This window comes from Pseudomonas sp. MPR-R2A5 (assembly GCF_058793055.1).
Map to the genome: position 1 here is coordinate 114,253 of NZ_JBXAFK010000003.1, position 56,124 is coordinate 170,376.

General features: G+C 61.7%; 52 protein-coding genes (2 of these 52 cut by a window edge). 22 read left to right on the top strand and 30 right to left on the bottom strand.

The features are described 5' to 3' along the window. Positions 1–830, bottom strand: partial view of a LysR family transcriptional regulator gene (locus tag AC1Q6I_RS03240; RefSeq protein WP_102623529.1) — the 5' portion only. Its footprint begins 34 nt before the window's first position; 830 of the gene's 864 nt are visible here — the first part of the coding sequence; it begins with the start codon at positions 828–830; its stop codon lies beyond the left edge, outside the window. Between the two features lie 102 nt (positions 831–932). Here AC1Q6I_RS03240 and AC1Q6I_RS03245 point away from each other — a divergent pair, with 102 nt between their 5' ends. Then, on the top strand, positions 933–1,892 hold the full coding sequence (locus AC1Q6I_RS03245; protein WP_102623528.1) for a DMT family transporter: 960 nt from the start codon (positions 933–935) through the stop codon (positions 1,890–1,892). Here the strand turns inward: AC1Q6I_RS03245 and AC1Q6I_RS03250 are convergent. Next, positions 1,806–2,177, bottom strand: coding sequence for a VOC family protein (locus tag AC1Q6I_RS03250; RefSeq protein ID WP_069076777.1), 372 nt, complete (start codon positions 2,175–2,177; stop codon positions 1,806–1,808). The genes AC1Q6I_RS03245 and AC1Q6I_RS03250 overlap by 87 nt on opposite strands. Positions 2,178–2,432: 255 nt before the next feature. On the opposite strand from AC1Q6I_RS03250, the gene dnaX reads away from it, so the two are divergent. The 5 genes from dnaX to AC1Q6I_RS03275 all read left to right on the top strand — a co-directional run bounded on the left by dnaX (position 2,433) and on the right by AC1Q6I_RS03275 (position 8,035). Further along, positions 2,433–4,487, top strand: coding sequence for a DNA polymerase III subunit gamma/tau (dnaX, locus tag AC1Q6I_RS03255; RefSeq protein WP_024076839.1), 2,055 nt, complete (start codon positions 2,433–2,435; stop codon positions 4,485–4,487). 43 nt (positions 4,488–4,530) lie between these two features. Further along, positions 4,531–4,869: a YbaB/EbfC family nucleoid-associated protein gene (locus AC1Q6I_RS03260; protein WP_017527493.1), complete on the top strand. Its 339-nt coding sequence runs from the start codon at positions 4,531–4,533 to the stop codon at positions 4,867–4,869. Between the two features lie 132 nt (positions 4,870–5,001). Beyond that, positions 5,002–6,036 carry an NADPH-dependent curcumin/dihydrocurcumin reductase gene (gene curA / locus AC1Q6I_RS03265; protein ID WP_102623527.1) on the top strand — a complete coding sequence of 345 codons (1,035 nt, stop codon included), beginning with the start codon at positions 5,002–5,004 and terminating at the stop codon, positions 6,034–6,036. A gap of 66 nt (positions 6,037–6,102) precedes the next feature. Continuing rightward, positions 6,103–6,705: a recombination mediator RecR gene (gene recR, locus AC1Q6I_RS03270; protein WP_017845247.1), complete on the top strand. Its 603-nt coding sequence runs from the start codon at positions 6,103–6,105 to the stop codon at positions 6,703–6,705. Between the two features lie 181 nt (positions 6,706–6,886). Next, positions 6,887–8,035, top strand: coding sequence for an acyl-CoA dehydrogenase family protein (locus AC1Q6I_RS03275; RefSeq protein ID WP_024076837.1), 1,149 nt, complete (start codon positions 6,887–6,889; stop codon positions 8,033–8,035). Positions 8,036–8,078: 43 nt separating this feature from the next. Here AC1Q6I_RS03275 and AC1Q6I_RS03280 read toward each other — a convergent pair whose 3' ends face one another. Beyond that, positions 8,079–8,627, bottom strand: a complete 549-nt coding sequence (locus tag AC1Q6I_RS03280; RefSeq protein WP_024076836.1) for an adenine phosphoribosyltransferase — start codon at positions 8,625–8,627, stop codon at positions 8,079–8,081. 95 nt (positions 8,628–8,722) lie between these two features. Then, complete coding sequence (fnr, locus tag AC1Q6I_RS03285) at positions 8,723–9,457, bottom strand: fumarate/nitrate reduction transcriptional regulator Fnr (protein WP_016979302.1); 735 nt, start codon at positions 9,455–9,457, stop codon at positions 8,723–8,725. A 155-nt stretch (positions 9,458–9,612) separates the two neighbouring features. On the opposite strand from fnr, the gene AC1Q6I_RS03290 reads away from it, so the two are divergent. Next, entirely contained in the window at positions 9,613–10,110 is a 498-nt protein-coding gene (locus tag AC1Q6I_RS03290; RefSeq protein ID WP_024076835.1) for a hypothetical protein, read from the top strand. 7 nt (positions 10,111–10,117) lie between these two features. Here AC1Q6I_RS03290 and hemN read toward each other — a convergent pair whose 3' ends face one another. The 14 genes from hemN to ccoN (AC1Q6I_RS03360) all read right to left on the bottom strand — a co-directional run bounded on the left by hemN (position 10,118) and on the right by ccoN (AC1Q6I_RS03360) (position 24,319). Then, positions 10,118–11,500, bottom strand: coding sequence for an oxygen-independent coproporphyrinogen III oxidase (hemN, locus tag AC1Q6I_RS03295; RefSeq protein WP_102623526.1), 1,383 nt, complete (start codon positions 11,498–11,500; stop codon positions 10,118–10,120). Positions 11,501–11,603: 103 nt separating this feature from the next. Then, the gene (locus AC1Q6I_RS03300; protein WP_024076833.1) at positions 11,604–12,287 is read right to left on the bottom strand and encodes a sulfite exporter TauE/SafE family protein; all 684 of its coding nucleotides are present in this window, start codon (positions 12,285–12,287) and stop codon (positions 11,604–11,606) included. After that, a complete protein-coding gene (gene ccoS / locus AC1Q6I_RS03305) occupies positions 12,280–12,498 on the bottom strand; it encodes a cbb3-type cytochrome oxidase assembly protein CcoS (RefSeq protein WP_024076832.1) in 219 nt (72 codons plus the stop codon). The genes AC1Q6I_RS03300 and ccoS overlap by 8 nt, the downstream gene beginning before the upstream one ends. Positions 12,499–12,520: 22 nt before the next feature. Then, a complete protein-coding gene (locus tag AC1Q6I_RS03310; RefSeq protein ID WP_102623525.1) occupies positions 12,521–14,971 on the bottom strand; it encodes a heavy metal translocating P-type ATPase in 2,451 nt (816 codons plus the stop codon). Between the two features lie 114 nt (positions 14,972–15,085). After that, a complete protein-coding gene (locus tag AC1Q6I_RS03315) occupies positions 15,086–15,625 on the bottom strand; it encodes a FixH family protein (protein WP_102623524.1) in 540 nt (179 codons plus the stop codon). 32 nt (positions 15,626–15,657) lie between these two features. Further along, positions 15,658–17,073, bottom strand: coding sequence for a cytochrome c oxidase accessory protein CcoG (gene ccoG, locus AC1Q6I_RS03320; RefSeq protein ID WP_024076829.1), 1,416 nt, complete (start codon positions 17,071–17,073; stop codon positions 15,658–15,660). Positions 17,074–17,438: 365 nt separating this feature from the next. After that, entirely contained in the window at positions 17,439–18,416 is a 978-nt protein-coding gene (gene ccoP, locus AC1Q6I_RS03325) for a cytochrome-c oxidase, cbb3-type subunit III (protein ID WP_024076828.1), read from the bottom strand. Continuing rightward, positions 18,413–18,598 carry a CcoQ/FixQ family Cbb3-type cytochrome c oxidase assembly chaperone gene (locus tag AC1Q6I_RS03330; protein ID WP_003193169.1) on the bottom strand — a complete coding sequence of 62 codons (186 nt, stop codon included), beginning with the start codon at positions 18,596–18,598 and terminating at the stop codon, positions 18,413–18,415. The genes ccoP (AC1Q6I_RS03325) and AC1Q6I_RS03330 overlap by 4 nt, the downstream gene beginning before the upstream one ends. A 6-nt stretch (positions 18,599–18,604) precedes the next feature. Next, positions 18,605–19,213: a cytochrome-c oxidase, cbb3-type subunit II gene (gene ccoO / locus AC1Q6I_RS03335; RefSeq protein ID WP_003193167.1), complete on the bottom strand. Its 609-nt coding sequence runs from the start codon at positions 19,211–19,213 to the stop codon at positions 18,605–18,607. Further along, entirely contained in the window at positions 19,213–20,655 is a 1,443-nt protein-coding gene (ccoN, locus tag AC1Q6I_RS03340) for a cytochrome-c oxidase, cbb3-type subunit I (protein ID WP_024076827.1), read from the bottom strand. Before ccoN (AC1Q6I_RS03340) ends, ccoO (AC1Q6I_RS03335) begins: the two co-directional genes overlap by 1 nt. A gap of 472 nt (positions 20,656–21,127) precedes the next feature. After that, positions 21,128–22,075 carry a cytochrome-c oxidase, cbb3-type subunit III gene (gene ccoP, locus AC1Q6I_RS03345; RefSeq protein ID WP_024076826.1) on the bottom strand — a complete coding sequence of 316 codons (948 nt, stop codon included), beginning with the start codon at positions 22,073–22,075 and terminating at the stop codon, positions 21,128–21,130. Continuing rightward, positions 22,072–22,272, bottom strand: coding sequence for a cbb3-type cytochrome oxidase subunit 3 (locus tag AC1Q6I_RS03350; protein ID WP_024076825.1), 201 nt, complete (start codon positions 22,270–22,272; stop codon positions 22,072–22,074). The genes ccoP (AC1Q6I_RS03345) and AC1Q6I_RS03350 overlap by 4 nt, the downstream gene beginning before the upstream one ends. Before the next feature lie 3 nt (positions 22,273–22,275). Beyond that, the gene (gene ccoO, locus AC1Q6I_RS03355) at positions 22,276–22,884 is read right to left on the bottom strand and encodes a cytochrome-c oxidase, cbb3-type subunit II (RefSeq protein ID WP_017735321.1); all 609 of its coding nucleotides are present in this window, start codon (positions 22,882–22,884) and stop codon (positions 22,276–22,278) included. 10 nt (positions 22,885–22,894) lie between these two features. Next, positions 22,895–24,319 (bottom strand): cytochrome-c oxidase, cbb3-type subunit I, encoded by a 1,425-nt coding sequence (ccoN, locus tag AC1Q6I_RS03360; protein ID WP_102623523.1) that lies wholly within the window; start codon positions 24,317–24,319, stop codon positions 22,895–22,897. 79 nt (positions 24,320–24,398) lie between these two features. On the opposite strand from ccoN (AC1Q6I_RS03360), the gene AC1Q6I_RS03365 reads away from it, so the two are divergent. Further along, entirely contained in the window at positions 24,399–25,091 is a 693-nt protein-coding gene (locus AC1Q6I_RS03365; RefSeq protein WP_069076782.1) for an alpha/beta family hydrolase, read from the top strand. 93 nt (positions 25,092–25,184) lie between these two features. On the opposite strand, the gene AC1Q6I_RS03370 is transcribed toward AC1Q6I_RS03365, so the two are convergent. Next, the gene (locus tag AC1Q6I_RS03370; protein WP_024076822.1) at positions 25,185–26,750 is read right to left on the bottom strand and encodes a methyl-accepting chemotaxis protein; all 1,566 of its coding nucleotides are present in this window, start codon (positions 26,748–26,750) and stop codon (positions 25,185–25,187) included. Positions 26,751–26,853: 103 nt separating this feature from the next. Further along, positions 26,854–27,645 carry a CPBP family intramembrane glutamic endopeptidase gene (locus AC1Q6I_RS03375; protein WP_069076784.1) on the bottom strand — a complete coding sequence of 264 codons (792 nt, stop codon included), beginning with the start codon at positions 27,643–27,645 and terminating at the stop codon, positions 26,854–26,856. 419 nt (positions 27,646–28,064) lie between these two features. On the opposite strand from AC1Q6I_RS03375, the gene AC1Q6I_RS03380 reads away from it, so the two are divergent. Beyond that, entirely contained in the window at positions 28,065–28,925 is an 861-nt protein-coding gene (locus AC1Q6I_RS03380; protein WP_024076820.1) for a DMT family transporter, read from the top strand. A 32-nt stretch (positions 28,926–28,957) separates the two neighbouring features. Here AC1Q6I_RS03380 and AC1Q6I_RS03385 read toward each other — a convergent pair whose 3' ends face one another. Together AC1Q6I_RS03385 and AC1Q6I_RS03390 are read right to left on the bottom strand one after the other, a co-directional pair. Further along, positions 28,958–29,842 (bottom strand): DMT family transporter, encoded by an 885-nt coding sequence (locus AC1Q6I_RS03385; protein ID WP_024076819.1) that lies wholly within the window; start codon positions 29,840–29,842, stop codon positions 28,958–28,960. A gap of 52 nt (positions 29,843–29,894) precedes the next feature. After that, the gene (locus AC1Q6I_RS03390; protein ID WP_102623522.1) at positions 29,895–31,520 is read right to left on the bottom strand and encodes a methyl-accepting chemotaxis protein; all 1,626 of its coding nucleotides are present in this window, start codon (positions 31,518–31,520) and stop codon (positions 29,895–29,897) included. A 402-nt stretch (positions 31,521–31,922) separates the two neighbouring features. On the opposite strand from AC1Q6I_RS03390, the gene aceK reads away from it, so the two are divergent. From aceK to AC1Q6I_RS03415, 5 genes are all read left to right on the top strand, one after another. After that, a complete protein-coding gene (gene aceK / locus AC1Q6I_RS03395; RefSeq protein ID WP_024076817.1) occupies positions 31,923–33,644 on the top strand; it encodes a bifunctional isocitrate dehydrogenase kinase/phosphatase in 1,722 nt (573 codons plus the stop codon). Between the two features lie 70 nt (positions 33,645–33,714). Next, complete coding sequence (gene hrpA / locus AC1Q6I_RS03400) at positions 33,715–37,626, top strand: ATP-dependent RNA helicase HrpA (RefSeq protein WP_102623521.1); 3,912 nt, start codon at positions 33,715–33,717, stop codon at positions 37,624–37,626. A gap of 351 nt (positions 37,627–37,977) precedes the next feature. Continuing rightward, positions 37,978–39,099 (top strand): beta-ketoacyl-ACP synthase III, encoded by a 1,122-nt coding sequence (locus tag AC1Q6I_RS03405; protein WP_024076815.1) that lies wholly within the window; start codon positions 37,978–37,980, stop codon positions 39,097–39,099. Positions 39,100–39,226: 127 nt separating this feature from the next. Beyond that, positions 39,227–39,841 carry an RNA polymerase sigma factor gene (locus tag AC1Q6I_RS03410; RefSeq protein WP_069076803.1) on the top strand — a complete coding sequence of 205 codons (615 nt, stop codon included), beginning with the start codon at positions 39,227–39,229 and terminating at the stop codon, positions 39,839–39,841. Then, entirely contained in the window at positions 39,835–40,071 is a 237-nt protein-coding gene (locus AC1Q6I_RS03415; RefSeq protein WP_102623520.1) for an anti-sigma factor family protein, read from the top strand. Before AC1Q6I_RS03410 ends, AC1Q6I_RS03415 begins: the two co-directional genes overlap by 7 nt. A 120-nt stretch (positions 40,072–40,191) precedes the next feature. On the opposite strand, the gene AC1Q6I_RS03420 is transcribed toward AC1Q6I_RS03415, so the two are convergent. After that, a complete protein-coding gene (locus AC1Q6I_RS03420; RefSeq protein ID WP_024076812.1) occupies positions 40,192–41,514 on the bottom strand; it encodes a putative porin in 1,323 nt (440 codons plus the stop codon). A 283-nt stretch (positions 41,515–41,797) separates the two neighbouring features. On the opposite strand from AC1Q6I_RS03420, the gene AC1Q6I_RS03425 reads away from it, so the two are divergent. Then, on the top strand, positions 41,798–42,922 hold the full coding sequence (locus tag AC1Q6I_RS03425; RefSeq protein WP_024076811.1) for a GNAT family N-acetyltransferase: 1,125 nt from the start codon (positions 41,798–41,800) through the stop codon (positions 42,920–42,922). 12 nt (positions 42,923–42,934) lie between these two features. Here AC1Q6I_RS03425 and aqpZ read toward each other — a convergent pair whose 3' ends face one another. The 5 genes from aqpZ to AC1Q6I_RS03450 form a co-directional block, all read right to left on the bottom strand. Further along, on the bottom strand, positions 42,935–43,636 hold the full coding sequence (gene aqpZ / locus AC1Q6I_RS03430) for an aquaporin Z (RefSeq protein ID WP_024076810.1): 702 nt from the start codon (positions 43,634–43,636) through the stop codon (positions 42,935–42,937). A 188-nt stretch (positions 43,637–43,824) separates the two neighbouring features. Next, positions 43,825–45,657 (bottom strand): ABC transporter ATP-binding protein, encoded by a 1,833-nt coding sequence (locus AC1Q6I_RS03435; RefSeq protein WP_024076809.1) that lies wholly within the window; start codon positions 45,655–45,657, stop codon positions 43,825–43,827. 83 nt (positions 45,658–45,740) lie between these two features. Next, positions 45,741–46,304 (bottom strand): peptidylprolyl isomerase A, encoded by a 564-nt coding sequence (locus tag AC1Q6I_RS03440; protein WP_003210708.1) that lies wholly within the window; start codon positions 46,302–46,304, stop codon positions 45,741–45,743. 3 nt (positions 46,305–46,307) lie between these two features. Next, positions 46,308–47,111: an alpha/beta fold hydrolase gene (locus AC1Q6I_RS03445; RefSeq protein ID WP_069076804.1), complete on the bottom strand. Its 804-nt coding sequence runs from the start codon at positions 47,109–47,111 to the stop codon at positions 46,308–46,310. Between the two features lie 14 nt (positions 47,112–47,125). Further along, positions 47,126–48,049 carry a LysR family transcriptional regulator gene (locus AC1Q6I_RS03450; protein ID WP_024076807.1) on the bottom strand — a complete coding sequence of 308 codons (924 nt, stop codon included), beginning with the start codon at positions 48,047–48,049 and terminating at the stop codon, positions 47,126–47,128. A gap of 49 nt (positions 48,050–48,098) precedes the next feature. Here AC1Q6I_RS03450 and AC1Q6I_RS03455 point away from each other — a divergent pair, with 49 nt between their 5' ends. The 3 genes from AC1Q6I_RS03455 (at position 48,099) to AC1Q6I_RS03465 (ending at position 50,233) form a co-directional block, all read left to right on the top strand. Beyond that, entirely contained in the window at positions 48,099–48,413 is a 315-nt protein-coding gene (locus AC1Q6I_RS03455) for a 3-phosphoglycerate kinase (protein WP_102623519.1), read from the top strand. A gap of 151 nt (positions 48,414–48,564) precedes the next feature. After that, positions 48,565–49,164: an FMN-dependent NADH-azoreductase gene (locus AC1Q6I_RS03460; RefSeq protein WP_024076805.1), complete on the top strand. Its 600-nt coding sequence runs from the start codon at positions 48,565–48,567 to the stop codon at positions 49,162–49,164. A gap of 202 nt (positions 49,165–49,366) precedes the next feature. After that, on the top strand, positions 49,367–50,233 hold the full coding sequence (locus tag AC1Q6I_RS03465; protein WP_102623518.1) for a carboxylate/amino acid/amine transporter: 867 nt from the start codon (positions 49,367–49,369) through the stop codon (positions 50,231–50,233). 296 nt (positions 50,234–50,529) lie between these two features. Here AC1Q6I_RS03465 and AC1Q6I_RS03470 read toward each other — a convergent pair whose 3' ends face one another. Then, the gene (locus AC1Q6I_RS03470) at positions 50,530–51,828 is read right to left on the bottom strand and encodes a mechanosensitive ion channel family protein (RefSeq protein WP_024076803.1); all 1,299 of its coding nucleotides are present in this window, start codon (positions 51,826–51,828) and stop codon (positions 50,530–50,532) included. Positions 51,829–52,021: 193 nt separating this feature from the next. Between AC1Q6I_RS03470 and AC1Q6I_RS03475 the strand changes: the two genes are divergently transcribed. Then, a complete protein-coding gene (locus tag AC1Q6I_RS03475; protein WP_102623517.1) occupies positions 52,022–53,368 on the top strand; it encodes a DEAD/DEAH box helicase in 1,347 nt (448 codons plus the stop codon). 48 nt (positions 53,369–53,416) lie between these two features. Here AC1Q6I_RS03475 and AC1Q6I_RS03480 read toward each other — a convergent pair whose 3' ends face one another. Continuing rightward, a complete protein-coding gene (locus AC1Q6I_RS03480) occupies positions 53,417–53,692 on the bottom strand; it encodes a hypothetical protein (RefSeq protein ID WP_024076801.1) in 276 nt (91 codons plus the stop codon). Positions 53,693–53,847: 155 nt separating this feature from the next. Between AC1Q6I_RS03480 and AC1Q6I_RS03485 the strand changes: the two genes are divergently transcribed. From AC1Q6I_RS03485 to AC1Q6I_RS03495, 3 genes are all read left to right on the top strand, one after another. Beyond that, on the top strand, positions 53,848–54,237 hold the full coding sequence (locus tag AC1Q6I_RS03485) for a hypothetical protein (RefSeq protein WP_024076800.1): 390 nt from the start codon (positions 53,848–53,850) through the stop codon (positions 54,235–54,237). A gap of 130 nt (positions 54,238–54,367) precedes the next feature. Further along, positions 54,368–56,083: a copper resistance system multicopper oxidase gene (locus tag AC1Q6I_RS03490; protein WP_102623516.1), complete on the top strand. Its 1,716-nt coding sequence runs from the start codon at positions 54,368–54,370 to the stop codon at positions 56,081–56,083. 10 nt (positions 56,084–56,093) lie between these two features. Beyond that, on the top strand, positions 56,094–56,124 hold the 5' portion of the coding sequence (locus AC1Q6I_RS03495; protein WP_102623545.1) for a copper resistance protein B. 797 nt of this gene lie beyond the right edge of the window; only the first 31 of its 828 coding nucleotides appear in the window; it begins with the start codon at positions 56,094–56,096; its stop codon lies off the right edge, out of view.

A 56,124-nucleotide genomic window follows, 5' to 3' on the forward strand; every position in this document is an offset into this window, starting at 1 on the left:
GCGTCCCGTGCCAGGTGGCGTTGGGTGTCCTTGTGCCAGAACAGCAGGTTATCCACGGCCGCCAGTTCTTCAAATCGATACGACGCCAGCTGATTGGCCTGCTCATAGCGCGCCAGGATGCCTTCCGGCGCCAGCGCTACGCCAATGCCGGCACTCACACAGCCGATAATCGTGCCCCAACTGGCATAGCTGGCGATGGCCGGCTTGAAGTCGTGGGGCTTGACCCAGTTCTCCAGCGCCGCGCGGTAGGGGCAGCCGGGTGGCCAGACCAGCAGGGTTCGGCCGGCCAGGTCGGCCGCACTGTTGATCGGTGCGCTGGACACACTGGCGATCAGCACCAGCCGTTCGCTGTAGACCACGCTGTGTTCGAGCTTGGTGCGTTGGTTGCCGGCGGCCACCAGCGCCACGTCGAGGCGATGGTGTTGCAGATCGTCCAGCAGTTGCCCCCAGGCACCGGTCACCAGCTCCAGGCTGACGTCGGGGTAGCGTCGATGGTATTCCGCCAGCAACGGCGGCAGGCGGCCGCTGGCGCTGGACTCCACCGCGCCGATGCGCAAGGTGCCACGGGGAATGGCGTTGGCGTCTACGGCGCGTTTGGATTCATCCACCAGCGCGAGGATGCGCTCGCAGTAGTCCAGGAAAATTTCCCCGGCGGCACTGATGGCCAGCCCACGCCCGGCACGGATGAATAACGGTGTGCCCAGCTCGCTTTCCAGCTGCTTGATGCGCGTGGTGATGTTCGACGGCACGCAATGCAATTGCAGTGCGGCCTGGGCCACGCTGCCGGTTTGCGCCACGGCTCTCACCATCTTCAGTTGGGCCAGTTCCATTGCTCAGTTCCACTGATTTCAGAAGTCAGAAACGGTTAATTGTCCTGCGATGTGCCCAGGCCAAGACTGACGGCATTCCTTCCCTGTTTCTGGATGCCGTTGATGAATGCCCCGTCACCCGTAAAGCTTACGCTAGTCATCGCCAGCGTGATTCTCTGTTGGGCCTATTCGCCGATTGGCGTGCACATCGGCCTGCATAGCTACAGTCCGGGCCAGCTGGCGTTGCTGCGATTTCTGATCGCTTCGGTATTGATGGGCGCGGTGGCGCTGGTGCTGGGGATTGGTCGGCCACGTCTGCGGGACATGCCGTGGTTGCTCGTGCTGGGTTTTTTCGGGGTGTTCCTGCACCACACCAGCCTCAATTATGGGCAGCAATGGGTGACAGCGGCGGCGTCCAGCGTACTGGCGCAATCAGCGCCGTTGTTCAGTGTGCTGATCGCGGCGTTCTGTTTGAAGGAGCGAGTCAGCCTTTGGCGGTGGGGCTGTGTGCTGTTGGGGTTGCTGGGCGTGCTGGTGGTGATCTGGGGCGACCAGGGCCTCGGCGAGATGGACCCGCGCGGCCTGTTGATCCTGCTGGCGGCGGCCTCATGGAGTGTGTACTTCGTCATCCAGAAGCACTGTGCGCATCGCTACAGCCTACTGACCCTGGCGTGCTACATGGTGTGGTCGGGCACCCTGATGCTCTGCGTGAACCTGCCTGGCCTGCCCACCGCCGTGGCGCGAGCGCCGTTGGTGGAGAACCTGGCAGTGTTGGTGCTGGGGGTTTTCCCCAGTGCGTTGGCCTACCTGGCGTGGGGGTTCGTGTTAAAGCACGTCGACGTCAGCCGCGCGTCGGTGGCGATGTACCTGATCCCGCCAGTGGCCATGGGGATGGCGGCCACGCTGCTGGGCGAGCACGTAGCCTTGCAGGTGGTGCTCGGCGGGGTGATCGTGCTGGCGAGTGTGGCGGCCATCAGCCTGGAAGGGCGTTGGCGGTCAGGCGCTCAGGCTGAACGCACGCAAGCGGTGGCCGTCGAGGTCCTGGGCGACGAAGGTGTAGCCAAAGTCCAGCGTGGTCGGTGACTGAAGGATCGTGGCGCCCCGTTCTACCCATTGTTCGTGCAGGGCATCGACGGCGGCGGTATCGGCCAGCGAAAAACAGACTTCACCGCCGCCGCCCGTGGCCTGGGCCGCAGGTTCCACGGTATGGCGTGACCACAGGCCGAGCTTCACGCCATGGTCGAGAATGAACAGGGCAAAGGTCGGGTTCAATTCGACCGGTGGCTTGTCCAGCAGGCGGCTGTAGAAATTGGCGCTGGTGGCCGGGCTGTCGACATACAGCAGGAAGTAATGGGCGAGGGTGTTCATGCAGGCTCCTTGAGTACGGGCGGTTATGTGAGCCCAGTCTATAAGGCCGCCCTGTCAGTTCTTGTCAGGAGTGCGCAGGCTGGTCGCAGCAATCATCCATAAAGCGCCCAGGACTACGCGCAGACACTCTCCGGTTCAGGCCATTAAAACGCCAGTCAGGCGAGCTTGGTCAGATTAGGCGAGCGTGCCGGATGCAATTTCCCCCTTGCTCCGCTAGCATTACCGGCTTCCGCTTCCCAGTTGCGACGGTTTTCGATGAGTTATCAGGTTCTTGCACGTAAATGGCGTCCGCGCTCGTTCCGCGAAATGGTCGGCCAGACCCATGTGCTCAAGGCTCTGATCAATGCCTTGGACAGCCAACGGCTGCATCACGCCTACCTGTTTACCGGTACCCGGGGTGTCGGCAAGACCACCATTGCCCGAATTATTGCCAAATGCCTGAACTGTGAGACGGGGATCACATCGACGCCCTGTGGCACCTGTTCGGTGTGCCGCGAGATCGACGAAGGGCGTTTTGTCGACCTGATCGAGATCGACGCCGCCAGCCGCACCAAGGTCGAAGACACGCGGGAACTGCTGGATAACGTGCAGTACGCGCCGAGTCGCGGCCGCTTCAAGGTCTACCTGATCGACGAAGTACACATGCTGTCCAGCCACTCGTTCAACGCATTGTTGAAGACCCTGGAAGAGCCGCCGCCCTACGTCAAATTCATTCTGGCCACCACCGACCCGCAGAAGCTTCCTGCAACTATTCTGTCGCGGTGCCTGCAGTTTTCCCTGAAAAACATGACCCCTGAGCGCGTGGTCGAGCACTTGACCCATGTGCTGGGTGTCGAGAACGTACCGTTCGAAGACGATGCCCTGTGGCTGCTCGGCCGCGCTGCCGATGGCTCGATGCGTGATGCCATGAGCCTCACTGACCAGGCCATTGCCTTTGGTGAAGGCAAGGTCATGGCCGCCGATGTGCGTGCCATGCTCGGCACCCTGGATCACGGCCAGGTGTTCGATGTGCTGCACGCATTGATCGAGGGCGACGCCAAGAAGTTGCTCGAAGCCGTGCGCCACTTGTCGGAGCAAGGCCCGGACTGGAACGGCGTGCTTTCGGAAATCCTCAACGTGCTGCACCGCGTCGCCATTGCCCAGGCGCTGCCTGAAGGTGTCGACAATGGCCATGGCGACCGCGACCGCGTGCTGGCCCTGGCCCAGGCGTTGCCGGCCGAAGATGTGCAGTTCTACTACCAGATGGGCCTGATCGGCCGTCGGGACCTGCCGTTGGCGCCGGATCCGCGCGGTGGTTTCGAAATGGTCCTGTTACGAATGCTGGCCTTCCGGCCTGCCGACTCCACGGACGCCCCGAGACAGCCGCTAAAGCCAGTGGGGATCAGCCAAGCCACAGTTGATTCCGCCAAACCAGTGGCTGGCGCGGCGGTTGTCGCGCCAGTGGTTGCTGCGCCTGCGCCGGTTGCCCCGGCGCCAGAGCCTGTAGTTGTTGCGCCGGAAGTCGCGCCGGAGCCGCTGATCGAGCCCGAGCCGGCCCCAGTGGTTGACCTGCCCTGGAATGACCCGCTGGAGGCTGACGCTGAAGTCGAGTTGCAGCCCGCCGTGGAGCCGGTGCTGGAAACCGCTGGCGAGCAGCCCGAGCTGACGCCGATGCCTACGCCGACCCCGGACAGCGTGGTGCCGGACGCGCCGGAATGGGTCAGCGCGCCCGTGCCTGAGCCCACTGTGGCCCAGGTGGATGCCGCAGTCCCAGGTATCGACCTCGACGACGAACCACCGCTGGACGAAGACTACATCGAACCGGACATCGATTCGGCCTACAGCTACCTGGACGAACTGGCCAGCGAACATGCGGCCGAGCCGGCCCCCGAGCCCGAGGCCGAACCCGCCGCAGCACCTGCTACCGGCCTGGCCCTGCAATGGCTGGAGCTGTTCCCGAAACTGCCGATTTCCGGCATGACCGGCAGCATCGCCGCCAACTGCACCCTGATCGCGATCGAGGGCGACCACTGGCTGTTGCACCTGGACCCGGCCCACAGCGCCTTGTTCAACGCGACCCAGCAGCGCCGACTCAACGATGCCCTTAACCAGTACCATGAGCGCACGCTGACCATTGCCATCGAGTTGATCAAGCCCGAGCAGGAAACCCCGGCCCAGGCCGCGACTCGCCGGCGCCTGAACCGCCAACGCGAAGCCGAAGAGTCGATCCACGCTGATCCGCTCATCCAGCAAATGATGGAACAGTTCGGTGCGGTCGTCCGTCACGATACTATTGAACCTGTCGAAGCCCCGGTGCCCCAGGCGTCATGACACCGGGCTACTTATTGATCCACGTACTTTTGAGGTGATTCCCATGATGAAAGGTGGCATGGCCGGCCTGATGAAGCAGGCGCAGCAGATGCAGGAAAAGATGGCCAAGATGCAGGAAGAGCTGGCCAACGCCGAAGTCACCGGTAAAGCCGGTGGCGATATGGTCAGCGTGGTGATGACTGGCCGTCACGACATCAAGCGCGTGAGCATCGACCCGAGCCTGCTCGAAGGCGTCAGCGATGACGACCGTGAAGTGCTCGAAGATCTGTTCGCCGCCGCCGTCAACGACGCCGTGCGCAAGATCGAAGCCAACAGCCAGGACAAAATGTCCGGCGTGACCGCTGGCATGCAACTGCCGCCGGGTATGAAGCTGCCGTTCTGATCGGCCAGCCTTGGCTAGACTGAAATGCCAGGCATTGCGCCTGGCATTTTTGTTTGTGCCGATCCGATCGAACCCTGGCCCGGCACTCATGGTCTGCACCCTATACCGATGGATTCGATAAGGAGCCCCCTGATGCCTCAAGAACCGACTCTTAACCAGCGCATTGTCCTGGTTTCGCGCCCTCACGGCGCCCCCACGCCAGAGAACTTCCGCCTTGAGCGGGTAACCCTGCCGGAACTGGCGGACGGCCAGGTACTGCTGAAGACGCTGTACCTGTCCCTCGACCCATACATGCGCGGGCGCATGAGCGACGCCCCGTCCTACGCGGCGCCGGTGGAAATCGACGAAGTGATGACCGGTGGCGCTGTCAGCCGTGTCGAGCAGTCGCGCCATCCGAAATTCGAAGTGGGCGAGCTGGTGGTCGGGGCTACCGGCTGGCAGAGCCACAGCATTTCCGACGGTCGCAACCTGATCCCGGTGCCCAAGGGCTTGGCCAGTCCATCCATGGCCCTGGGCGTGTTGGGCATGCCGGGGATGACCGCCTACATGGGCTTGATGGATATCGGCCAGCCCAAGGCCGGGGAAACCCTGGTGGTGGCGGCAGCGTCCGGCGCCGTGGGCTCGGTGGTGGGGCAAGTGGCCCAGCTCAAGGGCTTGCGAGTGGTCGGTATCGCGGGCGGCCCCGACAAGTGCCGCTACGTTGTGGACGAGCTGGGCTTTGATGCCTGTATCGACCACAAGAGCGAGCACTTCGTCGATGAGCTGGCCCAGGCCTGCTTCAAGGGTGTGGATATCTACTTTGAGAACGTCGGTGGCAAGGTTTTCGATGCCGTCATGCCGCTGCTCAACCCCAAGGCACGGATTCCCCTGTGCGGTTTGATTGCTGGCTATAACGCCCATGAAGCGCCCAGCGGGCCTGATCGTTTGCCGGCGCTGCAACGTACCTTGCTGACCAAGCGCGTTCGTATCCAGGGTTTTATCGTGTTTGATGACTACGGTGATCGCCAGCCGGAGTTCCTCAGCGCCATGGCGCCGTGGGTGCGCGACGGCAAGATCAAGTTCCGCGAAGACGTGGTCGACGGCTTGGAGCAGGCACCCGAGGCCTTTATCGGTTTGCTCGAAGGGCGCAACTTCGGCAAGTTGGTGGTGCGTGTCGCGCAGGATTGAGCATTTGACGCTAATCCGAGGCGCGGGTATAAACCGCGTCTCGTTGTTTTGTCGGACCATTCCCCCATGAGCTTCAGCCCCCTGATTCGCCAACTGATCGACGCCTTGCGCACCTTGCCCGGTGTGGGTCAGAAAACCGCCCAGCGTATGGCGCTGCAACTGCTGGAGCGGGATCGCAGCGGCGGCACCCGGCTGGCCCAGGCCCTGAGCCAGGCCATGGAAGGGGTTGGCCACTGCCGGCAGTGCCGCACCCTCACCGAAGAAGAGCTCTGCCCGCAATGCGCCGACCCACGCCGCGATGACACGCTGCTGTGTGTGGTGGAGGGGCCGATGGATGTGTATGCGGTGGAGCAGACCGGTTATCGCGGGCGCTACTTCGTGCTCAAGGGCCACCTGTCGCCCCTGGACGGCCTGGGGCCGGAAGCGATCGGTATTCCACAGCTGGTGGCGCGTATAGAAGCGCAGGGCACGTTTACCGAAGTGATCCTGGCCACCAACCCGACCGTGGAAGGTGAAGCCACCGCGCATTACATCGCCCAACTGCTGAGCAACAAAGGCCTGGTCACTTCGCGCATCGCCCATGGCGTGCCGTTGGGGGGCGAGTTGGAGTTGGTGGACGGCGGCACGTTGGCGCATTCGTTTGCCGGTCGAAAACCGATCGCGCTCTAACGATCACCGCAGGCTCAAATGTGGGAGGGGGCTTGCCCCCGATAGCGGTGGATCAGCCAATGAATCTGTTGACTGACACACTATATCGGGAGCAGGCCCCCTCTCATTTAGGATGTGCATACGGCTTGATCACCAAGCAAGCGCTTGGTAATTTCGCTCCACCTTACCGTGGAGCTTGCCGATGCCTGCCTTCCAGGACTACTTCGACCCCAGCCACCAATTGGTTCGTGACAGCGTGCGCCGTTTCGTCGAGCGCGAAATGCTGCCGGACATCGAGCAGTGGGAGGAGGCGGAAAGCTTTCCCCGGGAGTTGTACCGCAAGGCAGGCGCGGCGGGGATCCTCGGCATCGGTTATCCCGAAGCCCTGGGCGGTAGCCATGAAGGTGATCTGTTCGCCAAGGTCGCCGCCAGCGAGGAGTTGATGCGCTGTGGTTCCGGTGGTGTGGTGGCGGGCTTGGGCTCGCTGGATATCGGTTTGCCGCCGGTGGTCAAATGGGCGCGGCCCGAGTTGCGCGAGCGTGTGGCACCGCAGGTGTTGTCGGGCGAGAAGATCATCGCCCTGGCCGTCACCGAGCCCGGTGGCGGTTCCGATGTGGCCAACCTGCAAACCCGCGCCATTCGCGACGGCGATCATTACCGGGTCAGCGGCAGCAAGACCTTTATCACCAGCGGTATTCGTGCCGACTTCTACACCGTGGCGGTGCGTACCGGTGGGCCTGGCTTTGGCGGCATCAGCCTGTTGCTGATTGAAAAGGGCACTGCCGGTTTTACCGTGGGCCAGCCACTCAAGAAGATGGGCTGGTGGGCGTCCGACACCGCTGAATTGTTCTTCGATGATTGCCGGGTGCCTGTCGCTAACCTGATCGGCGCCGAGAACCTGGGATTTGCCTGCATCATGGGCAACTTCCAGAGCGAACGCCTGGCCTTGGCCCTCATGGCCAATATGACTGCACAGCTTGCGCTGGAGGAAAGCCTCAAATGGGCCGCCCAGCGTGAAGCGTTCGGCAAACCCATTGGCAAGTTCCAGGTGCTCAAGCATCGCCTGGCAGAAATGGCCACCGCCGTGGAAGTCTCAAGGGAGTTCACCTACCGCCAGGCCGCGAAAATGGCCGCTGGCGTCAGTGTGATCAAGGAAATTTCCATGGCTAAAAACCTGGCCACCGACACCGCTGACCGCGTCACTTATGACGCCGTGCAGATACTCGGCGGCCAGGGGTATATGCGTGGCAGCCTGGTGGAGCGGCTGTATCGCGACAACCGCATCCTGTCCATCGGCGGGGGCACCCGCGAAGTGATGAATGAAATCATCAGCAAGCAGATGGGGTTGTGAGGTGTGTTGTCCTTAATGGCTTCATCGGGAGCCCAGGTCACCGTTACCGTTCAGTCAGGGCAAACTGCGTCAGGCAAAAGGTCGGAATCCCCATGTCTTCCAAGCGCTGCGAGCCACCCAGCTCCGGCAGGTCGATGATCGCCGCCGCTTCAAAAAGCCTCGCGCCCATGCGCCGTACCAGGTTCGCCGCGGCGATCAGGGTGCCGCCGGTGGCGATCAGGTCATCGAACATCAGCACCGAGTCACCTTCGCACAGGCTGTCGGCGTGCACTTCGAGGAAGGCTTCGCCGTATTCGGTCTGGTAACCCTCGGTCAGCACATCGGCCGGCAGCTTGCCTTGCTTGCGGAACAGGATCAGCGGTTTGTTCAATTGGTAGGCGAGGATCGAGCCGATCAGGAAGCCTCGGGCGTCCATCGCGCCGATATGGGTGAAGTCGGCTTCGACGTAGCGGTGGGCAAAGCTATCGGCCACCAGGCGCAGGGCGCGGGGCGATTGGAACAGTGGCGTGATATCGCGAAAGATCACCCCAGGCTTGGGGAAGTCGATGACAGGGCGAATCAGGGATTTGATGTCGAACGAATCGAAGATCATCGTCGAAGAGTCCTGGGGCAGGGAAGCGGACTCGAAGTATACCCGCGGCCTCGCGGGTTGGCGCGGCCCCAGGTGTCTGGATCAACCTTTGAACATCAACCTTCCAGCGAACCGCCGGCCAATGCACACAGCTGGATCGGGTCGAGGATATGCACTTCCTTGCCTTCGGCGGCGATCAGCTCGTTCTGTTGGAAACGGGTGAACACCCGCGACACGGTTTCCACGGCCAGGCCAAGGTAGTTACCAATTTCGTTGCGCGACATGCTCAGGCGGAACTGGTTGGCCGAGAAACCACGGGCACGGAACCGCGCCGACAAGTTGACCAGGAACGTCGCAATGCGCTCGTCGGCGGTTTTTTTCGACAACAGCAGCATCATTTGCTGGTCATCACGAATTTCGCGACTCATCACGCGCATCAGCTGACGGCGCAGTTGCGGCAGTTGCAGGGCCAATTCGTCCAGGCGTTCGAAAGGAATTTCGCACACCGATGTGGTCTCCAGGGCCTGGGCCGACACAGGGTGAATCTCGGTGTCCATGCCCGACAGCCCGACCAGCTCGCTTGGCAGGTGGAAGCCGGTGATCTGTTCTTCGCCGCTGTCGCTCAGGCTGAATGTCTTCAACGCGCCCGACCGTACTGCATAGACGGAATCGAACTTGTCGCCCTGGCGAAACAGAAACTCGCCTTTTTTCAGCGGGCGACCGCGTTTAACGATATCGTCCAGCGCATCCATGTCTTCCAGATTCAACGAAAGTGGCAGGCAGAGGGGCGCCAGGCTGCAATCCTTGCAGTGAGCCTGGCTGTGAGCGCGCAGTTTGACTGGCTCGGACATTTCTTAAATCCTTGTGGGAGAACACACATAAGACGTAAGGGTACCGCACTGGGAGGCGTTGAGGCCAGCGTGTACAAAAAACCAGCATCGGCATAAAGCTTTATGTGTCCAGGTCGATACAAAGGGACGAATGCTTGAGCTCGGAGGCTCGAATCATGATCTCCATTAGTGCGAATATCCCGGTCAATACGGCCTTGATGGATTCGCCGCCGTCGAAAGACCTGGTGGCGGAGACCAAGGCTGCCGCCGCCGCCAAGGCACTCAAGGACGCAACGGCCACGCCGCTGCGGCAAACCAAGGAACCTGAAGGCGTGAAGGTGACCATTTCCGGTGCCGCCTTGCTTGCTGCCAGTGCCGCGAAGAAGTCCAACAGTGATATCGAGGAGAGCGGCCTGCCGGATAACATTCAGCAGGCCCTCAAGATGATCCGCAAGATCAAGGAGCAGATCGCCGAGAAACAGCAGGAACTGCAAGCGGTGATGGCGGACAAGAGCCTTAGCCCGGAAGAGGCGCGGATCAAGATCAGCAATCTGCAAGGGGCGCTGAGCACCCTGCAAGCTAGCCTGGTGACCGCGCAAACGTCCCTGGCCAAGTCGATGAAAGGCTTGAGTGGCCCAGATGCACTCAAGGCCGGTTCCCTGGCAATGGCGTAGGACGGTCTCAGATCACCCGTGAAAATCGATGCCGGTTCTGGTGGTCCAGATAGGCATCGAACACCATGCACACCGAGCGCACCAGCAGGCGTCCGGCCGGCAGCACCCGAATACCCTCGGCGTCGAGCTCAATCAGGCCGTCTTCTGCCATCGCCTCCAGTTGCGGCCAGATTTCGTCGAAGTACCCGCGAAAATCAATGTTGAATGCCTGTTCGATCTGTTCGAAGTCCAGGCTGAAATTGCAGATCAACTGCTGAATCACTTCCCGCCGTAATCGATCGTCCGTGGTACACAACAAGCCACGGCTGGTGGCCAATTGTGCGCCGGCCAGTGCGTTCTGATAGCCGCTGAGGTCGCTGGTGTTCTGGCAATACAGGTCGCCAATCTGGCTGATTGCCGATACCCCGAGCCCGATCAAGTCGCAATGGCCATGGGTGGTATAGCCCTGGAAGTTGCGTTGCAGCGTGCCTTCTTCCTGGGCGATGGCCAGTTCGTCGTCCGGCAGGGCGAAGTGGTCCATGCCGATGTAGCGGTAGCCGGCCTCGGTCAGTTGTTCAATAGTGGTTTGCAGCATCAGCAGCTTTTGCGCCGGTGCGGGCAGGTCGTCGCTGTTGATCCGCCGCTGGGGCATGAAACGCTCCGGCAGGTGTGCGTAGTTGAACACCGACAAGCGGTCCGGTTGCAGCTTGATCACTTCTTCCACGGTGCGTGCGAAGTTGATGGGGGTTTGCTTGGGCAGGCCGTAGATCAGGTCGATATTGATCGAGCGAAACTGCAGGGTGCGCGCCGCGTCGATCACCGCTCGGGTTTCTTCCAGGCTTTGCAGGCGATTGACCGCCCGCTGCACGTCCGGGTCGAGGTCTTGCACGCCGATGCTGACACGGTTGAAGCCGAGTTCGCGCAACAGGCCCATGGTCGCCCAATCGGCTTCACGCGGGTCGATCTCGATGCCGTAGTCGCCGGAATCATCGTCGAGCAGATTGAAGTGTTTGCGCAGGCAGGCCATCACCTGGCGCAGTTCGTCATGGCTGAGAAACGTTGGGGTGCCGCCGCCGAAGTGCAGTTGTTCCACCGATTGCTTGGGGTCGAGATGGCAGGCGACCAATTGGATTTCCTGCTCCAGGCGTTGCAGGTAAGCCTGGGCGCGGCCCCGGTCCTTGGTGATCACCTTGTTACAGGCGCAGTAGTAGCAAATGTTCGCGCAGAATGGCACATGCACATACAGCGATAACGGTCGGACGGCCTTACGGCTGTCGCGCAGGGCGTGGAGCAGGTCGAAGGTACCGACCTGACTGTCGAATTGTACGGCGGTGGGGTAGGACGTGTAGCGCGGCCCCGCCAAGTCGTAGCGGTGAATCAGATTGCTGTCCCAACGAATGGCGTCGAGCATGCGGGCGTTCCCCCGGATAGGCTAGTGGGCCGAGTCTAGGGGCGTGGCTGAAAAGGCATCTTGATTTGCGTCAACGGGGAGCGGCGCTATGCCACATGGCCTTTTAGTGGCCCATTAGCCAGTGCTGATGAGGCCCTGGCAAGGTCCAGATACCGAACAGCATCACCAGCACGCCCCCCGCCACACGCACGCTACGTTTGCGCAATAACGCCGTGACGCGTTCGGCGGCCAGCCCCGTCGCCAGCAGCACCGGCCAGGTGCCGAGGCCGAACGCCAGCATCAGCAGCGCACTGTCCAGCGCATTGCCCTGGCTGGCAGCCCACAGCAGGGTGCTGTAGACCAGGCCGCACGGCAACCAGCCCCACAGCGCGCCCAGCAGCAGGGCGCGGGGCAGGCTGGACACTGGCAGCAAACGGTTCGCGACCGGCTGGATGTAGCGCCACAGGCCGCGCCCAAGGCTTTCGATACGGGTCAGCCCGCTCCACCAGCCGGCCAGGTATAGGCCCATGCAGATCAGCAGCAACCCGGCGAGCACGCGCATGAACATCGCCGCCGGGCTGTTGGCCACGGCCCAACCGGCCAGGCCGATCAACAGGCCCGCCGTGGCATAGCTGAGGATGCGGCCGAGGTTATACGCCAGCAGCAGGCGAAACCTGCGGCTGCGTTGTTCCTTGGGGATCGCCAGGGTCAGCGCGCCCATCAGCCCGCCGCACATGCCCAGGCAATGGCCGCCGCCCAAAAGCCCGAGGATCAAGGCGGAGACCAGCAGCGGCAGGAGTTCAAGCATGGGGAGGGTCTTTGGGTTGGGCCGGCTGTTCGGGGCCGTTGGCCTTGTCAACGGCGGCCAGGTGGTTCGGGTCCTGGTCGTCGAACAGCACGCTGTGGGCCGGGCCGTCGAGGTCGTCGTACTGACCACTGTCCACGGCCCAGAAGAAGATGTAGATGGCGACGCCCACTAACAGCAGCGCCGCTGGAATCATCACGTATAGAGCTGGCATCTGCACTCCATGCCCGCGCGGCTCAAGCCGGCAGCGGGCGATTTACCAAGGGGGCGCTTTTGGCCTGCGCACTCGGCAGGCGAGTCAGGCGCAGGGCGTTGAGCACCACGGTCAACGAACTGAGGGACATGCCGATCGCCGCCCAGATCGGCGTGATCCAGCCGAGGGCGGCAAACGGCAGCATCAGGCCATTGTACAGCCCGGCCCAAAGCAGGTTTTCAATGATGACCCGACGGGTGCGTCGCGCCAAGGTGAAGGCTTGCACCAAGGCATCCAGGCGGTTGGACAGCAATACCGCGTCCGCGCTGGTTTTCGCCAGGTCTGTGGCCGAACCCATGGCCACGCTGATATCGGCGGCGGCGAGTACGGGGACATCATTGACACCGTCACCCAGCATCAACACCTTACGGCCTTGCTGATGCAACTGTTGCAGCACCTGCAGCTTGTCGTCGGGGCGCAGGCCGCCGTGGGCTTCGTCGATGCCCAGTTCGGCGGCCACGCTGGCGACCATCGGTGAACTGTCCCCCGACAGCAGCAGCGTGCGCCAGCCCCGTGCCTTGCACGCAGCCAGCAGGGCCGGCGCGTCGCTGCGCAGGCGGTCATCCAGTACGAACCAGGCGAGGGCGCCGTCGCGGTCGCCCAGCAGCAGCCATTGTCCGGCTTCGTCCGGTGAGGCGGGGATCGGACAACCGCTCAGTGCGCACACGAACCCCGGCTGGCCGATCCGCAGCAGGCGTTCGCCGACGCGACCTTCCAGGCCCAGGCCGGGGGTACTGAGCACTTCGTCAGCGGCCAGGGGGGCACGGCCGAAGGCCCGTGCGATCGGATGTTCAGAGCGATTTTCGAGGGCAGCGGCGAGGCCCAGGCACTGGTCGCTGTCCAGGGCGCCCAGCGGCCGGATCGCGCGCAGCGCCAGGCGCCCTTCGGTGAGGGTGCCGGTCTTGTCGAAAATCACCGTGTCAATCTGGTTCAAGCCTTCCAGCACATGGCCTCGGGTGAGCAACAAGCCGAGTTTGTGCAGGGTGCCGGTGGCGGCAGTCAGGGCGGTTGGCGTGGCCAGCGAGAGGGCGCACGGGCAGGTCGCCACCAGCATCGCCAATACGATCCAGAACGCCCGCGACGAATCCAGCTCCCACCAGAGCAGGCCGATCAGCACGGCAGCGAGCAGTGAGCAGAGCAGGAACCATTGTGCGGCGCGGTCGGCTATCTGCGCCAGGCGCGGTTTGTCGGCCTGGGCCCGTTCCAGCAGGCGCACGATGGCCGACAAGCGCGTGTCATGCCCCAGGGCGCGGACCTCGACCGTCAGTGCGCCTTCGACGTTGAGGGTGCCCGCCGTCACAGCGTCGCCGACCTGGCGCGGCTGCGGCAGGTACTCGCCGGTCAGCAGGGATTCGTCGATGCTGGACTGGCCGTCGAGGATCACCCCATCTGCCGGCAATACCGCGCCGGGGTGTACCAACACGCGGTCGCCCAACGCCAGTTCGCTGAGCAGGATACGTTCGCTCTGCCCATCACTTTTCATGCGCAGGCATGAGGCGGGCAGCAGGTTGACCAATTGCGCGGTCGCCGCCGCCGTGCGTTCCCGGGCACGCCGCTCCAGGTAACGCCCGGCCAGCAGGAACAGGGCGAACATGCCCACCGCGTCGAAATACAATTCGCCGACCCCGGTGATCGCGGTCCAGATGCCGGCCAGGTACGCGCCGCCAATCGCCAGGGACACCGACACATCCATGGTCAGGTGGCGGGTGCGCAAGTCGCGCATGGCGCCCTTGAAAAACGGTGCGCAGCTGTAGAACACGATGGGGGTCGTGAGAAACATCGCGACCCAGCGCAGGATCACGTGCAACTCCGGGCTCAGGTCGATATTGAATTCCGGCCAGGTGGCCATGGTTGCCATCATCGCCTGGAACCACAGCAGTCCGGCGACCCCCAGTTGGCGCAGGGCCCGCCGGTTTTCGTCGGCCAGTTGTTCGGCGGCGCGGTCCGCCTGGTAAGGGTGGGCGGCGTAGCCGATATGGCGCAACTCACTGAGCAGTTGGCTCAACGGCAATTGCCCGTCGGCCCAACGTACATGCAGGCGATGGTTGGACAGGTTGAGACGCGCCTCGGCCACGGCGGGCAGGCTGCGCAGGTGTTTTTCGATCAGCCAGCCACACGCGGCGCAACTGATGCCTTCCATCAACAGGGTGGCTTCGGCAAGGTCGCCTTCGTGGCGTACGAAGGGTTTTTGCACGTCGGCGCGGTCGTACAGTGCCAGTTCGTCCACCAGTTGCACCGGCAGGGCCTCGGGGTTGGCCGAGGCTTCGCTGCGGTGCTGGTAATAGCTTTCCAGCCCGCCGGCCACGATTGCCTCGGCCACCGCCTGGCAACCCGGGCAGCACAGCTCGCGGCGCTCGCCGAGGATCTCGGCGGTGAACCGGCTGCCGGGTGGCACGGGCAGGGCGCAGTGGTAGCAGGGAGTGGGGCTGGTCATGGCGTGAGATCTTGGGTGGCAGGGAGGGCCTCATCGCGGGCAGGCCCGCGCCCACAGGGGCGCTCGTTCCTGAGGTGTGAGCGGGCTTGCTCGCGATGCGCGAAGCGCAGGCGTTTACTTCTTCAGGTCTTCAGCACCTTGCAACGGCTCATCACCCAACAGCAAGTCCTTGTCGTGGCTGACCTGTTCTTCTTCGAACAGGCGCCAGGTCCGGTCACCTTCCACACCGAGCAGTTCCACGAAACGGCGGCCTTCGACCTTGTCGGTGACCTGGCCGATATAGCGTCCGGGTTCGCTGGCGCTGCGGGTCAGGTTGATCTTGCGATCCTTCTCCGGCTGGGTCGGGGAGATCAGGTTCAGTTCCAGGGTCGCCGGGCCGCTGTTACCGGTCAGATATACCTCGACTTCGCCGGTCAGTTCGTCCAGGTGCACCTTGGCGCGCAGTTGCAGGGTCTGGGCCAGCAGTTCGCGGTCCAGGGAGCGGTTGATGCCTTTGCCGGCCTCGTAGTAGTTGTCGTTGACCAGGTTGTCCGGGTTCTTGACTGCGATGGTCACCATGGACAAGGTCAAGGTCACCGAGCAGGCCAGGATCCCAATGATGATCCAGGGCCAGAGGTGCTTGTACCAAGGGCTTGTGGCAGTAGCTGCGGGCATTGTTCTGCTCTCTGGTTAACGAAGTAGTGTGGTTAACGAACCTGAGGGCCGATGAACCGGCTCTTGGCTTCAATATGCACGTTGGCGTCATCGGCATCCTTGAGGATGAAGGTCACCTCATTGGTGCTCGACGGTAACTGCTCCGGTGCGCTCGACAGTTCGACCGGCATGCTGACGATATCGCCGGCGGCCACCTTGATTTCGCGTCGGCCTTGCAGCTTGAGGTCCGGCAGGCCGGCGGCGTCGAGCACGTAGGTGTGGTCGCGCTGGTCCTTGTTCATGATCTTCAGGCTGTAGACGTTTTCGATCCGGCCTTCGGCGTTTTCGCGGTAGAGCACACGGTCCTTGCTGACGTCGAAACCTACCAGCGAACGCATGAAGAATGCCGTGGCCAACAGGCTCATCATCGCCAGCAGCACCAGCGCATAGCCGATCAGGCGCGGGCGCAGTTTGTGGGTCTTCTGCCCGGACAGGTTGTGCTCGGTGGTGTAGCTGATCAGGCCGCGCGGGTAGTCCATCTTGTCCATGATGTTGTCGCAGGCGTCGATGCACGCAGCACAGCCGATGCATTCGATTTGCAGGCCATCGCGGATGTCGATACCGGTGGGGCAGACTTGCACGCACATCGTGCAGTCGATGCAATCGCCCAGGCCCTGGGCCTTGTAGTCGGCACCCTTTTTACGCGGGCCACGCACTTCGCCACGGCGTGGGTCGTAGGAGACGATCAGGGTGTCTTTGTCGAACATCACGCTCTGGAACCGCGCGTACGGGCACATATAGATGCACACCTGTTCGCGCAGCCAGCCGGCGTTGCCATAGGTGGCGAGGGTGAAGAAACCCACCCAGAAATACGACCAGCCATCGGCCTGGCCGGTGAAGAAATCGAACACCAGTTCGCGAATCGGCGAGAAGTAACCGACGAAGGTCATGCCGGTGACAAAGCCGATCAGCAGCCACAGGGTGTGCTTGCTGAATTTGCGCAGAAACTTGTTGGCCCCCATCGGCGCCTTGTCCAGCTTGATGCGCTGGTTACGGTCGCCTTCGGTGACCTTTTCGCACCACATGAAGATCCACGTCCACACGCTTTGCGGGCAGGTATACCCGCACCATATGCGCCCGGCGTACACGGTGATAAAGAACAGGCCGAACGCCGCAACGATGAGAATGCCCGAGAGCAGGATGAAATCCTGGGGCCAGAAGGTCGCACCAAAAATGAAGAATTTACGCTCCGGAAGGTTCCACCACACGGCCTGGTGACCCCCCCAATTCAGCCACACGGTGCCGAAGTAGAGGAGGAACAAACCGGCGCCACCGAGCATACGCAAGTTGCGAAACAGGCCGGTGAAGGCACGGGTGTAGATTTTCTCTCGCGATGCGTAGAGATCGACAGGTTGATTCGAGTTTTTGGCAGGCGGGGTAACGTCATGTACCGGTATTTGGTTGCTCATCATTGCATCCCACGGCGGTGGAGATTTGCCTCGGCCAGTACGTGCCAACCGGGGTCAAATGAAGGGTGTTGCAGTGGCGTAATGATACGCCCCCGATGGTACTCCAAGGGTGCGACCTTTGGTCGCGTTGGGGGAAATCAATTGATGGTGTACGTGACCTGGATCAATTGACTTGGGAAGTATGGACGGTTTTTGCGGGGCCAGCCTTCAAAACACCGACGATCCAATGTGGGAGGGGCGGTGCGACGATTCGACTTGCCCCCGATAGCGGAGTGTCAGTCAATAAAGGTCTGACTGATCCACCGCTATCGGGGGCAAGCCCCCTCCCACATTGGTTTTTCTGTGTTTCTAAATAGCGGCCGGTCTTACTGCCCTTCAGCCTTTTTATCCCCATGGGACAAGCTGTAAACATACGCCGCGAGCAAGTGCACCTTGTCGTTGCCCTGCAGTTGCTCCTGCGCAGGCATCTGGCCCTGACGGCCCCAACGGATGGTCTGCTGCAGTTGGGCGAAGCTCGAACCGTAGATGAATGCACCCGGGTGGGTCAGGTCGGGTGCGCCCATGGCTGGGGTGCCTTTACCGGCCGGGCCGTGGCAGGCCACGCAGTTGGCGGCGAAGAGTTTCTCGCCGTTGGCCGCGTCGGCTTTCACGCCTTCCGGCAGCTTGCGGCCGTCGAGGTTGGTGATGACGAACGCGGCCACATCGCTGACGCCTTGTTCCTTGAGGATATCCAGCCAGGCCGGCATGACGGCATGGCGACCTTTCATGATGGTTTCCTTGATGGTCGCCGGTTCGCCACCCCAGCGCCAATCGGCGTCGGTCAGGTTGGGGAAACCGTAGGCGCCCTTGGCGTCGGAACCGTGGCACACCGAGCAGTTGGAGGCGAACAGGCGGCCGCCCATCTTCAAGGCTTGCGGGTCCTTGGCCACTTCTTCAATCGGCATCGAGGCGAATTTGGCAAAGATCGGCCCGAACTTGGCGTCCGACTTGGCCATTTCCTTTTCCCATTCATGCACGCCGGTCCAGCCGGTCTGGCCGTTGGCGAACGGGGTTTGCTTGTCGTTGTCGAGGTAGTTGTAGCCCGGCAGCAGGCCTTTCCAATTGCCCAGGCCGGGGTACAGCACCAGGTAGCCAAGGGCGAAGACGATGGTGCCGACGAACAGCATGAACCACCACTTCGGCAGCGGGTTGTCGTACTCCTCGATGCCGTCGAACGAGTGGCCGACGGTTTCGTCCGTTTGCTCGGCGCGCTGGCCCTTGCGGGTCGACAGCAGCAGCCAGGTCAGGGCGAAGATGGTACCCAGACTGAGGACTGTGACGTACAGACTCCAGAACGTAGTCATTCTTTGTTACTCCTAGAAGCTTGCTCGACGTGCTTGATGGCTTCGGGATCATCCGCAAAAGGCAGCATGGTCGCGTCGTCAAACTCCGACTTGCGCCGCGGGCTGAACACCCACAACGCCAGGCCGATAAAGGCCACCATCACCACCACGGTGCCCAGGCCACGAATCATCCCGATATCCATGAAGAATCACCGTTTGCTTTTGATGATGGTGCCAAGGCCTTGCAGGTAGGCCACCAATGCGTCCATTTCGGTCTTGCCCTTCACGGCTGCGGCTGCACCGGCGATGTCTTCGTCGGTGTAGGGCACGCCCAGGGTGCGCAAGACTTCCATCTTCTTCGCGGTGTCCTTGCCGTCGAGCTTGTTTTCCACGAGGAACGGGTACGCCGGCATTTTCGACTCAGGCACCACGTTGCGCGGGTTGTACAAGTGCGCACGCTGCCAGTCGTCGGAGTAACGCCCGCCGACACGGGCCAGGTCCGGGCCGGTACGCTTGGAACCCCACAGGAACGGGTGGTCCCAGACACTTTCACCGGCGACCGAGTAGTGGCCGTAGCGTTCGGTTTCGGCGCGGAACGGTCGGATCATCTGCGAGTGGCAGCCGACACAACCGTTGGCGATGTAGACGTCGCGGCCTTCCAGTTCAAGGGCGGTGCGGGGCTTCATGCCTTCGACCGGCTTGTTGGTCACGTCCTGGAAAAACAGCGGAACGATCTGGGTCAGGCCGCCGATACTCACGGCGATGACCATGAAGAAGGCCAGCAGGCCGATATTCTTCTCGACTACTTCATGCTTCATCAGTGGGCTCCCACAACGACGATCTTGGCGGCGGCTTCGGCTTCTGCAGGGTCGGAAGCACGCACGGTGCGCCAGACGTTGTAGGCCATGAACAGCATGCCGGTGGCAAAGAACGCGCCGCCCAGGGCACGGACGATGTAGCCGGGGTGGCTGGCTTGCAGCGCTTCGACGAAGGAGTAGGTGAGGGTGCCGTCATCGTTGATCGCACGCCACATCAGGCCCTGGGTGATGCCGTTGACCCACATCGAGGCGATGTAGAGCACGGTGCCGATGGTGGCCAGCCAGAAGTGCGTGTTGATCAGCCCGACGCTGTGCATCTGCGCACGGCCGAAGATTTTCGGGATCATGTGGTACAGCGCGCCGATGGAGATCATCGCCACCCAACCCAGGGCGCCGGCGTGTACGTGGCCGATGGTCCAGTCGGTGTAGTGGGAGAGCGAGTTGACGGTCTTGATGGCCATCATCGGCCCTTCGAAGGTCGACATGCCGTAGAACGCCAGCGAAACCACCAGGAAGCGCAGGATCGGGTCGGTGCGCAGCTTATGCCAGGCGCCCGACAGGGTCATCATGCCGTTGATCATGCCGCCCCAGCTCGGTGCCAGCAGGATGATCGACATCGCCATGCCCAGGGACTGCGCCCAATCCGGCAACGCGGTGTAGTGCAAGTGGTGCGGGCCGGCCCAGATGTACAGGGTGATCAGCGCCCAGAAGTGCACGATGGACAGGCGATACGAGTAAATAGGACGTTCGGCCTGTTTCGGCACGAAGTAGTACATCATCCCCAGGAAACCGGTGGTGAGGAAGAAACCCACAGCGTTGTGGCCGTACCACCACTGGATCATCGCATCCGTCGCCCCGGCGTAGGCCGAGTAGGACTTGAACAGGCTGACCGGCAGCGACGCGTGGTTGACGATGTGCAGCATCGCCGTCACCAGGATGAAGGCACCGTAGAACCAGTTACCCACATAGATGTGCTTGGTCTTGCGCTTGGTGATGGTGCCGAAGAACACCACCGCGTAGGTCACCCACACGATCGCGAGCAAAATGGCGATGGGCCATTCCAGCTCGGCGTATTCCTTGGTGGTGGTGTAGCCCAGCGGCAACGTGATGCCGGCCCCGACGATCACCGCTTGCCATCCCCAGAAGGTGAACGCGGCGAGGCCATCGGAAATCAGTCGCGTCTGGCAGGTTCGCTGCACGACATAGTAGGAGGTGGCAAACAGGGCACATCCGCCGAAGGCGAAAATCACCAGGTTGGTGTGCAGCGGGCGCAGGCGGCCAAAGGTCGTCCAGGGCAAGCCGAAGTTCAATTCCGGCCAGACCAGTTGCGAGGCGATGAACACCCCGAGCCCCATGCCAAGGATCCCCCAGACCACCGTCATGATGGCGAACTGGCGGACTACCTTATAGTTATAAGCAGTCGGACTGATTGCTGTGCTCATTCTAAGGTTCCACGGTTTAGGTTTTTTTATAGGTAAAAATCGGTCGCAAGTATGGAGAAACCGAGGTGCCATTGCAACGCAAGGGTGACCTGTGTCAATGCGTTCCACGCCAGATTCTGCGCCCTTTCCATGTTTGATGTAAGGACAAAATCCGAAATGGAAAGCTGATCAAATGGACAGGAATTTTCTCAGGTCGTGGAGACTTGTTACTGGGTGTGTATGAACACGCTGCCCGGCTGACGAGTGGTCAGTGGCACGACAGCCGGTCGCTGCCAGCCTTTGCGCCTGTCGCCCTGTAGAAATGTTCAACCCAACGAGTGCAAGTCAGCCGTCGACCGGTCAATACCGATCCACTGTGGGGACAAGCGTAGACCCGAATGGCAGGAGGGGAAAGTTGTGCTTTGGAAGGGTGCGACACTTGGTCGCGTAACGGGGTAGGGCTGCCGCCCCAGGGCGGGGCGGCAGTTAACGGTTATTGAGCTTGGCTTTCTGGCTTGGCGCCATCAGCGTTATGGGACAGGCTGTAAACGTAGGCGGCGAGCAGGTGCACCTTGTCATTACCTTGCAGCACTTCCTGGGCCGGCATCTGGCCTTGGCGGCCGTGGCGAATAGTTTGCTGCAACTGCGCCAGGCTGGTGCCGTAGATATAGCCACTTGGCAGGGTCAGGTTGGGCGCGCCCATGGCTTCCATGCCCTGGCCTTGCGGACCGTGGCAGGCAACACAGGTGGTGCTGAACGTGGCTTGGCCGGCGGCCAGGTCTGCAGCGCTGTCGGCCGGCAGGGGCAGCTTGGCCAGTTCATGGCGTACATAGGCGGCGACGTTTTTCACCCCCTCGTCACCCAGCATGTCACCCCAGGCCGGCATCGCCGCATGGCGACCGTTCATGATGGTGGTCTTGATTGCTTCGGCCGAACCGCCCCAGCGCCAGATGTTGTCCGCCAGGTTCGGGAAGCCAAACGCGCCCTTGGCATCCGAGCCGTGGCACACCGCGCAGTTGGACGCGAACAGGCGTCCGCCCATTTTCAGCGCTTGTGGATCTTTTGCGACGGCTTCCACCGGCATGGCCGAGAATTTGGCGAAGATCGGCCCGAACTTGGTGTCGGCCTTAGCCATTTCCTTGTCCCACTCCTTGGCCGATGTCCAGCCGCCTTCATAGCCTGGCAGCACGCCTTTCCAGTTGCCCAGGCCCGGGTAGAGGATCAGGTAGCCGACGGCAAACACCAAGGTGCCGGCGAACAGCATGAACCACCACTGGGGCAGCGGGTTGTCGTATTCCTCAATGCCGTCGAAGGCGTGGCCCATGGTCTGGTCGACACTGCCCTTGGTCTCGCCCTTGCGGGTGCCGAACAACAGCCAGGTCAGGCCGATCAGGCTGCCGAGGGTCAGTACGCAGATCCATGTACTCCAAAAGGTAGTCATGGCCGGTTGCTCCTTGTTACAGGCTCTTCTTGAGCGTCGGATGGAGAGGGTTCGTCGGCAAACGGCAGCAGGCGCGCCTGCTCGAATTCCTCATTGCGCCGGTTGTTGAACACCCACAGCGACAAGCCGATAAACGCGATAGCGACGACCAGCGTGCCGAGGCCGCGGATGGTGCCCGCATCGAATTCAAATCCCATGGCTCACCTCTTGCTCTTGATGGCAGTGCCGAGCACTTGCAGGTACGAAACCAGTGCATCCATCTCGGTCTTGCCCTTGAGGCTGGCCACGGCGCCACTGATGTCGTCGTCGGTGTAGGGCACGCCGAGGGTGCGCATCACTTTCAACTTGGTCTCGGTGTGGCTGCTGTCGACAGCGGCGGTCACCAGCCATGGGTAGGCCGGCATTTTCGACTCGGGCACGACGTTGCGCGGGTTGTACAAATGCGCGCGGTGCCAGTCGTCCGAGTAGCGCGCGCCGACGCGGGCCAGGTCCGGCCCGGTGCGCTTGGAGCCCCACAGGAACGGGTGGTCCCACACACTTTCACCGGCGACCGAGTAGTGGCCGTAGCGTTCGGTCTCGGCGCGGAATGGGCGGATCATTTGCGAGTGGCACTGTACGCAGCCTTCGCGGATGTAGATGTCGCGACCTTCCAGTTGCAGCGCGGTATAGGGCTTCATGCCTTCCACCGGTTTGTTGGTGACGTCCTGGAAGAACAGCGGGACGATCTGGGTCAGGCCGCCGATACTCACGGCCAGTACCATGAGCAGCATCAGCAGGCCGACGTTCTTTTCAATCGTTTCGTGTTTCATCATCGACTCCTCAGGCCATCTGCGCCGCAGCGGCGACTTCGGCAGGTTGTGCCGAACGCACGGTGCGCCAAGTGTTGTAAGCCATCAGGAACATGCCGCTGAGGAAGATGGCGCCGCCGACCAACCGCACGATGAAGCCTGGGTGGCTGGCCACCAGGGTTTCGACGAAGGAGTAGGTCAAGGTGCCGTCTTCGTTGACCGCACGCCACATCAGGCCCTGGGCGATGCCGTTGACCCACATCGAGGCGATGTAGAGCACGGTGCCGATGGTGGCCAGCCAGAAGTGCGCGTTGATCAGGCCGAGGCTGTACATCTGCTCGCGACCGAAGATTTTCGGAATCATGTGGTACAGCGCGCCGATGGAGATCATCGCTACCCAGCCGAGGGCGCCGGCGTGTACGTGGCCAATGGTCCAGTCGGTGTAGTGGGAGAGGGCGTTGACGGTCTTGATCGCCATCATCGGACCTTCGAAGGTCGACATGCCGTAGAACGCCAGCGAAACCACGAGGAAGCGCAGGATCGGGTCGCTGCGCAGCTTATGCCAGGCGCCCGACAGGGTCATCATGCCGTTGATCATGCCGCCCCAGCTTGGCGCCAGCAGGACCAGCGACATCACCATGCCCAACGACTGTGCCCAGTCCGGCAGCGCGGTGTAGTGCAGGTGGTGAGGACCGGCCCAGATGTACAGGGTGATCAGTGCCCAGAAGTGCACGATCGACAGGCGATAGGAATACACCGGACGCTCGGCTTGCTTGGGTACGAAGTAATACATCATTCCCAGGAAGCCAGCGGTCAGGAAGAAGCCTACCGCGTTATGCCCATACCACCACTGCACCATGGCATCCGTCGCACCGCCGTACAGCGAGTAGGACTTGGTCAGGCTGACCGGGATTTCCAGGTTGTTGACGATATGCAGGATCGCGACGGTGATGATGAACGCACCGAAGAACCAGTTGCCGACGTAGATGTGCTTGGTGTTGCGCTTGGCCACGGTGCCGAAGAACACAATGGCGTAGGCCACCCAGACAATGGTGATCAGGATGTCGATCGGCCATTCCAGCTCAGCGTATTCCTTGGAGCTGGTGTAGCCCAGCGGCAAGGAGATCGCGGCGAGCAGGATCACCAGTTGCCAGCCCCAGAAGCAGAACGCGGCGATTTTCGGCGCGAACAGCTGGGTCTGGCAGGTGCGCTGCACGGAGTAGAAGGAACTGGCGAACAACGCGCAGCCACCGAAGGCAAAGATCACCGCGTTGGTGTGCAACGGGCGCAAGCGGCCGAAGCTGGTCCAGGGTAAGTCGAAGTTGAGCGCAGGCCATACCAATTGGGCGGCGAGAAAAACCCCGAGCCCCATGCCGACGATGCCCCACGCCACCGTCATAATGGCGAATTGGCGGACCACCTTGTAGTTATAGGCGGTACTTAATGTAGTGTTCATGGTTCCCCATCCACGGTTCAACCCAAGCGAATGCGGCACTTGGGCTGGAGTTATAGGCAGACTGAATAGCGAGGCAAGCATGAGCAAAGAGCACAAGGCCAGTATTGACGGGGATCAATGGGCGCAGTGTGTGCGGGAACACGGCTGGTTGTGGGACGCCGCGGCAGAGGGAGATCGGCGTGAGCCTGTCACCCTGATTCTGGCCCACGGCGCCGGCGCACCGATGGACTCGACGTTCATGACCGACATGGCTGCACGCCTTGCCCTGCATGGGGTGAACGTGTTGCGCTTCGAGTTTCCCTATATGGCCCAGCGGCGCGTAGAGGGCGGCAAACGCCCGCCGAACCCGGCCGCCAAACTGTTGCAGGCATGGCGTGAGGTGCATGCCGAGGTGCGACGCCATGTCGCTGGAACACTGGCCATCGGTGGCAAGTCCATGGGCGGGCGCATGGCCAGTCTGGTGGCCGATGAACTGGGCGTCGATGGGTTGGTATGCCTGGGGTATCCGTTCTATGCGGTGGGCAAGCCGGAGAAGCCCCGGGTCGAGCATCTGGCCGGGCTGCAGACGCCGACGTTGATCGTGCAGGGCGAGCGCGATGCCTTGGGTAATCGAGTGGCGGTAGAAGGCTATGATTTGTCGCCGAGCATCGAGGTAATGTGGCTGGTGGCGGGGGACCATGACTTGAAGCCGTTGAAGGCCTCGGGGTTCAGTCATGAGCAGCATCTGGAGGCTGCGGCGGTGCAGGTTGCCCGGTTTCTCGGAGCCCTCTAGGGCCCTATCGGGGGCAAGCCCCCTCCCACACTCGACTGCGTTCCAAGGGGTGTACGCGGTAAATGTGGGAGGGGGCTTGCCCCCGATAGCGGTCTAGCGGTTAAACCGCTCGACCAGCGAGTACTGGGTATTGGCGGTATGCGTCAATTCCTCACTCAACTGCGCCGAGTTCAACGCCTGTTCCGAAGTCTGGTCCGCCAACAGCGCAATGGTGCTGATGTTGCGGCTGATCTCTTCGGCTACCGAGCTTTGCTCTTCGGTGGCGGCCGCAATCTGGGTGGTCATGTCGGTGATGTTGGCCACTGCTTCGCTGATGCCGACCAACGCCTGATCCGCTTCCATCACCCGCGCCACCCCTTCTTCGGCCTGGCGATGCCCGGCGTCCATGGTTTGCACGGCGGCGGCAGCGGTTTGTTGCAGCTTGGCGATCAAGGCATGGATCTGCCCGGTCGACTCGGCGGTGCGCTGGGCCAGTTGACGGACCTCGTCGGCCACGACTGCGAAGCCACGGCCCATCTCCCCGGCACGCGCGGCTTCGATTGCCGCGTTCAGCGCCAGCAAGTTGGTCTGATCGGCGATGCCTTTGATCACATCGACGACACCGCCGATTTCATCGCTGTCCTTGGCCAGTTGGGTAACGGTCACCCCGGTTTCGCCCACGGCCAGCGACAGACGCTGAATGGCCTCGCGGGTTTCCCCGGCGATATCGCGGCCACGACCGGTCAGGCGATTGGCTTCCTGGGTCGCATCCGCCGTGCGCTGCACATGGCTGGCAACTTCCTGGGTGGTCGCCGCCATCTGGTTGACCGCGGTGGCCACCTGTTCGGTTTCCACGCGCTGGCGTTCCAGGCCGCTGGAGCTGTTATGCGCCAGTGTGTTGGACTGCGCCGCCTGGTCGTTGAGGTGTTCAGCCGTGTCCTGCAGCCGCGTGAGGCAGGTTTTCAGGCGGGCTTCCTGGCTGAGGATCGACATTTCCAGTCGCGCCTGGGCGCCACGGCTGTCGGTGTACATCTGCGCGATCAGCGGGTCTGAGGTGGTCTGCTCGGCCAGGCGCAGCAGGCGCTTGAGGCCACGCTGTTGCCAACTCAGGCCCAGCAGGCCCAAGGGCACCGACAGCCCCGCCGCCAGGGCAAAGCCCCAGTGGGAATTCAGCGACGCACCGATCATGAAGCTCAACTGGCTGATCAGGATAAACGGCAGCCAGTCCTGCAACACCGGCAGCCATTTGTCCCGCTGGGGAACGGCAGACTTGCCCTGGTTGATGCGTTGATAGAGCGCTTCGGCCCGGCGGATCTGCTCGGCGGTGGGCTTGATGCGCACCGACTCGTAGCCGACCACCTGGTTGCCGTCGAAAACCGGCGTCACATAGGCGTTAACCCAGTAGTGATCACCGGTCTTGCAGCGATTCTTGACAATGCCCATCCATGGCAAGCCTTGTTTGAGCGTTGACCACATATGCCCGAATACGGCCGCCGGAACGTCCGGGTGACGAACCAGGTTGTGCGGGGCACGCACCAGTTCATCGCGGGAGAACCCACTGATTTCGACGAAAGCGTCGTTGCAGTAGGTGATCACGCCCTTGGCATCTGTGGTGGAGATCAACCGTTGCTGAGCGGGGAAGGTACGTTCGCGCTGGGTAACGGGTTGGTTATTACGCATGATTGTTCAATCCGCAAGGCTTTCAGGGAGTATCGGCAGGAGCGGGCGCTTATTTAACTTATTTTTGCAACAATCCGCAGGAACGCCTTGCCTCCGGTAGACATCAGCCAGCCAGCATCGGATAAGTAAACAACCCGAAGTGAAGCAGGTTCAGCCCAAAGTGCGTGGCAATCGCCGCACCCAGCCCACCAAAGCGATAAGCCAGGCCGTAACCCACGCCGGCAATGCTTGCCAGCAACACCCATTGCCAGCCCGCGCCCAGGTGCACCAGCCCGAACAGCAGCGAGGCCAGCAGCAGTGCCAGGTTCTCGCCGTAGGGCAGGTGCTTGAAGCGCTGTTGCAGGCCGCCCTGAATGTAGCCGCGAAACAACGCCTCTTCCACCAAGGTCACCAACAACAGGTTATTCAATACCCACAACCACGCCTGCACCGGCCATTTCGGCGCCCAACTGATGACGCCCAGCAAGGCTGCGCCGCCGAGGGCGGCAATTGCGGTCAGGGCCAAGGCCAGGGCCGTGACGCAGATCGACAGGCGCAAGGAGCGTCGCGCCACCACCCACGGGCAGGCCAGTAACAGCCAGAAGCCGATCAGCGGTTTGTCCTGGTTCAGGTACATCGAGAAGGGCACCGCGTCGGGGGTAAAGCGTTGTGGCTCGATAGCGCGCCCGTTGTAGAAGCCCGGTAGCCAGTGCATCGCCAGGCTCAGGGCCAGCACAATGAACAAACCATGGCCGATGTAGCGCGCCCAAGGCGTGCGCTGCTGGCGCACGGCATAACCGGCAATCAGCAGCAGGGCGACGGACACCAGCGCCAGCACGCCCAGTTGCCCGTAGGCCAAGGCCAGCACATAGCCGATGGAAAGAAGCGCCAGGTACAGCCAGGGCAATGCGAGCATGGGGAGTCCTTGGAAAAAACTGGACGGCATTATAGCGATCGTCCCCTGTGGGCCACATGAAAACTGTGCCACGCAAGGGCGTTGGTGAAGTGATTGCAAAACGTATCAACGGCTGGTTATAGTCAGGCCTTCTTCATCCCTCCACACAAGATCAGCCCATGCCAGCTCTCCAGCGCATAGCGGTAGTCGACTCAGCGGTCAACGCTGTGGTCGTACCGTGCGGGAACAAGCAGCCTGCGCAGATCAGTCACTACCCCCCACCTGTCAGTCGCACGCCGGTGTACGCAGTCGTATCACCGCCGGGTGTTGGCATTTCGGGCTGATCAGCGACTCGCTGTCCCCGTCTGCACGCCTGAAAAAACTCCAGAACTTCAGCTTTTGCTGAGTCGGCTTTTTTTGCCTGATTACAGGTGGTAACCATGTCTGTTCTTTCGAAACAATCCGTGGCCGCGGCGGCCTCGACGAGCCTGTTTGTCCTGCTGTGGAGCAGCGGGGCGATCTTCTCCAAGCTGGGCCTGGCCCATGCGTCGCCCTTCGCCTTCTTATTGATCCGTTTTGCCATCGCCCTGCTCGGTCTGGTGATCCTCGTACCGATGCTCAAGCTGCAACTGCCGCGCCCCGGCAAACCGCTGTGGTATGCAGCGGCGACCGGCCTGGTGTTGTTGGGGGCCTACCAGATTTTCTATCTGCTGGCCCTGGACCTCAACGTCACCCCCGGCGTGATGGCGACCCTCATGGGCGTGCAGCCGATCCTGACCGTGGCGCTGACGGAGCGCCAGCGTTCCGGGCGCCGCCTGTTCGGCCTTGGCCTCGGGTTGGCGGGGTTGATCATGGTGGTGTACCAGGGTATCGGGCTGGCGGGGATGTCCCTGGCCGGGATGCTCTTCGGCCTGCTGGCCCTGGCGAGCATGACCTTCGGCTCAATCATGCAAAAACGCATTACCGACAACCCTTTGGGCACGCTGCCGCTGCAGTACCTGGCCGGGCTGCTGTTGTGCGCGGTATTCGTGCCGTTCCAGCCGTTCCACTTCGAACAGAATGCCGGCTTTTACCTGCCGGTATTGTGGATGGGGCTGGTGGTGTCGGTGCTGGCGACGTTGCTGCTGTACCGCCTGATCGCGCGGGGCAACCTGGTCAACGTCACCAGCCTGTTCTACCTGGTGCCGGCGGTGACGGCGGTGATGGATTACCTGATCTTCGGCAATCGGCTGGCGTTGTTGAGCCTGCTGGGGATGGGGTTGATCATCGTTGGGTTGGTGTTTGTGTTCCGTAAAGGCTGATGTCTACCCCGTAGGTGCCGGTTCGCCGGCGCCTACGACCTGCGTGGCCGCAACACCAACCACAACGCCCCCGCAATCAACACCCCGCCATACAGATGCGCCATTGATAACGGCTCGTCGAGCAGCAACGCGCCCCACAGCACGCCGAACGGCGGGATCAGGAAAGTGGTGGTCATCGATCTCACGGGGCCAATCGCAGTGAGCAAGCGGAAGTACAACACATAGGCAAACGCCGTACACACCAGCCCCAGGCCCAGCAGCGACAACCACACCTGCCACCCACCCCAACTCGCGGGCGGATGGCTGATGGCGCTGTAGATAAACAACGGCAGCAGGAACAACGTGGCGCCGAGCATGCTGCCCAGGGCGGAAAGACGACTGTCCAATCCTCCCCGCTGGTCCAGCCAGCGGCGCGCCAGGAACCCGGCAAAGCCATAACACGTAGTCGCCAGCAAACAGGCCAGCGCGCCCATCAATAATTCCAGGTCAAACGCCACCGGGCCCGCGCGGGTCAGCACGCCTACACCGAAAAGCCCCAGGCACACCCCGGCGATTTTCGACGGGGTCAGCCGCTCGCTGAAGAACAGCCCGCCGATCAATACCCCCATCAACGGGGTGGTGGCATTGAAGATCGCCGAGTAACCCGCTGGCAGCACCTGGGCGGCCACCGAATACATCGTCGCGGGAATCCCGGAGTTGATCACCCCCAGCAGCAGGACGGTCTTGAACTTGCCCTGGAAGTCCCAGCGCACGCGCATCATCGCCAGGATCACCAACAACCCTGCGGCGGCAATCGACACGCGGAAAAACGCGGTCGGCACCGTGCCAATCTCTGGCGCGATGATGCGCATGAACAGGAAACTCGCGCCCCAGATGGCGGCGAGCCCCAGCAAGTACAAGGTGTCGACAGGTCTCACGTAACGCTCCTACCTCAATAAGCCGGCGAGTGTTACATGACCTTTCTATGGATTACAGAACAAACCGCGTCACCAACCCATTCAGGTCCACCGCCAGGCGCGACAGTTCCTGGCTGGCGGCCGAGGTCTGGGTGGCGCCAGCGGCGGTCTGGGTCGACAGGTCCCGGATATTCACCAGGCTGCGGTCCACTTCGCGGGCCACCAACGCTTGTTGCTCGGCGGCGCTGGCGATCACCAGGTTGCGCTGGCTGATCTGCGAGATGGCAGCGGTGATTTTTTCCAGGGCGTTGCCGGCGTTGTTGGCCCGTTGCAAGGTTTGGCCGGCGTGCTCGGCGCTGCTGTTCAAGGCACTGACGGTGTCCTGGGTGCCTTGCTGAATGCCGGCGATCATCTGCTCGATTTCTTCGGTGGAATCCTGGGTACGCTGGGCCAGTGAGCGCACTTCATCGGCGACCACCGCAAAGCCACGCCCGGCCTCACCCGCGCGGGCGGCTTCAATGGCGGCGTTGAGCGCCAGCAGGTTGGTTTGCCCGGCAATGCCGCGGATCACTTCCAGCACCTTGCTGATGTCCTGGGCCTGCATCGCCAGGCCCTCGGCTTTGTTCGAAGCGCCGAGCACTTCGTCCACCAGGTTCTGGATCGAGCTGATGGTTTCGCTGATCTGGTAGTGGCCGTGCTTGCTGTCTTCGTCGGACGCCTGGGACGCTTCGGCGCTGGATACCGCATTGCCCGCCACTTCATCCACCGCCGCGCTCATCTCGGTCACGGCGGTCGCGGCCTGTTCGATCTCGTCGTTCTGCGCTTGCAGGCCACGTGTGCTCTGTTCCATCACCGAACTCATTTCTTCAGCCGCCGATGCCAGTTGCTGCGCCGATTCGCTGATGCCACGGATGGTGGTTTGCAGTTGCGTCTGCATGGTTGCCAGTGCTGTCAGCAGTTGTGCCGGTTCGTCATGGCCCTGCACCACGACGGGCTGGCTCAAGTCTCCGGCGGCAATGCTGCGCGCAACGCTCAGGGCCTGGCCCAGTGGCGCGGTGATGCTGCGGGTCAACAGCCAGGCCAGCAGCAGGGTGGCGACCAGCGCAACGGTGATGATCAGGCCGACAATCCACTGCGCGCGCGTATACACCTGTGCCGCTGCATCGGTTGCGGCTTCCACGCCGTTCTGGTTGAAGGTGATCATGTCCTCCAGGCTCTTGGTGAGGATTCCACCCTGTGGCGCCAGGCGGTTGTTGAGCAGGTCGATAGCGTCCTGCTGCTGGTCCTTATCCACCAGGGCGATCATCTGCTCGACGATGGTGAGGTAAGTGTTCACGTTGGCTTTGACCTGCTTGAGCAGTTCGCGCTCCTGGTCGCTGCTGAGCAGGGTTTCGTGATGGTCCAGCAGGGTTTGCAATTCCGTACGCTGGCGGCTGATCAGGCCTTTGCTGTTGTCACGCACGCGCGACTCGTCGGTGGTTACCAGGCGCAACGCTTCCAGACGGATGCTGGCCACGTAGGCTGCGCTGTCATGGATATTCTCGATGCTCGGCATCCACGACCCCTCGATCACCAGGGCGCTTTCACGCAGCTTGGCCATCTGACCCAGACCAAACAGGCCGACAATCACCAGCAGGCTGGCCAACACCCCAAAACTCAGACTGGCGCGCAGCCCGATCCTCATGTTCCTCAATGACATCTCAGTGCTCCTCGGGCGATTAAAACCAGTTCCCGGATCGGTCTTCTGACCTTGTTAGGGTGGGAGAGGGCGCGGTATATATCAAAGTGCCATCACTGCGGTAATCAGGGTTTCCCTTAGGCTGTATCGAAATGCTTACACATGCTGAAAACCAGTCGCCGTGCGGGTTTGCCTCGGCTGCTGCGGCCAGGCCACGTGGTTACAGGCTTTCAGATGAAACGTTTAACGTACGAAACGCGACTTTAGGGGGTGTTTATTGACCGTATGGTCGAATTAAAAAAACTGAAAATAAATGTACGATCTGCGCGAAGTTGTACAACCCGTCGGAAAAAATCATCCTTCTCCTGTCACTCTTCACTGGCTAAGCTCAGGGCTTCCAGATGCCCGTTCGAGGTTTCCCGCATGTCGCAATCCACGCCCGCCCTCGCTATTGCGCGGATGATCCTTGAAGGCTTCGACGATTACCGCGAGCACTTTCGCCAGATCACCGACGGCGCCCGCGAACGTTTCGAAAAAGCCCAGTGGCAACTGGGGCAGGCAGCCTCGGCGGCGCGTATCAACCTGTATGAAGAGAAGGTCAGTGAAGTGACCGAGCGCCTGCGGGCTGCCTTCGACGAGGCCACGCTGCTGGATATCGACGTTTGGCCGCTGGTGAAAAGCGCCTATATAGGCCTGATTGACCTGCGCTTTGACGATGAGCTGTCCGAGACTTGGTACAACTCGATTTTCTGCGGCCTGTTCAGCCATGACCTGATCAGCGACGGCTGCATGTTCATCCACACGACCCGGCCGAGCCTGCGTCGGGCGCGAGCGGCGCAGACCCGCATCTACACGCCGGCCGGCAAAATCACCGATATGCTCGCGCAGATCTTCGCCGACTACCGCTTCAGCGAACCCTATGCCGATTTGCCGGCCGACCTGCGCCGCCTCGAAGCACAACTGCGCGAGAACCTGCCGGATTGGGTCTGCAAGGACCCGGAGCTCAAGGTCGAGCTGTTTTCCTCGGTGCTCTACCGCAACAAGGGCGCCTACCTCGTAGGACGCATCTACACCCATGAAGAACAGTGGCCCCTGGTCATCCCGCTGCTGCACCGCGAAGGGCGCGGCATCCAGATCGACGCGCTGATCACCGATGAAGCCGATGTGTCGATCATCTTCTCGTTCACCCGTTCTTACTTCATGGTCGACGTACCGGTACCGGCGGAATTCATCGGCTTTCTCAAGCGCATCCTGCCGGGCAAGCACATCGCCGAGCTGTACACCTCCATCGGGTTCTACAAGCACGGCAAGTCGGAGTTCTACCGCGCGCTGATCAACCACCTGGCGACCACCGATGACCAGTTCATCATGGCCCCCGGCGTGCGCGGCATGGTCATGAGCGTGTTCACGCTGCCGGGCTTCAACACCGTGTTCAAGATCATCAAGGACCGCTTCTCGCCGTCGAAAAACGTCAACCGCGCCACGGTGATCGAGAAATACCGCCTGGTCAAAAGCGTCGACCGCGTCGGGCGCATGGCCGATACCCAGGAGTTCGCCGACTTTCGCTTCCCCTTGAGCAAGTTCGAGCCCGAGTGCCTGGCCGAATTGCTCGATGTGGCCGCCGGCACCGTCGAAGTGGAGGGCGACACCGTGCTGATCCGCCACTGCTGGACCGAACGGCGCATGACCCCGCTCAACCTCTACCTCGACAACGCCAACGACGCTCAAGTGCGCGAAGCCCTGGAAGACTACGGCCTGGCCATCAAGCAATTGGCGGCGGCGAATATCTTTCCCGGTGACATGTTGCTGAAGAACTTCGGCGTCACCCGCCACGGCCGTGTGGTGTTCTACGACTATGACGAAATCTGCTTCCTGACCGAGGCGAATTTCCGCCACATCCCCGCACCCCGCACCCCCGAGGATGAAATGGCCTCCGAGCCCTGGTACTCCATCGGCCCGCTGGATGTGTTCCCCGAAGAATTCCCGCCGTTCCTGTTTGCCGACGCTGGCCAGCGCAAGCTGTTCAATGAACTGCACGGCGAGCTGTATAACGCCGACTACTGGAAAAGCCTGCAAGACGCGATTCGGGCCGGCAAGGTCATCGATGTGTTCCCTTACCGGCGCAAGGACCGCGATAACGAATGAGGGGCGCGCGCGGCGGCGGTTTTCTGCGACAATCCGCCCCCTGCATAAATAGACGACCCAAACGCACCTGATGACTGACCAAGCGCCTGCTATCGACCAACTGCTGAAAAACCTCGACCACGCCATGCTCGCCGACCGCCACCGCTTGCGGCGGCAGTTGCTCGAGCTGCGCAAGAAGCCCGATGAGGAGAAGCTGGCGCAGTGGGTCACGCGCATGCAGGCGTCCTGTGCCCAGGTCACGGCGCGGCGTGCCAGCCTGCCGGTGATTCGCTACGACGACAGCCTGCCGATTGCCGCCAAGCGCGATGAGATCAAGGAAGCATTGCTCAAGCATCAGGTGCTGATCATTGCGGGCGAAACTGGCTCGGGTAAAACCACCCAACTGCCGAAAATCTGCCTGGAAATCGGCCGCGGCCAACACGGCCTGATCGGTCATACCCAGCCGCGCCGGATTGCCGCGCGCAGTGTCGCCAGTCGCGTCGCCGAAGAGTTGGCCACGCCGCTGGGCGCGCTGGTCGGCTATCAGGTGCGCTTTGAAGACCAAAGCGACTCCAACACCCTGATCAAGCTGATGACCGATGGCATCCTGCTGGCCGAAACCCAGAACGATCGCTACCTCGAACGCTACGACACGATCATCGTCGACGAAGCCCACGAACGCAGCCTGAACATCGACTTCCTGCTCGGCTACCTGAAGACCCTGCTGCCGCGTCGTCCGGACCTGAAGGTGATCATCACCTCGGCAACCATCGACCTGGAGCGTTTCTCCAAGCACTTCGACGATGCGCCGATTGTCGAGGTTTCGGGCCGCACCTTTCCGGTGGACACTTGGTACCGTCCACTGACCCTGGAACAGGACGAAGAGGGCAATCGTGTCGAAGATGACTTGACCGTCGACCAGGCCATCCTCGCCACCCTCGATGAAATCGCCGCCTATGAGCGCAGCGAGCGGCGCAGCCCCGGCGATGTGCTGGTGTTTTTGCCCGGCGAGCGCGAGATTCGTGACGCCGCCGACATGCTGCGCAAGGCGCAGCTTAAGCACACTGAAATTCTGCCGCTGTACGCGCGCCTGTCGCCGGCCGAACAGCAGCGTATCTTCCAGTCCCATCCCGGACGACGTGTGGTGCTGGCGACCAACGTCGCCGAAACCTCGCTGACCGTGCCGGGCATCCGCTATGTGATCGACAGCGGCACCGCACGCATCAGCCGCTACAGCTACCGCGCCAAGGTGCAGCGCCTGCCGATCGAGGCGATTTCCCAGGCCAGCGCCAACCAGCGTAAAGGCCGTTGCGGGCGGGTTGAACCGGGGATCTGCATTCGCTTGTACAGCGAAGAAGACTTTATCGGGCGCCCGGAATTTACCGACCCGGAAATCCTGCGCACCAACCTGGCTGCCGTGATCCTGCAGATGCTGCACCTGCGCCTGGGTGAAATCACCGACTTCCCGTTTATCGAGCCGCCGGATGGCAAGGCGATCAGCGACGGTTTCAACCTGTTGCAGGAGCTCTCGGCCGTCGACCGCAACAGTCAGCTGACGCCGCTGGGGCGCCAATTGGCGCGCCTGCCGGTGGACCCGCGCATGGGCCGCATGCTGCTGGAAGCCGCCAAGCTCGGCAGCTTGCAGGAAGTACTCATCGTGGCCAGCGCCATGTCGATCCAGGACCCACGCGAGCGCCCACCGGAGCGCCAGCAGGCCGCCGACCAGGCCCACGCACAATGGAAGGACCCGGATTCGGACTTCGCCGGGTTGGTCAACCTCTGGCGCGGCTTTGAAGAACAACGCCAGGAACTGACCGCCAGCCCGCTGCGCAACTGGTGCCGCAAGAACTTCCTCAACTATTTGCGCTTGCGCGAATGGCGAGACTCCCATCGTCAGTTGAGCTTGATCTGTCGTGACATGCAACTGACGGTCAATAAGGAACCGGCGGACTTCCCCAAACTGCACAAGGCGGTGCTGTCTGGCCTGCTCAGCCAGATCGGCCAGAAGACCGAAGACGGCGATTACCTCGGCGCGCGTCAGCGGCGCTTCTGGATTCATCCGTCGTCGGGCATCGGCAAGAAGCGCCCGCAATGGTTGATGACCGCCGAACTGGTGGAAACCACCAAGTTGTATGCGCGCATGGTGGCCAAGATCGATGCCGACTGGATCGAGCCATTGGCCGGGCACCTGATCAAGAAAAACCACTTCGAGCCCCATTGGGAGAAGAAGCGCGGCCAAGTCGTGGCGTTCGAGCAGATCACCTTGTTCGGGCTGATTGTGGTCGGTCGGCGGCCGGTGCATTACGGGCCCATCGACCCGGTGGTGTCTCGCGAGCTGTTTATCCGCGAGGGCCTGGTGCGCGGCGAGATTCAGTCCCGCGCCAAGTGCCTGGCGGCCAACCAGCAACTGCTGGAGCAGCTCGACGAACTGGAAGCCAAGGCGCGCCGTCGCGACATCCTGGCGGACGAAGAAACCCTCTACGCCTTCTACGATGCGCGCTTGCCGGCGGAGATCCACCAGACCGCCACCTTCGACAGCTGGTACAAGGTCAACAGCCAGAAAGACCCGCAATTGCTGATCATGCGCGAAGAAGACGTGCTGGCCCGTGAAGCCAGCGAAGTCACTGCCGCACATTACCCCGACACCCTGCACCTGGGCGACCTGGAACTGGCCCTGAGTTACCACTTCGAGCCCAACCATCCGCGCGACGGCGTGACCCTGCGGGTACCTGCGCCGCTGCTGCCGGCCTTGCCGCCGGAGCGTCTCGAATGGCTGGTGCCGGGGGTGATCGAAGCCAAGTGCATCGCGCTGGTGCGTAACCTGCCCAAGGCACTGCGCAAGAACTTCGTGCCAGTGCCGGATTTCGTCAAGGCCGCGCTGCAACGCATCGAATTTGGCCAGGGCTCGCTGCCCCAGGCATTGGGCCGCGAACTGCTGCGCATGACCGGCGCGCGGGTCAGTGATGAAGCCTGGGCCGAGGCCGCGCAGCAAGTCGACAGCCACTTGAGGATGAACCTGGAAGTGGTCGACGGCCAGGGCAAGTTCCTCGGCGAAGGCCGCGACCTGGCTGAGCTGACCGCGCGCTTTGCCGAAGCCAGCCAGGCCGCATTGGCCGTGCCGCAGACCGCGAAAAGCCAGCAACCGGTGCAAGCCAAGGCGTTCGCGGCGGTGGCCGAGAAGACCCAGCAGAAGATCGCCGGGCTGTCGATGACGGTGTACCCGGCGCTGGTGGAGGAGGGCGGCGCGGTCAAGGAGGGGCGTTTCTCAACGGCCGCGGAGGCTGAATTCCAGCACCGCCGCGCGTTGCAACGCTTGCTGATGCAGCAACTGGCTGAACCGGCGAAATTCCTGCGCGGCAAGTTGCCCGGCCTGACCGAATTGGGCCTGATGTACCGCGAACTGGGGCGTATCGATGCCTTGGTGGAGGACATCCTGCTGGCCAGCCTCGACAGTTGCGTGCTGGACGGCGAAGCCAGCCTGCCGCGCGACGGTGCCGGCCTGGCGGCCTTGGCCGAACGTAAGCGTGGCAGTTGGACCGAGCACGCCGAACGCCTGGCGCGCTTGACCCTGGAGGTGCTGAAGCTCTGGCACGGCCTGCAAAAGCGCTTCAAAGGCAAGATCGACCTGGCCCAGGCGGTGGCCTTGAACGATATCAAGCAACAGTTGAGCAACCTGGTCTATCCCGGTTTTGTGCGGGAAACCCCGGCGCAATGGTTCAAGGAGCTGCCGCGTTTCCTCAAGGCCATCGAGCTGCGCCTGGAGAAGCTGCCGAGCCAGGTGCAAAAGGACCGGGTGTGGAGCACCGAGCTGGGCGGCCTTTGGGCGCAGTACCAGAACCGCCTGAACAAACATGCCCAGGAAGGCAAGCGCGACCCTCAGTTGGAACTCTATCGCTGGTGGTTGGAGGAGTATCGCGTGTCGTTGTTTGCCCAGCAGTTGGGCACCAAGGTACCGATTTCCGACAAGCGCCTGAGCAAGCAGTGGAGCCAGGTAGAACCCTGAAGCCTCTCCCTGCCTCCAGGACTGGGCAGGTCCAAATGTGGGAGGGGGCTTGCCCCCGATAGCGGTGTGTCAGGTAAAGATTCTGTGACTGATACACCGCTATCGGGGGCAAGCCCCCTCCCACATTAGAAATCGGTGCGCTTTGAACAGTGGCATATGGCGCCAAATCCCTGGGTTTGTGGCAAACTTCGCGGTTATAAATGCCGGGATCGTCGTGATGGGCTGGTGCGCAGCCGCGGCGCGATGGAATAAAGCGTTGCCAGTTTGATGCCCGCGGTGGGGAATCGGACTACTTACAGTTTGGTACGACGGTACCAATATCTTCTGCCTGACAGATTTAGAGGAACGACCGTGCATAACGTCGTCATCAGCGGCACTGGCTTGTACACCCCGGCCAACAGCATCTCCAACGAAGAGCTGGTGCAGTCTTTCAATACCTACGTGCAGCAGTTCAACAGCGACAACGCCGCTGCCATCGAGCGCGGCGAGGTGCAGGCGCTGACCGAGTCCAGCGCAGCCTTTATCGAGAAGGCCTCCGGTATCAAAAGCCGCTTTGTCATGGACAAGGACGGCATTCTCGACCCGCAACGCATGGCCCCGCGCCTGCCCGAGCGCAGCAACGATGAATGGTCGGTCCTGTGCCAGATGGCTATCGGTGCCGCCGAGCAAGCCCTGCAGCGCGCCGGCAAGACCGCCGCCGATATCGACGGCGTGATCGTTGCCTGTTCCAACCTGCAGCGTGCGTACCCCGCCATCGCCATTGAAGTCCAGGAAGCCCTGGGCATCGAGGGGTTTGGTTTCGATATGAACGTGGCGTGTTCCTCGGCCACCTTCGGCATCCAGAATGCCGCCAACAGCATCCAGCTGGGCCAGGCCCGGGCGATCCTGATGGTCAACCCCGAAGTTTGCACCGGCCACTTGAACTTCCGTGACCGCGACAGCCATTTCATCTTCGGTGACGCCGCCACGGCCGTGATCCTGGAGCGCGCCGACCTGGCAACTTCCGAGCACCAGTTCGAGGTGGTGAGCACCAAGCTGTTGACCAAGTTCTCCAATAACATCCGCAACAACTTCGGCTTCCTCAACCGTGCGGCGGAAGAGGGCATCGGAGCGCCCGACAAGCTGTTCGTGCAGGAAGGCCGCAAAGTCTTCCGCGATGTCTGCCCGATGGTCGCCGAGCTGATCGGTGTGCACCTGGAAGAGAACCAGCTGAATGTGGCCGATGTGAAGCGCTTCTGGCTGCACCAGGCCAACCTGAGCATGAACCACCTGATCGTGAAGAAACTGCTGGGCCGCGAAGCCACGGTGGAAGAAGCACCGGTGATCCTCGACACTTACGCCAATACCAGTTCGGCAGGTTCGGTGATTGCGTTCCACACCTACCAGGACGACTTGCCCAAGGGCGCCGTGGCGGTGCTCAGCTCGTTCGGCGCCGGGTACTCCATTGGTAGCGTGATCCTGCGCAAACGCTGATCTACCGGTCGGTCACGATCCAATGTGGGAGCTGGCTTGCCTGCGATTGCATCACTGCGGTGCCAGCATCGCAGGCAAGCCAGCTCACACGGGAATCGGGTTTTCCACGGTGGAATCGAGGTAGACGATGGCGGCAGCGGACGACGCGCACCTGCTTGAACGCTTGCTCAAGGGCGAGCAGCGGGCCTACAAGGAATTGGTCACCCAATACCAGAGCGCCATGCGCGCGGTGGCCTATGCCATCGTCGGTCAGCGCCATGCCGATGAAATCGTGCAGGACGCCTGGCTGGCGGTCGTGCGCAACCTGCCCAAGTTCGAAGGACGCTCCAGTCTCAAGACCTGGCTGCTGACCATCACTGCCAACGCCGCCAAGAGCCGTTACAAACAGAATCGCCGGGAAGTGCTGCTCGACGATTTGCCCTCGCCCCATGGGACGATCGGTGATGAGCGTTTCTCGCCCGAAGATGGCCACTGGGCCGTCGCCCCCTATGCCTGGCACCAGGACACGCCGGAAGCCCTGCTGACCGAGGAAGAGCTGCGCAAGTGCCTGGAGCATACGTTGCTGAGTCTGTCTGAGTTGCAAGGCAGCGTGTTGGTGTTGCGCGAACGCCAGGGCCTGGAACTGGAAGAGATCTGTAATCTTCTGACGCTGTCGCTCTCCAACGTTCGTGTGCTGCTGCATCGAGCGCGGCTTAAAGTCTTCGCCACGGTGGAGCATTTTGAGGAAACGGGCGAATGTTGACCTGTAAAGAGCAAGTGGCACGTTCCAGTGACTATCTCGATGGGCAATTGACCTTTCGCGAGCGCCTGTTGGTGCGTCATCACTTGATGTTTTGCCCGAACTGTCGGCGGTTTATCCGCCAGATGCGCCTGATGCAGGCGACGTTGCGGATCTTGCCGCAGCCGCCGGTCGAGGATGTGGATGCCTTGGCACAGCGGCTGGCTGCCGAGCGGCTCAAGGATCAGGAGTAGCGGGGAAGCAAAAGCAGGCTCGCGTGGGTGAGTCGAACGGATGATGGGGACCGATTCACCCACGCAAGGCTGTTACAGCCACCTCGGGCCGTCCTGGCCCAAGGCTTGTCACACGGGTATTCAGAACTTGGCTTCAGCATCCAACTGCAGGGTGTTGGTGTTGGCGTCGCGCTGAGTGCGGCTGGCGTAGTCAGCCTTGGTCAGGAAGTACGTGGCGCCGACGGCGAAGTTTTTGTCGATGTCGTAGCTGACCTTCATCTTGTGGCCGCGCGAACCGGTGGTGCCGTTGCCGAAGTCCGAATCGGTGAAGGCGCCTACAACAGCGTTACGTTGCGTATCGCGGTAGTTGTAGTCCAGGTTGAAGCCGAACACCTTGGACTTGGCACCCAGCAACCAGGCAGTGTCCTGGTCGTTGGAGGCGTCGTTGTTCTTCACGTACTGGCCGTAGAACGCCAGTGGCACGGCCAGGCCGCCGATGTCTGCCTGGGCAAACCCTTCGTACAGGCGGAATTGTTCGTTTGGCGAGTTGCCGTTGACCGCCAGTGCGCAAGGTGTGCTGGTGGTGGTACAGGCACTGTTTTCGTCGTTCTGGTAAGCGTAGATGCTGCCGCCCAGGGTCATTTTCAGGTTGTCGGTCACCGAGAAGCGTGTGCCCAACTGGCCGGAAGTCAGGCGCAGGTCGTGGCGAAATTGCACGCCGTCGCCGTCGACGTTGTCCTTGAGGTTGTAGTTACCGATGCTGCCGAACAGCTCGGCGCTGCTACCCAGTGGGTATTTGTAGGTCAATGCCAGGCCTTCCGGGTTGATATCGCTATCCCAGATCACGTCGCCCATGTTCACCCAAGGCTGGAGCATTTTGCCGCCGATCACGTGCAGGTTCTTGATCTGCTCGGGGTGGTAGTCGATGTAGCCAAGGTCCAGCCAGATCGACTTCTTGTCGAAGTAGTTATCCTGGTCCTGGTTGGTGGACCGCGCGTCGTCGCTGCTGCCCGTGGCGATACGGATGCCGGTGTCGACCTGGGAGTTGATCTCGGTGTAGGCGCCCAGGCGGGCACGAATGCGCTGACGGTCCTTGTCACGGCCACCGTTGTTGGATTCGCCCTGGATCTTCACGGTCTCCTGGCGGAAACGTACGTCACCCTTGAACTGCGTCTTCGCGGCCCATGCCAGCTTCTGATCGAAGACGCTGAGGTCGTTGGTTTTTTTCGCGGTGGCCGCGATCTGTTCGTTGGTCTCTTGTTGAGCTTGCTGAGCGATCTGCTTTTCTTTCTGATCCTTGGCCAGTTCAGCTTGCAGTTCGGTGTACTGCGCTGCGGTGATCTGGCCGTTGGCCTTGAGCATGTCGAGCAATTTAGCGTCGACTGCGGCGCTGGCAGGAACGCTCAGGGCCAGTAACAGGCCACCGCACAGGACCGCCGCAGTTTTAGTGGAAGCAAGACGCATATCAATCTCCGAAAGTGAGGAGGGATGGCAAACCATCCAGGACACAACCGACCGAGGACGGACGGAAAAAATAGCCGCCCGGTAGAACCAGGCGCTCTAAAAACAGGCGTCAGTATCGCGATGGTTTATGACGGCGCAGTGGCGAAGTAATGTCATCTACATGACAAATTATTTAAGAAGGAACTATTGGCATGCAGCCTTGTCCGGCGATTTGAGGGTGTACTGGGTCCGGCGATAAGCGATACTCGCCAGGCTTTCACGCCCTGAAGTAGTGAGGATGCCGATGCCGTTGCAACGCCTGCCAAGCCTGTCCGAAACCGCCCCTCAGACCTGGGATGCCCTGGTGCCGCACGCCCAACCGTTCGTGCGTCATGCGTTCCTGAGTGCGCTGGAGGACAGCGGTAGCGTCGGCCCCCATTCCGGCTGGCAACCGGAGCATCTGTTGCACTGGGAGGGCGATCGGCTGGTCGCGGCGTTACCCGGCTATCGCAAATGGCACTCCTACGGCGAGTACGTGTTCGATCACGGCTGGGCGGATGCCTGTGAGCGTGCCGGTATCGACTATTACCCCAAGCTGCTGACGGCCGTACCGTTCAGTCCGGTCAGCGGACCGCGCGTGTTGGCGGCCAATGCCGCCGACGCTTTTGAACTGCTCCAAAGCCTGCCGGGCTACCTGGAAATCGAGGGGCTCTCCGGCGCCCATATCAATTTCACCGATGCGTTGGCCGATGACGCCCTGGCCCAGCAGCCGGGCTGGATGCAGCGCCTGGGTTGTCAGTTTCACTGGCAGAACCGTGGCTATCGCGACTTCCAGGACTTTCTCGACGCCCTGAGTTCACGCAAGCGCAAACAGATGCGTAAGGAACGCGAACAGGTGGCGGGACAGGGCATTGAATTTGAGTGGCTACAAGGCCATGAACTGAGCGAAGCGCAATGGGATTTTGTCTATGCCTGCTACGCCAACACCTACGCCGTCAGACGCCAATCGCCCTACCTGACCCGCGCGTTTTTCAGCCTGCTCGCCGAGCGCATGCCCGAAGCTATCCGCGTGGTGCTGGCCAAGCAAGGCGCCCGCCCGGTGGCCATGGCGTTCAGCCTGGTCGGTGGCGACAGTTTCTACGGCCGCTACTGGGGCTGCCTGGCGGAGTTTGACCGCCTGCATTTCGAAACCTGTTTCTACCAGGGCATGGACTACGCCATCGCCCACGGCCTGCAACGTTTCGACGCCGGCGCCCAGGGCGAGCACAAGTTGATTCGCGGGTTTGAGCCGGTGATTACCCGGTCATGGCATTACTTGCGTCATCCGGGGTTGAAAAAAGCCGTTGAGGATTTCCTGGCGCGCGAGCGGGTGGGGATCCTGGCGTATGCCGAAGAGGCGAGGGCAGCCCTGCCTTACCGGCAGGGCTGAACCCGCGCGGCCTCAGGCCGGCTCCTCCTTGCCCAGCCATCGATAGGTAAAACCGCCGACCACCGCGCCGAGAATCGGCGCGAGCCAGAACATCCACAACTGCTGGATCGCCCACCCGCCCACGATCAGCGCCGGGCCCGTACTGCGGGCCGGGTTGACCGAGGTGTTGGTCACGGGGATGGAGATCAGGTGGATCAAGGTCAGGGCCAGGCCGATGGCGATCGGTGCGAGGCCCTTCGGGGCACGAGGGTCGGTGGCGCCAAGGATGATCAGCACGAACATCGTCGTCATCACTAACTCACAGACAAACCCCGCAGCCAATGAGTAGCCCCCCGGCGAATGCTCGGCATAGCCGTTGGAGGCCAGGCCCGACGCCAGTTCAAACCCTGGCTTGCCGCTGGCGATGAAGTACAGCAGCGCTGCAGCGACCGTGCCGCCAATTACCTGGGCCACGATATAGGCCGGTAACTCCCTGGCCGGAAACCGCCCGCCCACCACCAGCCCCACCGATACCGCCGGGTTCAGGTGACAACCGCTGATGTGTCCGATGGCGACGGCCATGGTCAGCACCGTGAGCCCGAACGCCAGGGCTACACCCAACAACCCGATGCCGACGGCGGGAAACGCCGCGGCCAACACCGCACTCCCGCAACCGCCCAACACCAGCCAAAACGTGCCCAACCCTTCTGTGACTGAACGCTTGAACAAAGACATGCAACCCGTCCTTGATAGATCGCTCTACCGAATCAGTAAATCAGTGATGCTCCCTGCGGATTTACTTCAGCGCCCGCCTGGGCACTGCACTGAGTACAGCACGGTTCCGGCACAAATCCAGGGTACTCATGGGGGAGGGAGCAAGCTCCCTCCCTCTCACATTTTGAGTTGCGTAGGCCCGGCAGTTTTCAATCGATACCGACAAACCCGCCAGTCTGGTGTTGCCACAACCGCGCATACAGCCCGCCATGGGCCAGCAGCTCGGCGTGGCTGCCGCTCTCGGCGATCTGGCCTTTCTCCAGCACCACCAGGCGATCCATGCGTGCGATGGTCGACAATCGGTGCGCAATCGCAATCACCGTCTTGCCTTGCATCAGGGTCTCCAGGCTTTCCTGGATGGCGGCTTCCACTTCCGAGTCCAGCGCCGACGTGGCTTCGTCCATGATCAGGATCGGCGCGTCCTTGAGCAGTACGCGGGCGATGGCAATCCGTTGCCGTTGGCCGCCGGAGAGTTTGACCCCGCGCTCACCCACGTGTGCATCCAGCCCGGTACGTCCTTCGGCATCCGACAGCAGCGGGATGAACTCATCGGCGCGCGCCTTGTGCACGGCGGCCCAGAGTTCTTCATCGGTCGCATCCGGTTTGCCATACAGCAGGTTGTCGCGGATCGAGCGGTGCAGCAGCGAGGTGTCCTGGGTGATCATGCCGATCTGTTCGCGCAGGGATTCCTGGGCAACCTCGGCGATGTCCTGGCCGTCGATCAGGATGCGCCCGCCCTGCAGGTCGTAGAGGCGCAGCAGCAGGTTGACCAGGGTCGATTTGCCCGCGCCGGACGGGCCGATCAGGCCGATTTTTTCCCCGGCCTTGATGGTCAGGTTCAGGCCGCCAATGATCCCGCTCTTCTTGCCATAGTGAAAATCCACCTGCTCGAAGCGCACTTCCCCATGGGGGACGCTCAGGCGCGGGGCGTTTTCGCGGTCGATCACCGCCAGTGGCTGGGCGATGGTTTTCAAGCCGTCCTGCACCATGCCGATGTTTTCGAAGATGCCGTTGACCACCCACATGATCCAGCCGGACATGTTGACGATACGAATCACCAGACCGGTCGCCAGCGCAATCGCGCCTACGGAAATCAGCGAGTGGGTCCACAACCACAGGGCCAGGCCAGTGGTGGTGACGATCAGCAGGCCGTTCATAGTGGTGATCACCACGTCCATGCTGGTCACCACGCGGCTGGCCAGTTGGGTTTTTTCGGTCTGCTCGATGAGCGCTTCCTTGGCGTATTGCTGCTCGTAATGGGTGTGAGCAAACAGCTTCAAGGTGGTGATGTTGGTGTAGCCGTCGACAATCCGGCCCATCAATTTGGAGCGCGCCTCGGAGGAAATCACCGAGCGCTCTTTCACCCTGGGCACGAAGTAGCGCAGCGCCAGGCTGTAGCAGACGATCCAGGTCACCAGCGGGATCATCAGGCGCCAGTCGGCTTCGGCAAACAACACCAGCGAGCTGATCGCATAGATCGCCACGTGCCAGATCGCATCCACCGCCGCGACAGCGGAGTCGCGCAGGGAGTTGCCGGTCTGCATGATGCGCTGGGCAATACGCCCGGCGAAGTCGTTCTGGAAGAAATTCAGGCTCTGCTTGAGCACGTAGCTGTGGTTCTGCCAGCGGATCAGGCTGGTCATGCCGGGACTGATGGTCTGGTGCACCAGCAGGTCATGCAGGGCACCGAAGATCGGGCGCAGCAGCAGGGCCACCACGGCCATCCAGATCAGTTCGGTGCTGTGCAACTGGAAGAAGTTCGCCGGGGGCGTCCCCTGGGCCAGGTCGATAATGCGGCTCAGGTAGCTGAACAGCGCGACCTCGATCAGCGCACCGATCAGGCCCACCACCAGCAGCGCGGCAAAACTCGGCCACACCTGGCGCAGGTAATAGAGATAGAAGGGCAGGACTTTATCGGGAGGGGCCGCGCTGGGGGCTTCGCGGAAGATGTCGATCAGTTGTTCAAAACGACGATAGAGCATTAGGGTTGACGCCCGCCTGGCGGGCTCTCCTGTTCAAATGCGCACGGTGCCTGGTGGGCACCGCACGGAACTACCTGCAGACCTCAGTCGATGCGCTTTGCCGACTTGATCAGGACAGGATCGATAGGCACGTTCTGCATGCCTTGCTTGGTGGTGGTCTGCGAGTTGACGATGATGTCGACCACATCCATGCCCTTGACTACCTTGGCGAACACGGCATAACCGGCGTCGCGACCTGGATCGAGGAAGGCATTGTCGGCGACGTTGATGAAGAATTGGCTGGTGGCCGAGTTCGGATCGTTGGTGCGCGCCATGGACAAGGTGCCACGTACGTTGTGCAAGCCATTGCTGGCTTCGTTCTTGATCGGCGCTTCGGTCGGTTTTTGCGACATCTGCTGGGTGAACCCGCCGCCCTGGACCATGAAGCCCGGGATCACGCGGTGGAAAATCGTGTTGGTGTAGAAGCCCTTGTCGACGTAGGCCAGGAAGTTTTTGGTACTGATCGGCGCCTTGACCGGGTCCAGTTCGATTTCAATGTCGCCATTGGTGGTGGTGATCAGTACGTGCGGCGCCTTGGCAGGCTCGGCCGCCATCAGGTTGGCAGCGAACAATACGGAACCGGCGAAGAAGGCGATTTTTTTCAGCATGGGTCAGTGATCCTGGGTAGTGGTTTCGACTGTCTTTAGAAAATCGAGCAACGTAGCGTTAAAGACTTCGGGTTGGTCCAAGGGCGTGGCATGGCGGGAATCCTCGATCACCACCAGCCGCGCATCGGGCAGCAGTTTTACATAGATTTCTTTCTGCGCCACGGGGGTGTAGTCGTGGTCGGCGCTGATGACCAGGGTTGGACAGGTAATCCTCGAAAGTCGTTCCTGTACGCCCCAGCCCACAATCGCGTCGAAGCTGGCGAGATAAGCACGTTTGTCGTTTTTTGCCCAGCGTTCGGCCATCTTGCGGCGCAGGTCGGCCTGGTGCGGTTTGGGGAACAGCCGGTCGCCGAGAGCCTTGCCGATCGTGGCCAGGCTGAGCACGCGCGCGAGGGTCCAGCGCTTGGCCCACTGCCAGTAATCATCGGCACTGCGAACCTTGACCTCGGGCGCGCTGTTGACGATGCACAGGCTCTTGACCAGGCCGGGCTCGTCCACCGCCAGCTGGAAGGCGATCATCCCCCCCATGGACAAGCCCACCACATGGGCGGGCGGCAGGTCCAGGTGTTCGATCAGGGCGAGCAGGTCGAAGGTAAAGCCCTGGATACTGTAGCGCTCTCGAGGTTTGTCGGAGCGCCCATGGCCGCGTACATCCACCACGATCAAGCGGTAATGCCTGGCCAGCACCGGGATCTGCAGCTCCCAATCCTGGCTGCTGGAGCCCAGGCCATGGATCAGGATCAGCGGCGTGCCGTGACCGTATTCCTCGTAATGCAGGTTGCAGCCTTCGTGGTCGAACCAGGCCATGCTTGAACTCCGTTTCAGGCTTGCTGCGGGGCGGCGAAAGGGGCGTCCAAGGGGGCCGTGTCGAACGTGCGCAGCAACTCCACCAGGATCTGCGTGGCTGGGCCCAAGGGTTTGTCCTTGTTTGAATACAGGTAGAACGTCGGATGGCGGCTGCCGCCCTGTTCCAAGGGTAGCTGCTTGAGCACGCCTTCGGCGAGTTCGCGTTCGATCATGTGCCGGGGCAGCCAGGCAAAGCCCAGGCCGCTGCCGACAAAGGCGGCGGCGGTGGCCAGGCTGCCGACGGTCCAGCGCTGCTCGGCGCCAAGCCAGCCCACATCGCGCGGCTGCTGGCGACCTGAATCGCGGATCACCACCTGCATCTGGCTTTCCAGGTCCTGGAAGCTCAACTCGCGGTTCATGCGGTGCAAGGCATGCTCGGGATGGGCCACGGCGATGAACTCCACATCGCTCATTTCCGTGCCCAGGTAGCCGGGAATGCTGAAACTGCTGATCGCCAGGTCGGCCACGCCTTCCATCAACAGCTCTTCGACGCCCGACAGCACCTCTTCACGCAAGCGCACGCGACAACCGCGGCTTTGCGGCATAAAGGCCGTCAAGGCACGCACCAGGCGCGCATTCGGGTAGGCGGCATCGACCACCAGGCGCACTTCGGCCTCCCAGCCCTGTTCCATATGGTGGGCCAGGTCTTCCAGTTGACTGGCGTTTTTCACCAGTTGCCGGGAGCGGCGCAACAGCACTTCACCGGCCTCGGTCAGCACCGCCTTGCGCCCGTCGATGCGCAACATCGGAACGCCGAGTTGGTCTTGCATGCGGGCCACGGTGTAGCTCACCGAGGACTGCGAACGGTGCAGCGCTTCAGCCGCCTGGGCGAAGCCGCCATGGTCGACCACGGCTTGCAGCGTGCGCCATTGATCAAGGGTAACGCGGGGCGCTTTCAAGATGAGCTCCTCTTGTCCTAAGCTGGCGGTCCTTATTGGAGACTGCCGAATGAGAAAATTCTGTTGTGTGTTGCTGGCGCTGTTGCCGATGAGTGCCTTTGCCTACCCCATCGACGTGACTAAAAAAATCGACGGCGTGAGCATCGATTACACCGCCTCCGATGTGGACGGCGACATCAGCTCGATTCAATTGAATAACTACGGCATGAAGGACGCCGTGTGTTCGGTCACCTTTACCAACGGTCCGGAATCACCCCGTCGACGCACGGTCACGGTACCGGCGGGTAAAAGCACCAACACCACCGTCAAGTTCAACCGCGCGATCATCAAGATGCGGATCGCCCTGGCCTGCGCCCCGAAATAAAGCAGCAGCGGAGCGTCCCGACAGGAATACTCCGCTTATAAACAAATTTCTAGATGGTTTATAGCAGTTTTTTGCGCTTTTTTATCGAATTGGCTCTGTCTACTCTTTACTCCATCGCCTTACAGCAAATGCAGATGGAGCCTACGAAGCCATGTCCAATGTTCTGATCATCGAAAGCAGCGCCCGCCAACAGGATTCGATTTCCCGGCAACTGACCCAACAGTTCATCAGCCAATGGCAGGCCGCCCATCCGGCAGATCAGATCACGGTGCGTGACGTCGCCCTTGACCCGGTGCCGCACCTGGACGCCAACCTGCTCGGCGGTTGGATGAAACCTGCCGACCAGCGCAACCCCAGCGAACAGGCCTCCCTCGACCGTTCCAACGAATTGACCGATGAACTGCTCGCCGCCGACGTGCTGGTGATGGCGGCACCGATGTACAACTTTGCCATCCCCAGCACCCTCAAAGCCTGGCTGGACCACGTGTTGCGTGCGGGTGTGACCTTCAAGTACACCGCCACGGGGCCCCAAGGCCTGCTCACCGGTAAACGCGCCATCGTGTTGACCGCTCGCGGCGGTATCCATGCCGGCGCCAGCTCCGATCACCAGGAACCCTACCTGCGCCAGGTCATGGCTTTTATCGGGATCCATGACGTCACCTTCATTCATGCCGAAGGCGTGAACCTGAGCAGTGACTTCCAGGAAAAGGGCATCAACCACGCCAAGGCGCTGCTGGCGCAGGTGGCTTGATCCTTTAATCGCTAGATAATCGCGCGGTGTTTATATCGCTCCACGCAAACCCTTCAAGTACGCGTAAGAACCTCCCTTTGCACTTGTTGCTCCTGAGTGCTCCTGCCCGACTGACGCTATAGCGAGGTCGGGTTTTTTTTGCCCCGAGTTTCGTCAAACGCCGAAAACCTTTAATGTCCCGCCCATTCGAAATGAGGCGTGCATGGGCTATCTACTGGTTGTCACCCTGATTCAGGCATTTTCCTTCAGCTTGATCGGCGAATACCTCGCCGGTCACGTCGACAGCTACTTCGCGGTGCTGGTGCGTGTGCTGCTGGCCGGGCTGGTCTTTATCCCGTTGACCCGCTGGCGCGCGGTAGAACCGGCCTTCATGCGCGGCATGCTGGTGATTGGCGCGCTGCAGTTTGGCGTGACCTACGTGTGCCTGTACCTGAGCTTTCGTGTGCTCACGGTGCCGGAGGTGCTGCTATTCACCATCCTCACTCCGTTGCATGTGACCCTGATCGAAGACGCGCTCAACCGCCGCTTCAATCCCTGGGCGCTGATCGCCGCCTTGGTGGCGGTGACGGGAGCGGCGGTGATCCGTTTCGACCAGATCACCCCGCACTTCCTCATGGGCTTCCTGTTGCTGCAACTGGCCAACTTCACCTACGCCGCCGGGCAGGTCATGTACAAGCACCTGGTGGCGCGCTACCCCAGCGACCTGCCGCACTATCGACGCTTCGGTTACTTCTACCTGGGCGCGTTGTTGGTGGTGCTGCCGGCGTTCCTGTTGTTCGGCAAAGCCAACTTCCTGCCGGAAGCGCCATTGCAATGGGGCGTGCTGGTGTTCCTCGGATTGGTCAGTACCGCCTTGGGCATGTATTGGTGGAACAAGGGGGCCTGCCTGGTCAACGGCGGCACCTTGGCGGTGATGAACAATTTGCATGTGCCGGTGGGGCTGCTGCTGAACCTGCTGATCTGGAACCAGCACGAGCCGCTGGGGCGGTTGGCGTTGGGTGGCCTGGTGATTTTGGGGGCGGTGTGGATCAGTCGGTTGGGGGCGCGCAAGGTGCCAGTGCTACGCTGACCCCCTCAGGGGAGCGGGCTGTTGTGGAGAGCCGCAATGCCAGTCAGTTAAGGAAGAACTGTAACTGTGGCGAGCAGGCTTGTTGTGGTGAGCGGGCTTGTTGTGGCGAGCGGGCTTGCCCCGCGTTGGGCTGCGCAGCAGCCCCAAAACACAGCCCTGGGGAGCTGCCTGGCACACTGCAGCGTTCTTATTGGGGCTGCTGCGCAGCCCAACGCGGGGCAAGCCCGCTCGCCACAGGGGGGGGCAGTTTGCTGCGCGGCAGCGCTAAGTCAGAAACTCCCGCGGAGGATGCGGTGTTAACCCGAATGCTGTTCGATGGCGGGTAGATGACTGGCCCCCAACACCGCCGGCAACACCCCGGCACGCAAGTCATTCCCGCTGGGTTGTTGATAGAGACTCAACCCAAATTCCGGCAACACCGCCAGCAAGTAATCGAAGATATCCCCCTGGATCCGCTCGTAATCCGCCCACGCGGTGGTGCGGGTGAAGCAGTAGATTTCCAACGGCACACCCTGGGCGGTGGTTTGCATCTGGCGCACCATGCAGGTCATGTTCGGTTGGATGTCCGGGTGGCTTTTCAGGTAGGCCAGGGCGTATGCGCGGAAGGTGCCGAGGTTGGTCATGCGGCGACGGTTGGCCGACAGTTGCGCGCTGTGGCCCTGGGCTTCGTTCCAGGCCTTGAGTTCGGCCTGCTTGCGGCTGATGTAGTCGGTGAGCAGATGCACCTGGGTCATGCGCGTTTCTTCATCATCGCGCAGGAACCGCACACCGCTGGCGTCGATGTACAGGCTGCGCTTGATGCGTCGCCCACCCGACGCCTGCATGCCGCGCCAGTTCTTGAACGACTCGGACATCAGGCGCCAGGTGGGGATGGAGACGATGGTTTTGTCGAAGTTCTGCACCTTGACGGTGTGCAGGGTGATATCGACCACATCGCCGTCGGCACCGACCTGCGGCATTTCGATCCAGTCGCCCACCCGCAGCATGTCGTTGCTGGTGAGCTGCACGCTGGCGACGAACGACAGCAGGGTGTCCTTGTACACCAACAGGATCACCGCCGACATGGCGCCCAGGCCCGACAGCAGCAGCAACGGCGAGCGGTCGATCAGGGTGGCGACGATGATGATTGCGGCAAAGACAAACAGCACCATCTTCGCCAGTTGCACATACCCCTTGATCGAGCGCGTGCGCGCATGTTCGGTACGGGCATAGATGTCGAGCAGGGCGTTGAGCAGGGCGCTCATGGCCAGCGTCATGAACAGGAGGGTGAATGCCAGCGCGACGTTGCCGATAAACAGGGTGGCGGTCTTGCTCAGGTCTGGCACCAGGTACAAGCCGAACTGGATCACCAGGGACGGCGTCAGCTGTGCCAGGCGATGGAAGACTTTGTTGTGCCGCAGATCGTTGAGCCAATGCAGGGGCGGTTGCCTGCCGAGCAGCTTGATGGCGTGAAGGATGAGGTAGCGCGCCACCCGGCCCAGTAACAAGGCCACCACCAGCAACACCAACATACCCAGGCCAGCATGCAGCAACGGGTGTTGATCGAGGGCGCCCCAAAGGTCTTGGACGTTGAGCCAGAACTGTTTGATATCCATGGGTGAAACCGATTCTTCTGTAAGACAAGACGGGGCGATTAGAGCATTTAAGTGCAATAAAGTTGACGTTGTGGACAAACCAGCTGACAAAAAAGCGGCTGATTAGCGCCGTTCGCGTAAAGAAACTCGGTTTGGACGGCCGAAACCGGTACCCTATGCAGCTGATATTTTGTATTTCTTCGAGGTAGCACCCGTGTTTTCCCAATTCGCCCTGCACGAACGCCTGCTCAAAGCCGTGGCCGAGCTTAAATTTGTCGAGCCTACGCCTGTGCAAGCAGCGGCCATCCCGCTCGCGCTCCAAGGGCGTGACCTGCGGGTGACGGCTCAAACCGGGAGTGGCAAGACTGCCGCTTTCGTCCTGCCGATTCTTAACCGCCTGATCGGCCCGGCCAAAGTCCGCGTCAGCATCAAGACCCTGATCCTGCTGCCGACCCGCGAGCTGGCCCAGCAGACCCTGAAGGAAGTGGAGCGCTTCTCGCAATTCACCTTCATCAAGTCCGGCCTGATCACCGGTGGCGAAGACTTCAAGGTCCAGGCCGCCATGCTGCGCAAGGTGCCGGATATCCTGATCGGCACGCCGGGCCGCATGATCGAGCAGCTCAACGCTGGCAACCTCGACCTCAAGGAAGTCGAAGTGCTGGTGCTGGACGAAGCCGACCGCATGCTCGACATGGGTTTTGCCGACGACGTACAGCGCCTGGTGGGCGAGTGCGTCAATCGCCAGCAGACCATGCTGTTCTCCGCCACCACCGGTGGTTCGACCCTGCGCGACATGGTGGCCAAGGTCCTGAACAACCCTGAGCACCTGCAGGTCAACAACGTCAGCGACCTGAACGCGACCACGCGCCAGCAGATCATCACCGCTGACCACAATGTGCACAAAGAACAGATCCTCAACTGGCTGCTGGCCAATGAGACCTATCAGAAAGCCATTGTCTTCACGAATACCCGCGCTGCGGCCGATCGCATCTACGGTCGCCTGGTGGCGCAGGACTACAAGGCGTTCGTGCTGCACGGCGAGAAAGACCAGAAGGACCGCAAGCTCGCCATCGATCGCCTCAAGGCCGGCGGCGTGAAGATCCTGGTGGCCACCGACGTCGCCGCCCGCGGCCTGGACGTGGACGGCCTGGACATGGTCATCAACTTCGACATGCCCCGCAGCGGCGACGAATACGTGCACCGTATCGGCCGTACCGGGCGTGCGGGCAACGAGGGCCTGGCGATCTCGCTGATCTGTCACGGCGACTGGAACCTGATGTCGAGCATCGAGCGCTACCTCAAGCAGTCGTTCGAGCGTCGCACCATCAAGGAAGTCAAAGGCACCTACACCGGGCCGAAGAAGGTCAAGGCGTCGGGCAAGGCCGTTGGCGTGAAGAAGAAAAAAGTCGACGCCAAGGGCGACAAGAAAAAGGCCGGCGCCAAGTCGCCGACCAAGCGCAAGATCACCAACCGGCCGAAGACCGACAACCTGTCGCTCGTCAGCAAGGACGGCATGGCACCGCTCAAGCGCCGCAAGCCAGAAGCGCCGGCTGCCGAGTAAGGCTGAGGTGAAATAAAAAAACCGGACGTTGTCCGGTTTTTTTTGCCTTCAGTTTTTCGCCTTGGCGGCGGCCTCTTTCAATTCTTTGAGGCGGGCATCGATCAACTGGCACTTGTCGGGGAACTCCGCGCTCTGGGTATCCAGGTCCATTTTCTGCAACTCGTCGTTCATCTCCTTGGCCTTGGAGGGGTTCTGTTCGGTGAGTTTCGCTACTTCCTGCCCCAGCTGTTCGCGCTTGGCGGTCGCCTCGTCCGGCGTACAGGCCCAGGCGGGCAGGGCAGTGAGCAACGTGGCGGCAATGACCAGGTTCATCAGGGTTTTCATACTGGGACCTCCTTGGTGGTTATGTGCAGTTGAGGACGCGAACGTCTGGAAAGTTCAGAGAAATGACGCTCGTCCATTCGGCTGAACGGCCAGTGACGCGGCGTGTCACACCTTGAGACGGGCTCCCTTTCCATCGGCCCGCAGGAGGAATCAGGATGACGACTTACAACTGGGATTTGATCGAACGTCTGCTGCATGAAGTGCAGAACGGCGAGGGCAGCTTCGCCCCACGCAAGTACGCCGAAGAGGAAGCGGCCGAGAAGGCCACGGCGGGCGAGTCCACGGGCAACCTGGATGCGTTGAAAAAAACCGCTGCGGATTATGAAGCGCTGCTGTTCAAGCGCGGTTTTATTGAATCGCGACCTGAGGAAGAGGGCGGCAACGGCGAAAACTTTATCCTGACCGGGCTCGGCGCGCAGTTGCTGGCGCTGATCGACAGCTCTATTCCGGGCAATGATCACCCACGCCAAGTGCTGGATGAGCAGGCAGATGCGTTGGATCCGGCGACCTTTGCTGAAGTGGCGTCCAAGGCACAGATCGCTTGAACCCCTCCATACCCGGCCCGTTTGCGCCGCCGGGGACGCCGAAGCTGTCAGATCGGTAATCTGCCGCTAAGGTTGCTGACAGCTGGCGCCACCTAATCTGCAGCCATTCATCTCATGGACTTGAATCGGCATGCATTCCACTACCTCCAGACGAACCTTCGTCAAAGGCCTGGCCGCCGGCGGCTTGCTCGGTGGGCTCGGGCTATGGCGCCCGCCGGTTTGGGCGCTGAGCAATCCCGGCCACCCCACCGTGCTGACGGGCAGCGAATTCGATCTGTTTATCGACCAGACGCCCGTCAACCTCAGCGGCCAACAGCGTACCGCGCTGACGATCAATGGCAGCCTGCCCGGCCCGCTGTTGCGCTGGCGCGAGGGCGACACCGTGACCCTGCGCGTGAAGAACCGGCTCAACGAGCCTACCTCGATCCACTGGCACGGCATCCTTCTGCCGTCCACCATGGACGGCGTGCCTGGCCTCAGTTTTGAGGGGATCGAACCGGGTGGGGTGTATGTCTACCAGTTCAAGGTCAAGCAGCATGGTACCTATTGGTACCACAGCCATTCCGGGTTTCAGGAGCAACAGGGCGTGTACGGGCCTCTGGTCATCGATCCCAGGGAGCCGGAGCCGTTCAGTTACCAGCGCGACTACGTCGTCATGCTGTCGGACTGGACCGACGAAGACCCCGTCGCGCTGATGAAGACCCTCAAGAAACAGTCCGATTACTACAACCGGCACAAGCCCACGGTGGGCGATTTTATCAGCGATGCAGGCAAGCACGGCTGGTCGGCTACGGTCGCCGATCGGCTGATGTGGGCGCGCATGAAGATGAATCCTACCGACCTCGCGGACGTCAGCGGCGAGACCTACACCTACCTGCTCAACGGCCAGCCGCCCGGTCGCAACTGGACCGGCTTGTTTGAGGCCGGGGAGAGAATTCGCCTGCGCTTTATCAACGGCTCGGCGATGACCTATTTCGATGTGCGCATTCCGGGGCTGAAGATGACCGTTATCGCCGCCGACGGCCAGCCGGTGCAACCGGTCAGCGTCGACGAGTTCCGCATTGCCGTGGCTGAAACCTTTGATGTGCTGGTCGAGCCCACTGCCGCCGCCTACACGCTGTTTGCCCAGTCGATGGACCGTACGGGGTATGCCCGTGGCACGCTGGCCCGGCAGGCGGGGGCGGAGGCCTCAGTGCCGGCGCTTGATGCGCGCCCTTGGATAACCATGGACGACATGGGCATGGGCGGCATGGACCACGGCGCCATGGGCGATATGCCGGATATGGAAGGCATGGACCACAGCGCCATGGGTTCGATGTCGATGCAGAGCCATCCGGCCAGCGAGCAGGACAACCCGCTGGTGGATATGCAGGCGATGAGCCCGATGCCCAAGCTCGACGACCCCGGCGTCGGCCTGCGTAACAATGGCCGGCGCGTCCTGGCCTACGCCGACCTGCGCAGCACCTTCGAAGACCCCGATGGCCGTGATCCCTCGCGTACGATCGAGTTGCACCTCACCGGGCATATGGAGAAGTTTGCCTGGTCATTCAATGGTGTGAAATTTTCCGCTGCCGAACCCTTGCAGCTGACCTATGGCGAGCGGGTGCGACTGGTACTGGTCAACGACACCATGATGAGCCACCCGATTCACCTGCATGGCCTGTGGAGCGACCTTGAAGATGAAAACGGCCAGTTCCAGGTGCGCAAACACACGATCGACATGCCACCGGGTACCCGGCGCAGTTACCGCGTGACGGCCGATGCTCTCGGCCGCTGGGCCTATCACTGCCACCTGCTGTACCACATGGAAATGGGCATGTTCCGTGAAGTTCGCGTGCATGAATGAGGAAGCGGGCATGAACCATCGTGTTATATCGCTGTGCATCA

Bases quoted from the DNA above. Each gene is read 5' to 3' on its own strand.
- hrpA (WP_102623521.1), top strand. From the start codon at position 33,715: ATGACTGACCAAGCGCCTGCTATCGACCAACTGCTGAAAAACCTCGAC.
- AC1Q6I_RS03260 (WP_017527493.1), top strand. From the start codon at position 4,531: ATGATGAAAGGTGGCATGGCCGGCCTGATGAAGCAGGCGCAGCAGATG.
- AC1Q6I_RS03455 (WP_102623519.1), top strand. From the start codon at position 48,099: ATGAGAAAATTCTGTTGTGTGTTGCTGGCGCTGTTGCCGATGAGTGCC.
- AC1Q6I_RS03415 (WP_102623520.1), top strand. From the start codon at position 39,835: ATGTTGACCTGTAAAGAGCAAGTGGCACGTTCCAGTGACTATCTCGAT.
- AC1Q6I_RS03390 (WP_102623522.1), bottom strand. From the start codon at position 31,520: ATGTCATTGAGGAACATGAGGATCGGGCTGCGCGCCAGTCTGAGTTTT.
- ccoP (WP_024076828.1), bottom strand. From the start codon at position 18,416: ATGACTACGTTCTGGAGTCTGTACGTCACAGTCCTCAGTCTGGGTACC.
- AC1Q6I_RS03250 (WP_069076777.1), bottom strand. From the start codon at position 2,177: ATGAACACCCTCGCCCATTACTTCCTGCTGTATGTCGACAGCCCGGCC.
- AC1Q6I_RS03330 (WP_003193169.1), bottom strand. From the start codon at position 18,598: ATGGATATCGGGATGATTCGTGGCCTGGGCACCGTGGTGGTGATGGTG.
- curA (WP_102623527.1), top strand. From the start codon at position 5,002: ATGCCTCAAGAACCGACTCTTAACCAGCGCATTGTCCTGGTTTCGCGC.
- AC1Q6I_RS03410 (WP_069076803.1), top strand. From the start codon at position 39,227: ATGGCGGCAGCGGACGACGCGCACCTGCTTGAACGCTTGCTCAAGGGC.
- AC1Q6I_RS03365 (WP_069076782.1), top strand. From the start codon at position 24,399: ATGAGCAAAGAGCACAAGGCCAGTATTGACGGGGATCAATGGGCGCAG.
- AC1Q6I_RS03470 (WP_024076803.1), bottom strand. From the start codon at position 51,828: ATGGATATCAAACAGTTCTGGCTCAACGTCCAAGACCTTTGGGGCGCC.
- ccoO (WP_003193167.1), bottom strand. From the start codon at position 19,213: ATGAAGCATGAAGTAGTCGAGAAGAATATCGGCCTGCTGGCCTTCTTC.
- AC1Q6I_RS03460 (WP_024076805.1), top strand. From the start codon at position 48,565: ATGTCCAATGTTCTGATCATCGAAAGCAGCGCCCGCCAACAGGATTCG.
- AC1Q6I_RS03485 (WP_024076800.1), top strand. From the start codon at position 53,848: ATGACGACTTACAACTGGGATTTGATCGAACGTCTGCTGCATGAAGTG.
- aqpZ (WP_024076810.1), bottom strand. From the start codon at position 43,636: ATGTCTTTGTTCAAGCGTTCAGTCACAGAAGGGTTGGGCACGTTTTGG.
- AC1Q6I_RS03490 (WP_102623516.1), top strand. From the start codon at position 54,368: ATGCATTCCACTACCTCCAGACGAACCTTCGTCAAAGGCCTGGCCGCC.
- AC1Q6I_RS03440 (WP_003210708.1), bottom strand. From the start codon at position 46,304: ATGCTGAAAAAAATCGCCTTCTTCGCCGGTTCCGTATTGTTCGCTGCC.
- AC1Q6I_RS03435 (WP_024076809.1), bottom strand. From the start codon at position 45,657: ATGCTCTATCGTCGTTTTGAACAACTGATCGACATCTTCCGCGAAGCC.
- AC1Q6I_RS03375 (WP_069076784.1), bottom strand. From the start codon at position 27,645: ATGCTCGCATTGCCCTGGCTGTACCTGGCGCTTCTTTCCATCGGCTAT.
- AC1Q6I_RS03370 (WP_024076822.1), bottom strand. From the start codon at position 26,750: ATGCGTAATAACCAACCCGTTACCCAGCGCGAACGTACCTTCCCCGCT.
- ccoS (WP_024076832.1), bottom strand. From the start codon at position 12,498: ATGCCAGCTCTATACGTGATGATTCCAGCGGCGCTGCTGTTAGTGGGC.
- aceK (WP_024076817.1), top strand. From the start codon at position 31,923: ATGTCGCAATCCACGCCCGCCCTCGCTATTGCGCGGATGATCCTTGAA.
- recR (WP_017845247.1), top strand. From the start codon at position 6,103: ATGAGCTTCAGCCCCCTGATTCGCCAACTGATCGACGCCTTGCGCACC.
- AC1Q6I_RS03245 (WP_102623528.1), top strand. From the start codon at position 933: ATGAATGCCCCGTCACCCGTAAAGCTTACGCTAGTCATCGCCAGCGTG.
- AC1Q6I_RS03280 (WP_024076836.1), bottom strand. From the start codon at position 8,627: ATGATCTTCGATTCGTTCGACATCAAATCCCTGATTCGCCCTGTCATC.
- AC1Q6I_RS03275 (WP_024076837.1), top strand. From the start codon at position 6,887: ATGCCTGCCTTCCAGGACTACTTCGACCCCAGCCACCAATTGGTTCGT.
- ccoN (WP_024076827.1), bottom strand. From the start codon at position 20,655: ATGAGCACAGCAATCAGTCCGACTGCTTATAACTATAAGGTAGTCCGC.
- fnr (WP_016979302.1), bottom strand. From the start codon at position 9,457: ATGTCCGAGCCAGTCAAACTGCGCGCTCACAGCCAGGCTCACTGCAAG.
- dnaX (WP_024076839.1), top strand. From the start codon at position 2,433: ATGAGTTATCAGGTTCTTGCACGTAAATGGCGTCCGCGCTCGTTCCGC.
- AC1Q6I_RS03420 (WP_024076812.1), bottom strand. From the start codon at position 41,514: ATGCGTCTTGCTTCCACTAAAACTGCGGCGGTCCTGTGCGGTGGCCTG.
- AC1Q6I_RS03445 (WP_069076804.1), bottom strand. From the start codon at position 47,111: ATGGCCTGGTTCGACCACGAAGGCTGCAACCTGCATTACGAGGAATAC.
- AC1Q6I_RS03300 (WP_024076833.1), bottom strand. From the start codon at position 12,287: ATGCTTGAACTCCTGCCGCTGCTGGTCTCCGCCTTGATCCTCGGGCTT.
- ccoP (WP_024076826.1), bottom strand. From the start codon at position 22,075: ATGACTACCTTTTGGAGTACATGGATCTGCGTACTGACCCTCGGCAGC.
- ccoO (WP_017735321.1), bottom strand. From the start codon at position 22,884: ATGAAACACGAAACGATTGAAAAGAACGTCGGCCTGCTGATGCTGCTC.
- ccoN (WP_102623523.1), bottom strand. From the start codon at position 24,319: ATGAACACTACATTAAGTACCGCCTATAACTACAAGGTGGTCCGCCAA.
- hemN (WP_102623526.1), bottom strand. From the start codon at position 11,500: ATGCTCGACGCCATTCGTTGGGACAGCAATCTGATTCACCGCTACGAC.
- AC1Q6I_RS03480 (WP_024076801.1), bottom strand. From the start codon at position 53,692: ATGAAAACCCTGATGAACCTGGTCATTGCCGCCACGTTGCTCACTGCC.
- AC1Q6I_RS03315 (WP_102623524.1), bottom strand. From the start codon at position 15,625: ATGCCCGCAGCTACTGCCACAAGCCCTTGGTACAAGCACCTCTGGCCC.
- AC1Q6I_RS03310 (WP_102623525.1), bottom strand. From the start codon at position 14,971: ATGACCAGCCCCACTCCCTGCTACCACTGCGCCCTGCCCGTGCCACCC.
- AC1Q6I_RS03380 (WP_024076820.1), top strand. From the start codon at position 28,065: ATGTCTGTTCTTTCGAAACAATCCGTGGCCGCGGCGGCCTCGACGAGC.
- AC1Q6I_RS03290 (WP_024076835.1), top strand. From the start codon at position 9,613: ATGATCTCCATTAGTGCGAATATCCCGGTCAATACGGCCTTGATGGAT.
- AC1Q6I_RS03350 (WP_024076825.1), bottom strand. From the start codon at position 22,272: ATGGGATTTGAATTCGATGCGGGCACCATCCGCGGCCTCGGCACGCTG.
- AC1Q6I_RS03465 (WP_102623518.1), top strand. From the start codon at position 49,367: ATGGGCTATCTACTGGTTGTCACCCTGATTCAGGCATTTTCCTTCAGC.
- AC1Q6I_RS03425 (WP_024076811.1), top strand. From the start codon at position 41,798: ATGCCGTTGCAACGCCTGCCAAGCCTGTCCGAAACCGCCCCTCAGACC.
- ccoG (WP_024076829.1), bottom strand. From the start codon at position 17,073: ATGAGCAACCAAATACCGGTACATGACGTTACCCCGCCTGCCAAAAAC.